Annotated in this window: 47 protein-coding genes, 2 rRNA genes and 1 riboswitch (2 of these 50 only partly in view); of the genes, 6 read left to right on the top strand and 43 right to left on the bottom strand. The window is 40.9% G+C overall.

What is annotated here, in order from left to right; all coding sequences use genetic code 11:
• From IGI64_RS11395 to pth, 14 genes are all read right to left on the bottom strand, one after another.
• Positions 1–836, bottom strand: a 23S ribosomal RNA gene (locus IGI64_RS11395); it reaches 2078 nt to the left of the window's first position.
• Between the two features lie 225 nt (positions 837–1061).
• Positions 1062–2621: ribosomal RNA gene (locus IGI64_RS11400) — 16S ribosomal RNA — on the bottom strand.
• Together the 16S and 23S rRNA genes form the textbook arrangement of a ribosomal RNA operon.
• A 699-nt stretch (positions 2622–3320) precedes the next feature.
• Positions 3321–4817, bottom strand: a complete 1497-nt coding sequence (lysS, locus tag IGI64_RS11405) for a lysine--tRNA ligase (RefSeq protein WP_034862190.1) — start codon at positions 4815–4817, stop codon at positions 3321–3323.
• Between the two features lie 172 nt (positions 4818–4989).
• Positions 4990–5988: a tRNA dihydrouridine synthase DusB gene (gene dusB, locus IGI64_RS11410; protein WP_429940605.1), complete on the bottom strand. Its 999-nt coding sequence runs from the start codon at positions 5986–5988 to the stop codon at positions 4990–4992.
• The gene (hslO, locus tag IGI64_RS11415; protein ID WP_429940606.1) at positions 5989–6876 is read right to left on the bottom strand and encodes an Hsp33 family molecular chaperone HslO; all 888 of its coding nucleotides are present in this window, start codon (positions 6874–6876) and stop codon (positions 5989–5991) included.
• Between the two features lie 153 nt (positions 6877–7029).
• The gene (gene ftsH, locus IGI64_RS11420; RefSeq protein ID WP_016624280.1) at positions 7030–9117 is read right to left on the bottom strand and encodes an ATP-dependent zinc metalloprotease FtsH; all 2088 of its coding nucleotides are present in this window, start codon (positions 9115–9117) and stop codon (positions 7030–7032) included.
• 90 nt (positions 9118–9207) lie between these two features.
• Entirely contained in the window at positions 9208–9753 is a 546-nt protein-coding gene (gene hpt / locus IGI64_RS11425) for a hypoxanthine phosphoribosyltransferase (protein WP_429940607.1), read from the bottom strand.
• Positions 9734–11152 carry a tRNA lysidine(34) synthetase TilS gene (gene tilS / locus IGI64_RS11430; RefSeq protein WP_429940608.1) on the bottom strand — a complete coding sequence of 473 codons (1419 nt, stop codon included), beginning with the start codon at positions 11150–11152 and terminating at the stop codon, positions 9734–9736. Before tilS ends, hpt begins: the two co-directional genes overlap by 20 nt.
• A gap of 141 nt (positions 11153–11293) precedes the next feature.
• Entirely contained in the window at positions 11294–11749 is a 456-nt protein-coding gene (locus IGI64_RS11435) for a S1 domain-containing RNA-binding protein (protein WP_016624283.1), read from the bottom strand.
• A 43-nt stretch (positions 11750–11792) separates the two neighbouring features.
• Positions 11793–12233, bottom strand: a complete 441-nt coding sequence (locus IGI64_RS11440) for an FtsB family cell division protein (protein ID WP_016624284.1) — start codon at positions 12231–12233, stop codon at positions 11793–11795.
• A gap of 66 nt (positions 12234–12299) precedes the next feature.
• The gene (locus tag IGI64_RS11445; RefSeq protein ID WP_429940609.1) at positions 12300–12569 is read right to left on the bottom strand and encodes an RNA-binding S4 domain-containing protein; all 270 of its coding nucleotides are present in this window, start codon (positions 12567–12569) and stop codon (positions 12300–12302) included.
• 9 nt (positions 12570–12578) lie between these two features.
• The gene (locus tag IGI64_RS11450; RefSeq protein WP_429940610.1) at positions 12579–14177 is read right to left on the bottom strand and encodes a putative polysaccharide biosynthesis protein; all 1599 of its coding nucleotides are present in this window, start codon (positions 14175–14177) and stop codon (positions 12579–12581) included.
• 14 nt (positions 14178–14191) lie between these two features.
• The gene (gene mfd / locus IGI64_RS11455; RefSeq protein ID WP_016624287.1) at positions 14192–17710 is read right to left on the bottom strand and encodes a transcription-repair coupling factor; all 3519 of its coding nucleotides are present in this window, start codon (positions 17708–17710) and stop codon (positions 14192–14194) included.
• An 18-nt stretch (positions 17711–17728) separates the two neighbouring features.
• On the bottom strand, positions 17729–18289 hold the full coding sequence (gene pth, locus IGI64_RS11460; RefSeq protein ID WP_429940611.1) for an aminoacyl-tRNA hydrolase: 561 nt from the start codon (positions 18287–18289) through the stop codon (positions 17729–17731).
• Between the two features lie 345 nt (positions 18290–18634).
• On the opposite strand from pth, the gene IGI64_RS11465 reads away from it, so the two are divergent.
• Positions 18635–19609, top strand: a complete 975-nt coding sequence (locus IGI64_RS11465) for an L-lactate dehydrogenase (RefSeq protein ID WP_034862300.1) — start codon at positions 18635–18637, stop codon at positions 19607–19609.
• Positions 19610–20251: 642 nt separating this feature from the next.
• Positions 20252–21658, top strand: a complete 1407-nt coding sequence (locus IGI64_RS11470; protein ID WP_016624291.1) for a L,D-transpeptidase family protein — start codon at positions 20252–20254, stop codon at positions 21656–21658.
• Positions 21659–21746: 88 nt separating this feature from the next.
• Here IGI64_RS11470 and IGI64_RS11475 read toward each other — a convergent pair whose 3' ends face one another.
• On the bottom strand, positions 21747–22250 hold the full coding sequence (locus IGI64_RS11475; protein WP_429940612.1) for a VanZ family protein: 504 nt from the start codon (positions 22248–22250) through the stop codon (positions 21747–21749).
• Between the two features lie 117 nt (positions 22251–22367).
• On the opposite strand from IGI64_RS11475, the gene IGI64_RS11480 reads away from it, so the two are divergent.
• Positions 22368–24164 (top strand): M3 family oligoendopeptidase, encoded by a 1797-nt coding sequence (locus IGI64_RS11480; RefSeq protein WP_429940613.1) that lies wholly within the window; start codon positions 22368–22370, stop codon positions 24162–24164.
• Positions 24165–24369: 205 nt separating this feature from the next.
• On the opposite strand, the gene IGI64_RS11485 is transcribed toward IGI64_RS11480, so the two are convergent.
• From IGI64_RS11485 to IGI64_RS11570, 18 genes are all read right to left on the bottom strand, one after another.
• Entirely contained in the window at positions 24370–25950 is a 1581-nt protein-coding gene (locus tag IGI64_RS11485) for an NlpC/P60 family protein (RefSeq protein ID WP_429940614.1), read from the bottom strand.
• 399 nt (positions 25951–26349) lie between these two features.
• Positions 26350–26871 carry a rod shape-determining protein MreD gene (gene mreD / locus IGI64_RS11490; protein ID WP_429940615.1) on the bottom strand — a complete coding sequence of 174 codons (522 nt, stop codon included), beginning with the start codon at positions 26869–26871 and terminating at the stop codon, positions 26350–26352.
• Between the two features lie 3 nt (positions 26872–26874).
• Positions 26875–27732, bottom strand: coding sequence for a rod shape-determining protein MreC (gene mreC, locus IGI64_RS11495; protein WP_429940616.1), 858 nt, complete (start codon positions 27730–27732; stop codon positions 26875–26877).
• 121 nt (positions 27733–27853) lie between these two features.
• Positions 27854–28495, bottom strand: a complete 642-nt coding sequence (locus tag IGI64_RS11500) for a thiamine diphosphokinase (RefSeq protein ID WP_429940617.1) — start codon at positions 28493–28495, stop codon at positions 27854–27856.
• Positions 28496–29146, bottom strand: coding sequence for a ribulose-phosphate 3-epimerase (gene rpe, locus IGI64_RS11505; RefSeq protein ID WP_016624299.1), 651 nt, complete (start codon positions 29144–29146; stop codon positions 28496–28498).
• A gap of 13 nt (positions 29147–29159) precedes the next feature.
• Complete coding sequence (rsgA, locus tag IGI64_RS11510) at positions 29160–30050, bottom strand: ribosome small subunit-dependent GTPase A (RefSeq protein ID WP_429940618.1); 891 nt, start codon at positions 30048–30050, stop codon at positions 29160–29162.
• Between the two features lie 181 nt (positions 30051–30231).
• Positions 30232–32277, bottom strand: coding sequence for a Stk1 family PASTA domain-containing Ser/Thr kinase (gene pknB / locus IGI64_RS11515; RefSeq protein WP_429940619.1), 2046 nt, complete (start codon positions 32275–32277; stop codon positions 30232–30234).
• Complete coding sequence (locus tag IGI64_RS11520; RefSeq protein ID WP_016624303.1) at positions 32274–33014, bottom strand: Stp1/IreP family PP2C-type Ser/Thr phosphatase; 741 nt, start codon at positions 33012–33014, stop codon at positions 32274–32276. The genes pknB and IGI64_RS11520 overlap by 4 nt, the downstream gene beginning before the upstream one ends.
• 12 nt (positions 33015–33026) lie before the next feature.
• Entirely contained in the window at positions 33027–34388 is a 1362-nt protein-coding gene (rsmB, locus tag IGI64_RS11525; protein WP_429940620.1) for a 16S rRNA (cytosine(967)-C(5))-methyltransferase RsmB, read from the bottom strand.
• Positions 34388–35329: a methionyl-tRNA formyltransferase gene (fmt, locus tag IGI64_RS11530; protein ID WP_016624305.1), complete on the bottom strand. Its 942-nt coding sequence runs from the start codon at positions 35327–35329 to the stop codon at positions 34388–34390. The genes rsmB and fmt overlap by 1 nt, the downstream gene beginning before the upstream one ends.
• On the bottom strand, positions 35322–35813 hold the full coding sequence (gene def / locus IGI64_RS11535) for a peptide deformylase (RefSeq protein ID WP_429940621.1): 492 nt from the start codon (positions 35811–35813) through the stop codon (positions 35322–35324). Before def ends, fmt begins: the two co-directional genes overlap by 8 nt.
• A 13-nt stretch (positions 35814–35826) precedes the next feature.
• On the bottom strand, positions 35827–38232 hold the full coding sequence (gene priA / locus IGI64_RS11540) for a primosomal protein N' (protein WP_429940622.1): 2406 nt from the start codon (positions 38230–38232) through the stop codon (positions 35827–35829).
• Between the two features lie 248 nt (positions 38233–38480).
• Positions 38481–38786, bottom strand: coding sequence for a DNA-directed RNA polymerase subunit omega (rpoZ, locus tag IGI64_RS11545; protein WP_016624308.1), 306 nt, complete (start codon positions 38784–38786; stop codon positions 38481–38483).
• 4 nt (positions 38787–38790) lie between these two features.
• Positions 38791–39405: a guanylate kinase gene (gmk, locus tag IGI64_RS11550; RefSeq protein ID WP_016624309.1), complete on the bottom strand. Its 615-nt coding sequence runs from the start codon at positions 39403–39405 to the stop codon at positions 38791–38793.
• Positions 39406–39555: 150 nt separating this feature from the next.
• Positions 39556–39840: a hypothetical protein gene (locus IGI64_RS11555; protein ID WP_016624310.1), complete on the bottom strand. Its 285-nt coding sequence runs from the start codon at positions 39838–39840 to the stop codon at positions 39556–39558.
• Positions 39841–39899: 59 nt separating this feature from the next.
• Positions 39900–40784: a YicC/YloC family endoribonuclease gene (locus tag IGI64_RS11560; RefSeq protein ID WP_429940623.1), complete on the bottom strand. Its 885-nt coding sequence runs from the start codon at positions 40782–40784 to the stop codon at positions 39900–39902.
• 142 nt (positions 40785–40926) lie between these two features.
• The gene (locus IGI64_RS11565) at positions 40927–41145 is read right to left on the bottom strand and encodes a YdbC family protein (protein WP_016624312.1); all 219 of its coding nucleotides are present in this window, start codon (positions 41143–41145) and stop codon (positions 40927–40929) included.
• On the bottom strand, positions 41115–42824 hold the full coding sequence (locus IGI64_RS11570; protein ID WP_429940624.1) for a patatin-like phospholipase family protein: 1710 nt from the start codon (positions 42822–42824) through the stop codon (positions 41115–41117). The genes IGI64_RS11565 and IGI64_RS11570 overlap by 31 nt, the downstream gene beginning before the upstream one ends.
• Positions 42825–43251: 427 nt before the next feature.
• Here IGI64_RS11570 and IGI64_RS11575 point away from each other — a divergent pair, with 427 nt between their 5' ends.
• Complete coding sequence (locus IGI64_RS11575; protein ID WP_034862196.1) at positions 43252–44031, top strand: hypothetical protein; 780 nt, start codon at positions 43252–43254, stop codon at positions 44029–44031.
• Between the two features lie 40 nt (positions 44032–44071).
• Here the strand turns inward: IGI64_RS11575 and thiT are convergent, their stop codons facing one another.
• The 8 genes from thiT to ispE form a co-directional block, all read right to left on the bottom strand.
• Entirely contained in the window at positions 44072–44644 is a 573-nt protein-coding gene (thiT, locus tag IGI64_RS11580; RefSeq protein ID WP_016624316.1) for an energy-coupled thiamine transporter ThiT, read from the bottom strand.
• 256 nt (positions 44645–44900) lie between these two features.
• Positions 44901–45002: riboswitch (TPP riboswitch) on the bottom strand.
• Positions 45003–45044: 42 nt separating this feature from the next.
• Entirely contained in the window at positions 45045–46013 is a 969-nt protein-coding gene (locus IGI64_RS11585) for a ribose-phosphate diphosphokinase (RefSeq protein ID WP_034862199.1), read from the bottom strand.
• A gap of 90 nt (positions 46014–46103) precedes the next feature.
• Entirely contained in the window at positions 46104–47474 is a 1371-nt protein-coding gene (glmU, locus tag IGI64_RS11590) for a bifunctional UDP-N-acetylglucosamine diphosphorylase/glucosamine-1-phosphate N-acetyltransferase GlmU (protein WP_429940625.1), read from the bottom strand.
• Positions 47475–47642: 168 nt separating this feature from the next.
• The gene (gene purR, locus IGI64_RS11595) at positions 47643–48476 is read right to left on the bottom strand and encodes a pur operon repressor (RefSeq protein ID WP_034862202.1); all 834 of its coding nucleotides are present in this window, start codon (positions 48474–48476) and stop codon (positions 47643–47645) included.
• Positions 48477–48679: 203 nt separating this feature from the next.
• A complete protein-coding gene (locus IGI64_RS11600) occupies positions 48680–49513 on the bottom strand; it encodes a metal ABC transporter permease (protein WP_034862205.1) in 834 nt (277 codons plus the stop codon).
• Positions 49486–50166 carry a metal ABC transporter ATP-binding protein gene (locus IGI64_RS11605; protein ID WP_016624321.1) on the bottom strand — a complete coding sequence of 227 codons (681 nt, stop codon included), beginning with the start codon at positions 50164–50166 and terminating at the stop codon, positions 49486–49488. The genes IGI64_RS11600 and IGI64_RS11605 overlap by 28 nt, the downstream gene beginning before the upstream one ends.
• Positions 50167–50179: 13 nt before the next feature.
• Positions 50180–51163, bottom strand: a complete 984-nt coding sequence (locus IGI64_RS11610) for a metal ABC transporter substrate-binding protein (protein ID WP_429940626.1) — start codon at positions 51161–51163, stop codon at positions 50180–50182.
• Between the two features lie 262 nt (positions 51164–51425).
• The gene (gene ispE, locus IGI64_RS11615) at positions 51426–52277 is read right to left on the bottom strand and encodes a 4-(cytidine 5'-diphospho)-2-C-methyl-D-erythritol kinase (RefSeq protein WP_429940627.1); all 852 of its coding nucleotides are present in this window, start codon (positions 52275–52277) and stop codon (positions 51426–51428) included.
• Positions 52278–52470: 193 nt separating this feature from the next.
• Between ispE and IGI64_RS11620 the strand changes: the two genes are divergently transcribed.
• Positions 52471–52875 carry an Hsp20/alpha crystallin family protein gene (locus IGI64_RS11620; RefSeq protein WP_016624325.1) on the top strand — a complete coding sequence of 135 codons (405 nt, stop codon included), beginning with the start codon at positions 52471–52473 and terminating at the stop codon, positions 52873–52875.
• A 490-nt stretch (positions 52876–53365) separates the two neighbouring features.
• Here IGI64_RS11620 and mprF read toward each other — a convergent pair whose 3' ends face one another.
• Positions 53366–55945, bottom strand: coding sequence for a bifunctional lysylphosphatidylglycerol flippase/synthetase MprF (mprF, locus tag IGI64_RS11625; protein ID WP_429940628.1), 2580 nt, complete (start codon positions 55943–55945; stop codon positions 53366–53368).
• Positions 55946–56085: 140 nt separating this feature from the next.
• Here mprF and proC point away from each other — a divergent pair, with 140 nt between their 5' ends.
• Positions 56086–56892, top strand: coding sequence for a pyrroline-5-carboxylate reductase (proC, locus tag IGI64_RS11630; protein WP_429940629.1), 807 nt, complete (start codon positions 56086–56088; stop codon positions 56890–56892).
• 98 nt (positions 56893–56990) lie between these two features.
• Here proC and rny read toward each other — a convergent pair whose 3' ends face one another.
• A protein-coding gene (gene rny, locus IGI64_RS11635; RefSeq protein ID WP_034862209.1) for a ribonuclease Y crosses the window boundary here: on the bottom strand, positions 56991–57671 show its final stretch. The gene runs 876 nt beyond the window's last position; only the last 681 of its 1557 coding nucleotides appear in the window; the start codon falls outside the window, past its right edge; it ends in the stop codon at positions 56991–56993.

The following is a 57671-nucleotide window of genomic DNA, read 5'->3' on the forward strand; positions in this document are numbered from 1 at the left end:
AAGTTCGTTTGGAATTTCTCCGCTACCCACACCTCATCCCCGCACTTTTCAACGTACGTGGGTTCGGTCCTCCAGTGCGTTTTACCGCACCTTCAACCTGGACATGGGTAGATCACATGGTTTCGGGTCTACGACTACATACTCAATCGCCCTATTCAGACTCGCTTTCGCTGCGGCTCCGTCTCTTCAACTTAACCTCGCATGCAATCGTAACTCGCCGGTTCATTCTACAAAAGGCACGCCATCACCCATTAACGGGCTTTGACTTGTTGTAGGCACACGGTTTCAGGTTCTATTTCACTCCCCTTCCGGGGTGCTTTTCACCTTTCCCTCACGGTACTGGTTCACTATCGGTCACTAGGGAGTATTTAGCCTTGGGAGATGGTCCTCCCGGATTCCGACGGAATTCCTCGTGTTCCGCCGTACTCAGGATCCTCCTAGGTGCTTTCCAAATTTTGTCTACGGGGCTTTCACCCTCTTTGACTGACTTTTCCAAGTCATTCGACTATCTGAAAAAACTACCATATCGGAGTCCTACAACCCCAGCAAGCAAGCTTGCTGGTTTGGGCTTTTCCCGTTTCGCTCGCCGCTACTCAGGGAATCGAATTTTCTTTCTCTTCCTGCAGGTACTTAGATGTTTCAGTTCTCTGCGTCTACCTCGAATGCGCTATGTATTCACGCAAACGTAACATCCTATAAAAGATGTTGGGTTCCCCCATTCGGAAATCTCTGGATCAAAGCTTACGTACAGCTCCCCAAAGCATATCGGTGTTAGTCCCGTCCTTCATCGGCTCCTAGTGCCAAGGCATCCACCGTGCGCCCTTATTCACTTAACCTTAATCAACCTTGCGGTTGGGTTTTGATCGTTACTTCTAGCGATAGAAGACGGATCAAGAAAATAAGCAATTGAACTTATTAAAAAACTCATTCAACGCGGTGTTCTCGGTTTTGTTACAATTTTTACTTCAATATCCAGTTTTCAATGAGCAAACGTTTGAGAGTAAACCTCTCAAAACTGAACAAAGTATCGACGAATGTGTAGTCTCCGTAATATTCCTTAGAAAGGAGGTGATCCAGCCGCACCTTCCGATACGGCTACCTTGTTACGACTTCACCCCAATCATCTATCCCACCTTAGGCGGCTGGCTCCAAAAGGTTACCTCACCGACTTCGGGTGTTACAAACTCTCGTGGTGTGACGGGCGGTGTGTACAAGGCCCGGGAACGTATTCACCGCGGCGTGCTGATCCGCGATTACTAGCGATTCCGGCTTCATGTAGGCGAGTTGCAGCCTACAATCCGAACTGAGAGAAGCTTTAAGAGATTCGCTTAGCCTTGCGACTTCGCAACTCGTTGTACTTCCCATTGTAGCACGTGTGTAGCCCAGGTCATAAGGGGCATGATGATTTGACGTCATCCCCACCTTCCTCCGGTTTGTCACCGGCAGTCTTGCTAGAGTGCCCAACTAAATGATGGCAACTAACAATAAGGGTTGCGCTCGTTGCGGGACTTAACCCAACATCTCACGACACGAGCTGACGACAACCATGCACCACCTGTCACTTTGCCCCCGAAGGGGAAGCTCTATCTCTAGAGTGGTCAAAGGATGTCAAGACCTGGTAAGGTTCTTCGCGTTGCTTCGAATTAAACCACATGCTCCACCGCTTGTGCGGGCCCCCGTCAATTCCTTTGAGTTTCAACCTTGCGGTCGTACTCCCCAGGCGGAGTGCTTAATGCGTTGGCTGCAGCACTGAAGGGCGGAAACCCTCCAACACTTAGCACTCATCGTTTACGGCGTGGACTACCAGGGTATCTAATCCTGTTTGCTCCCCACGCTTTCGAGCCTCAGCGTCAGTTACAGACCAGAGAGCCGCCTTCGCCACTGGTGTTCCTCCATATATCTACGCATTTCACCGCTACACATGGAATTCCACTCTCCTCTTCTGCACTCAAGTCTCCCAGTTTCCAATGACCCTCCCCGGTTGAGCCGGGGGCTTTCACATCAGACTTAAGAAACCGCCTGCGCTCGCTTTACGCCCAATAAATCCGGACAACGCTTGCCACCTACGTATTACCGCGGCTGCTGGCACGTAGTTAGCCGTGGCTTTCTGGTTAGATACCGTCAAGGGATGAACAGTTACTCTCATCCTTGTTCTTCTCTAACAACAGAGTTTTACGATCCGAAAACCTTCTTCACTCACGCGGCGTTGCTCGGTCAGACTTTCGTCCATTGCCGAAGATTCCCTACTGCTGCCTCCCGTAGGAGTCTGGGCCGTGTCTCAGTCCCAGTGTGGCCGATCACCCTCTCAGGTCGGCTATGCATCGTTGCCTTGGTGAGCCGTTACCTCACCAACTAGCTAATGCACCGCGGGTCCATCCATCAGCGACACCCGAAAGCGCCTTTCAAATCGGAAACATGCGTTTCTGATTGTTATACGGTATTAGCACCTGTTTCCAAGTGTTATCCCCTTCTGATGGGCAGGTTACCCACGTGTTACTCACCCGTTCGCCACTCTTTTTCTTTCGGTGAAGCAAGCTTCGGTGAAAGAAAAAGCGTACGACTTGCATGTATTAGGCACGCCGCCAGCGTTCGTCCTGAGCCAGGATCAAACTCTCATAAAAAGTTCGAAACAATCTTGCGATTGTTAAGCTCAAAAATTGTTTGCTAGCATATTGCTTGCTTTTAAAAATGTTTGTTGTTCTTGATCGAATCAAGAACGCCCTACACATTTGGTTCGTCTTACTTTGTTCAGTTTTCAAAGGTCTACTTGAATTGCCGTAGCAACTTTTATATCTTAGCAAACATCGACTTCGATGTCAACACTTTTTCCAAAAAGTTTTTTTCGCTTGTTTCGCGAAGTGCTTTTAGCAACTCATTTATAATAACTTATCAGTTGTTATTTGTCAAGAAGTTTTTTCAAGTTTTTTATTGATGTATCAACGAAAAACCAACTTCTTATTTAAGCGACTTCGTTATTCTATCATGTTAAGAACAACTCGTCAACAACTTTTTTAAAACTTTTTTTCGTTCGCGAGTTTTTAACTTCTGTCCTCGTGAACAAATAATAATATACCAACTAAATAAGCATTGGTCAACGAATTTCTTGCATATTTTCGGCTTTTTTTCATTATCCGATCATTTCTATTTTTTACGTCCTTTTCGTTCGTTTATATTTTCCTTGTCCATTGATAGTGCGTTTTCTTTTTTACAAATATTCGTTGCATTTTTCGCCAAATGTTAGAAAAGACCTTGGCTATTTGTATAGGATAGCCAAGGTCTTTTCTATTTATAAGCTAAATATTCTCTTTTTAAAAGGAATTTTAGCGCATTGTTGGGAATAATAGTACGTCACGGATTGATTGTACATCTGTTAGAAGCATTACCAATCTGTCGATACCGATTCCTAATCCACCAGTCGGCGGCATACCATATTCTAGTGCTTCTAGGAAGTCTTCATCTACACCGTGCGCTTCATCGTTTCCTTGCTCACGTTCTTTTTCTTGTGCTTCAAAACGTTCTCTTTGATCGATTGGATCATTTAATTCTGTAAAGGCATTTGCGAATTCGCGCCCTACGATAAACAATTCAAAACGATCAGTAAAGCGTTCATCTTTTGGATTTTTCTTCGCTAATGGAGAAACTTCTACTGGATGACCGTAAACGAATGTCGGCTGCTGCAATGTTTCTTCTACAAATGTTTCGAAGAATTCATTGATGATATGTCCTACTTCCATTGCATCAGTGATTTCAACATTGTGTTCTTTTGCTAACGCACGTGCTTCTTCTACTGACATCTCTTGCCAGAAATCAACACCTGTTTGTTCTTTGACAGCATCGACCATATGGATACGTTTAAAGTCGCTTTCCAAGTCGATAGTTTGTCCATCATAAGAGATCACAGCTGAACCTAATACTTTTTCAGCAGCGTTGCGGATGATTCCTTCAGTCAAGTTCATTACATCTTGATAATCTGTGTAAGCTGTATAAGCTTCCAGCATCGTGAATTCTGGGTTATGTGTTGTATCGATTCCTTCATTTCGGAAGACACGGCCGATTTCGTAAACTTTTTCCATTCCGCCGACAACCAAACGTTTCAAGTGAAGCTCTAATGCAATACGCAAATAAAGATCCATATCTAACGCATTATGGTGAGTTGTAAATGGACGCGCAGCAGCTCCTCCAGCTTCGTTGTGTAGTACAGGTGTTTCTACTTCGATGTATCCATGTCCATCTAAATAACGACGGATTTCGCTGATGATTTGGCTGCGTTTCATGAAGCGGTCGAAACTTTCGCGGTTACTGATCAAATCTAAGTATCTTTGTCTGTAGCGTTGTTCAACATTTGTCAAACCATGGTATTTATCTGGTAATGGACGTAATGCTTTAGATAAGATCGTGAATTCTGTCGCTTTGATAGAAACTTCACCAGTATCTGTTTTCATGATATGTCCAGTTACACCAAAGAAGTCACCTAAGTCTGCGTGTTTGAATACTTCATAGGCTTCTTCGCCTACTTGATCTTTTCTCACATAAATCTGGATTTGTCCTTCGCGGTCTTGTAAATGCGCAAAACCAGCTTTTCCTTTTCCGCGGCGTGTCATCATACGTCCTGCGACACTAGCAGTTAAGTTCATTTCAGCTAATTCATCTTTTGTACGCGCATCAAATAATTCATGCAATTCTGCAGAGTGATGTGTGCGTTCAAATCGTTTACCAAAAGGATCGATCCCATTTTCTCTCAATTGTTCCATTTTTTGTCGACGAACAAGCATTTGATCATTTAAATCTTCTACTTGCTGTTGTTGTTCTTCTGTCACAAAAGTTCCTCCATTCTCCTTGTTTCTCTCTTCCTTATAATGCCAATGAAACACAAAAAAAGCAAGGGGCTGTAACAAAAATCGTTGTGATTTTTGTCTAGCCCGCTTCTTTTTTATGGGACTTTGCAGAAAAAACTGTTGTCTCACTGGTTATTCATCATTTATTTTCGCACTAAGCTCTTGCGATTGTTTTCTCACTTTTTTCTAAAAAAGCATCCATCAAATCAATGATTTCTTGTTGAGATTCTGATTGGTTGATGGCTACTTTTACTTTTGCTGCACGGGGAATACCTTTTAGATAATAAGAAGCATGTGTTCTGAATTCACGGCAGGCAACAACTTCCCCTTTTAAGTCGATCAAACGTTGCAAGTGGACTTTTGCTGTATCCATTTTTTCACGCGGTGTTGGTTCTGGTATCAATTCGCCTGTTTCCAAATAATGTTGTGTACGGTGGATCATCCAAGGATTTCCTAAAGCAGCGCGGCCGATCATTACACCGTCAGCTCCTACATATTCCAGCATACGTTTTGCATCTTCCGGTGTTTTGACATCACCATTCCCCATGAACGGGATCGTCAAATGGCTTTTGACTTCTTTTAATACATCCCAGTCCGCTTTTCCTTCATACATTTGGACTCTTGTTCGGCCGTGCATGGCAATGGCTTTTGCGCCTGCTGATTCAGCAGCTAATGCATTTTGGACAGCGAAAACATGTTGGTCATCCCAGCCGATACGCATTTTTACTGTGACAGGAATATCTACTGCTGAGGATACAGCATGCACCATTTCGTAAACTTTATCAGGATCCAGCAACCATTTAGCACCAGCTTCTGCTTTGATTACTTTATTTACAGGACAGCCCATATTGATATCGATGATGTCTGCTTTCGTATTTTCTTGAACAAATTGTGCAGCTTCAACTAACGTATCTTTATTTCCGCCAAAAATCTGCAAACTTAATGGATGCTCGGTTTCGTCAATATACAGCATTTCCAATGTTTTCTTGTTTCGGTAGTGGATTCCTTGGTCGCTGATCATTTCACAGACAACAAGTCCTGCACCAAATTCTTTTACTGTCACTCGGAAAGCAGAATTACTGATACCTGCCATTGGTGCAACAACGACACGATTTGGTATTTCTACATCCCCGATTTTCCATGTATGTTCCAATTAGATTCCTCCTAATGCTTCTTTTTTCAATTCAAGCAAGTCTTCTTCATTGTATTGATATTTGTTATTGCAAAAAGCACATACAGCTTCCGCACCATGGTCTTCATCGATGATTGCTTGGATTTCTTCTGCACCCAAGGCAATGATTGCTTCAGAAAATTTTTCTTTTGAGCAGTCGCATTTGAATTGGACAGGCATTTTTTCTAAAATCGTTAATTCATCTGTGCCTAAAAGTCCTTTTAAAATTTCTTCTGGTGTTTGTCCTTCATCTAGCAAAGAAGAAACGCGCGGTGTTTCTTTTAATTGTTCTTCGATTTTTGTGATTGTTTCTTCATCTGCACCCGGCATGATTTGGATCATAAAACCGCCCGCTGTTTTGATTGTATCGTCGGTATTGACCAATACACTTAGACCAACAGCTGAAGGGATTTGTTCTGAAACAGCTAGATAATAAGTAAAGTCTTCGCCAAGTTCTCCTGAAACGATTGGAGATTGTCCAGAAAATGGTTCTTTCAATCCTAAGTCTTTTGTTACGGTAAACATCCCGCTTGTACCGACTGCACCGCGGACATCAAGTTTTCCTTGGGGGTTAAGAGGCAAACTCAAATGCGGATTTTTGATGTATCCTTTGACTTCGCCTTTTCCATTAGCGTCTGCTACGATTCCTCCAGCAGGACCATCTCCTTGGATACGAACAGTCAGCTTGTCGTCACCTTTTAATGTAGAACCTAACAACAAAGTTCCTATTAATGTGCGTCCTAACGCAGCAGACGAAGTGTTCCAAGTATCGTGGCGGCGTTGTGCCTCCGCAACAGTTTCAGTTGCTTGTACAGCATATGCACGGACATACCCATTGTGCGCTAATGCTTTGACTAAATAATCTTTCATTTTATGTACTCCTTTTTGGGAAATTCAACTCATTAGTGAATCATACTAGTAACATACTTTTTTTTCAACTTTCGGAACCATTTTTTAAGAAATAAAAAAAACAGGAAAACAAGTCGGCTTTTGTCCGTTTCTTGTTTTCCTGCTCTTCAGAGATTATTTCTCTTCTTCATCATGACTAGAATCATGTTTTGCTTCTGATTCGTCGTCACCTAATTCTTTTTTGCTTTCTTCAAAATCATGTTTTTCCTGAACTTGTTTTTCAGCGTCTTTTTCTTCCAAAGCACGTTTTGCTTCTTCAAAAGTTCTCGCTTCTTTTTCGCTAGGATATTCAGAATCTGAACCAGCAGGCATTTGGCCTGTTTCAAACAATGATTTGATTGCTTTGGCATCCAATGTTTCGAATTCCAAAAGTTTTTCAGCAATCAATTTATGTTGTTCGCGGTGTGCTTCGATGATTTCATGTGCTTTTTTATGAGCATCCATCAAAATCTTGCGAACTTCTTGGTCGATCTCAAAAGCAACTTGTTCAGAATAAGCTTTTGTTTGGCCATAATCACGACCGACGAATACTTGGTGGTTACCTTCGTATTGTACTGGTCCTAATTTATCGCTCATTCCGTATTCTGTTACCATGCTTCGAGCAAGCCCAGTTGCTTGTTCAAAGTCATTTGAAGCACCAGTTGATTGAACGTTGAAGATGATTTCTTCTGCTGTACGTCCACCAAGCAAGCCGACGATTTGTTCGAACATATCGTCTTTTGTCATCAGCATTTGGTCTTCTTTTGGTAAAGCGATCATGTATCCGCCTGCGCGGCCGCGAGGGATGATCGTTACTTTGTGAACAACACGCGCACGGCTCAATACTAAACCGACGATTGTATGTCCAGCTTCATGGTAAGCAACCATTTCGCGTTCTTTCTTGCTGATTACGCGATCTTTCTTCGCAGGACCAGCGATGACGCGGTCTTCTGCTTCATCGATATCGGAAGCATCGATTTTCTTTTTGTTTCTTCTTGCTGCAACTAACGCAGCTTCGTTCAATACGTTTTCTAAGTCCGCACCGGCAAAACCTGGTGTTTGCTGTGCAACGACTTTCAAGTCTACATCGTCTGCTAATGGTTTGTTGCGTGCGTGAACTTTCAAGATTGCTTCACGACCTTTGACATCTGGACGACCAACTAAGATCTGTCTGTCAAAACGTCCTGGACGCAGAAGCGCTGGGTCTAAAACATCTGAACGGTTAGTAGCCGCAATAACGATCACGCCTTCGTTTCCGTCAAACCCATCCATCTCAACCAACAATTGGTTCAATGTTTGTTCGCGTTCATCATGTCCGCCGCCCATACCAGCACCACGCTGGCGTCCGACAGCATCGATTTCATCAATAAAGATGATGGCTGGCGCATTTTTCTTCGCTGTTTCGAACAAGTCGCGGACACGGCTGGCACCGACACCGACGAACATTTCCACGAAATCAGAACCGGAGATAGAATAGAACGGTACACCGGCTTCGCCTGCTACTGCTTTTGCTAATAAAGTTTTACCTGTCCCTGGAGGTCCTTCTAAAAGTACCCCAGCTGGGATTCTGGCCCCTAACTCAATGAATCGTCGAGGGTCTTTCAAGAATTCTACCACTTCGACAAGTTCTTGTTTTTCTTCTTCTGCACCGGCAACGTCTGAAAAACGAACACGGTTTGCTTTTTTATCTGCTTCTTTTGCTTTGGATTTGCCGAAGTTCATCACTCGGCCACCGCCGCCACCGCCGCCGCCTTGTTGTCCCATCATCATGTAGAAGAAGAAAATGATGACAACGATTGGCAAGAAGCTAAGAAGTAGAGAGACCCACAAGCCGCTGCTTGATTCTTCTTTGACTGTTGTCTGTACGTCGTTTGCTTTTGCCAAGTCAGTTACTTGGCTCAGCGTCGTATCATTTGGTAAAACAATTGTTGTGAAATGACTAGTTGTCACATCAGTTGAACCCAAGATAGATAGTCCGCCGCTGTTGCTTACTGTTTGGCGTTCTTTATATTCACCGCTGATCTTATAGACCCCGTTCGAAGGTTGAACGCTGAATTCTTTGATTTTGCCTGATTCTAATTGCTCTGTGAATTTTGAGTACTCGATATCTGACGATTGCTGGCCATTATTACCAAAAATGAAATAAACAACCATTACCATCGCTAAGATCACGAGGACGTAATATAAAGCATTTTTCATCATGCCGTTATTCTTTTTGTTCATCTTTGCCCTCCCAAAGCGTTATTTTAAATTGAGCAGTCTTTTATCAATCCTGACCATTCTATTGTAACACAACTTAATTGCGAACTGTCACTAATTTGACTGATAAACGCTTGGTTTTAGAATGCCGATGTATGGAAGATTTCGGTATGCTTCTGCATAATCCAGACCATATCCAACAACAAATTCATTTGGGACATCAAAACCAACGTAATCTGCTTTGATATCTACGACACGTCCTTCTGGTTTGTCTAACAGTGTCACGATTTTCACTGATTTTGCTTTACGGTATTTAAAAAGATCAACAAGATAAGCAAGTGTACGTCCGCTGTCGATGATATCTTCGACAATCAGCAAGTCGCGACCTTCCACGTTCGTGTCCAAATCTTTGACTATTTTCACTTCACCTGAAGAAACTGTTGCATTGCCGTAACTTGAAACATCCATGAAGTCAAGTTCCAAGTGAGTGTCGATTGAACGTACGATATCTGCCATAAAAGGAACAGCGCCTTTTAAAATACCCACAACTAATGGATTTGTGTCGCGGTATTCTTCAGTCAGTACTTTGCCCATTTCTTCACAACGCGCCTGTATCTCTTCTTTTGTGATTAAAACTCTTTCAATATCCTTTTCTAACATCAGGTTCTCCTTCCAGTTTCTTCCTTTGAGATTTATAAAGAAGTATGTAGTGTATTTTATCAGTTTCTTGGCGAATACTCAAATAGGAAAAGGCAAATGGGATCAAACTATAAATCACTCTTTCGCTATTTACAAGCACCCAGCTTTGCTTTCTTTGTGAATCGGGTATTTTATTGTCGATGAAATAGCGACTGATTTTCTTCGTCAACTTCTCGCTCAAAGCGATTCGATCTCCCGGCTGACGTTTTTCTAAAAAGAAAATCTCATCTTTTGGCAGCCAGATATCTTGTCTAAATGTTTCCCAATTTCCGACAGCTTGAGGAATCTCTTCTTTTCCTGATTCAAAAAGCCCGACCCATTCCTCTCCATTCAAATACATTCCTTTATTCAATTCAAGAGGATACTTGTCATTCTCTTCTGTTTCTTCTTTTTCCTGTACCAAATAATACGTCTGATATTCTTTTTTCAGCTGCCAACTATTGCCGATGACGATCGTCCATTGGGCTTTTTCTTCTTGCATCTGATTTAATATATCTGCGAGCTGCTGTTCTTTGATCGGTGTTTGTGTTTCTGAAAAAATCGAATCAAAAAAATGCCGCAGAAAAAAGTAGCGTTCGCCTTCTTCCATTTTTTTGATGTCTTCTTCTTTCCATTGCCAGCTATTGTTGATTTTTTGTACTTTTTCAGACAAGAACTGTGTCATTTGCTTTTTGATCAGCTGTTCTGACCATTGGATTTGCTGAGAAAACTGCTGGAAATGCGCCATTGTCTGCGAATTTTCTTTTTTCAGCTGCGGCACGACTAAATGGCGAAGCCGATTTCTTTGGACATCCAATAGTTGATTGGTTGCATCTTCAAAATAATGAAGCTGGTGCTGTTCGGCATATGCATAGAGCTGTTCTTTGCTGAAATCCAAAAGCGGACGGACTAAATTCCCGTTCGCAAACGGCTGCTGCTTTTTGATACCGGCAAAACTGTCTAGACGCCCGCCCCGAAGCAGCTTCATCAAGATCGTTTCGATTTGGTCATCTCCGTGGTGTGCCGTCAACAAAATAGAATAATCGTATCGTACCATACAGTCTTCAAAAAAATGATAGCGGAACGCTCGAGCTGCGGTTTCGATACCTTTTTCAGCAGGCTCTTCCCAGACTACTGAATGAAAAGAAATACCCTTTTCCTCACAATATACTTTAAGAAATTCCGCTTCTTCTTTGGCCTCTGGTCGTAATTGATGATCCACATGGGCAACACCTAAGCGAAAACCGATTTTCTGCTGGACTTTTTGCATCAAATCAAGCAGAACAACCGAGTCGACTCCGCCAGATACTGCTGCTAAAACAGCTGTTTCTTGTTCCCAATGATTATTCTTTTTTTCAAATTCATAGAACATCTCATCCATCGTCTCTACTTGCACTCCTTGTAAATTCAACTAAAAATAAGAAGCCGGAATTTACGAAAATTGATTCTCAATTTTTCAGTAAATTCCGGCTTATGAATTGGAAACTTTATGCTTCCTTATTTATCGACTGATTGTTTCGTCTTAGCCTCGACGGCCGCCTCTGCCGCCGCGTTTGCCTTCCGTATTTCTTCTCAATGAAGATAAACGGTCATCACTGTCTTTCAAAAATGAACTCATCAGTGAATCGAAGTCTTGGCTTTTGTTAGCAGGCTGACTGCGTGAAAAGGTCTTTTTTTGTGCTGGACGATGTTCTCTTGTATCTTTGCGAGGAAATTTCTTTGGTTCCTCTGTTGTTTCCGGTTGTGGTTGTGCTTTGCGGATAGATAATCCGATCTTGCCGTCATCTCCGACAGAAGTTACTAATACAGTTACTTCGTCTCCCACGCTTAATACATCATGGATATCTTTGACAAAGCCGTTTGATACTTCGCTGATATGGACTAGTCCAGTTTTCCCAGAACCTAAATCAATAAACGCTCCAAAATTTGTGATCCCTGACACTTTTCCTTGCAGTTTTGCTCCTACTTCGATTGACATAAAAAAAATGTTCCTCCTAATTATTCCCCTTATATTTTACTGCTTAATTTGCAGTTGTAGAACTAGTCGTTGTCGTTTCTTGTGTGTTCTCAGCTTCATCAGCAGAGTTATTCGTGTTAGATTCTAACACTGGGTATACTTGCTCGCCTTCTTTTGAGTAAAAGAAACGGCTGCGGGCAAGTTTCGCAACATAGTCTTCGTCTTTCAGCAATGCGACATCTTCTTTCAGCTGTGCAACATTTGCCTGGACATCTGATTGTTCTGTTTTTGCTTCGACTTTCAATTCATTCAGCTTATTCATCCGCTGTACATCATGAAAAATCTGCAAACCGATTATCGCGAAAATAATGAATGCACCTAAAAAAAGCACCGCTAGCCGACGTCTTCGAAAAATCAGTTGTTTTTGCTGTTTTTGAAACTCAGCATATTTTCTTTTTGCATAGTCTGTATCCAACGCAGCGATTTTGTTGCTTTTTTTCGACATTTCCCCCGCTCCAATCTTTTTTGATTGTCTTCCTCATTATACCAACATCACTAACTCTTGTCTAATCTAATCGTTGTTTGTTTCGTTGCGTTTTTCGGAAAGAATCTCATACATTTTTTCTGCATCTTCTTTTTTCGTTGACTCATGCAGTTCTTTGACTTTGACTTCTAATGTTTTGTTTCCGAATTGGATTTTCAGCGTATCACCGACTTTTATATCGCTTGAAGATTTAGCAAGTTTTCCGTTGACTTGGATTCTTCCTTTATCTGCTACTTCTTTCGCAACAGATCGTCTTTTGATAATACGCGAGATTTTCATAAATTTGTCTAAACGCATAAAATTTCCTCATTTCTTATGATTTTTTTTAAGATTGAAGGACAGGACTTTTTTCCCAAACGGCATCATCAGCCATTCGCGGATCGTAAATACTTGTAACCGGATCATCATGTAAATGAATGTCGCTCCACCGACACCAACACCAAATACGCTAAGTACAAACGCCTCCCAGCGATGTTGGACTGGGCCAAATACCGCAACAACTCCGTAATAGACCATGAGCGCAAAAGCCATCGTCATCAAGCAAAGAATGAGTTTTCGTCCAAATCTCCGTTCTGTCCAAAACCTTGTGATATGTTTTGTTTCTGCTCGAATCAAGAAAATCAATGTAACCAATAGTCCTGCTAAAGTAGAAAGACTCGCTCCGGCAGTGCCAAACCAGCTCGTCAACCATGCAGTCAGCAGCAGTTTGGCCAAAATCCCCCAGCCAGCAGCTTTCAGCGAAGGACGAAATCGATTTTTACTCTGAGCAATACTTTGATAAGCTTGGATAACGGCTGTCAGCGCAATAGAAAAGATAAACAATGCTAAGGTACCATTTCCTGCGTAGTCTTTGAACAACGCATAGTTGATATAAGGCAGCAGCAGCGCTAAACCTGTAGAAGCAGCCAGCGCAAGTGCTGTTGTCAGTCTCAGATAGATTTTTGCCGTCTGAACAAATTGATGCTGTTCTTTTCTAATCAAAAATTTCGTCAGTATCGGCAAAAAGGTTGCACTCAAAGCTGTAGCGATCACTAACCCTAACTGAACAAGGGGCTGCCCTCGGTCATAGACCCCTTTGGCGATTTTTGACGCATGTTCTGTCAAACCATAGTATTGCAAGGCATTTTTAACAAAAAACGAATCAATCAGCTGGAAAAAAATCAAGAGACCGCTGTAAATCGAAATTAGTCCGCCTTCGACCAAAAAGCGATGGATGAATCGTTTGGACGATTCATCCCACTTCGGAAGATAACGTAATTCCAAGCGTTCGCCGTAAACCTTCTTTTCATAATATCTCAAAATGCCAAGAGCGAAAACTCCACCAACGACTGCCCCACCCATTGCAGCAGTCCCAGTTTCATAAACACTCCAGCCAAACTTTCGGAACGCCATCGCACTGAAAACGATGACCGCTACCCGTACAAACTGCTCAATGACTTGAGAAACTGCTGTGGGTTCGACCAGAAAACGTCCTTGGAAATTTCCTCGATAAATCGAAAGCCCCGGCATTAGTAAAAAAGTGAACGAGACGATTTGGACAAGCGGTGCTAATTGCGCATCCCCCATCAGCCTTGCGATTTCTGTGCTGAACAGCCATGTTCCTAACCACAGACAGATCCCTGTCCAAAAAACATATGGATATACTTGCTTTAACGCATCTTTTTGTTCCAAAGGTGTCTTTTTCTCTGCAACATACTTCGAGATAAACTGAGGCAGGCCTGACAACGCAAGCGTCATCGCAATACCGTAAATAGGATAAACTTGCTGATAGACATAGAATCCCTCGTCGCCCACCAGATTCTGTAACGGAATCCGATATAATGCACTGAGGATTTTCGCAATCAAGGAGGCCAAAGTCAGCACTAAGGCACCGTGCATGACTTGACGCATATTTTTATGATTCAATAGCGTACCCCTTTCTATGCTGCTTGCCGTTTTAATCCACGCAGCGCTTTAACAAAACTTTGGATTTCTTGCAGCCAAACAGCCGTATCCATTGTATTTGGGATTGTCAGACGGATGACCATCTTCTCTTTTTCAACACCCAATCCAGCTTTTAATTTCGTTGCTGTCAATGCTTCAAACAACTGCTCAACTGAATAACGTTTGGTTCCTGCTTTGCTCAATGTGACGATCAATGTCTGCTGCTGTTTGCGAATCGTTTCAAGTAGTGCACGATCACCGTCCATCTTGATTTGACCAACTGTCAGCAAATGCGCCACTTCTTCTGGGTATTCGCCAAAACGGTCCAGAAGATCTTCTTCAAGCTCATCAAACATTTCCTGTGAATCCAATTCTCGGATCCGTTTGTAGATTTCAATTTTTTGCCGTTGATCGGATACATAACTATCTGGCAGATAAGCATTGATTCCCATGTCGATTTCGACTGTCGTTTTTTCTTGGGTATTTTTTCCTTGTTTTCTAGCCACCGCTTCGCTCAGCATTTGCGAATACATATCAAATCCGACAGCATCGATAAAGCCATGCTGTTGGGCACCCAGAAGATTTCCGGCTCCTCGGATCGATAAGTCTCGCATAGCGATTTTGAATCCAGAACCTAATTCAGTAAAATCTTTGATAGCTTGCAGTCTCTTTTCGCTGACTTCATTCAAGATTTTTTGCGGTTCATACATAAAGTACGCATAAGCCACACGATTACTTCGTCCTACTCGTCCACGTAATTGGTATAAAGTAGAAAGACCCATATAATCGGCATTTTCAACAAACAACGTATTCGCATTCGGGATATCGACCCCTGTTTCGATAATCGTTGTTGTGACCAAGACATCATATTGTCCTTCAATAAAGTCAAACAATGTATTTTCTAATTGGACTTCTGTCATTTGGCCATGTGCATAACCGATTCTTGCTTCCGGCACTAATTCTTGCAGTTCTTCTACTTTTTGTTCGATAGTTTCTACTCGGTTATATAAATAGAAGGCTTGCCCGCCGCGGCCCATTTCTCTGTGGATTGCTTCTTTGATTGCACCTGGATTTTTTTCCATGACATATGTTTGGATAGGATAACGGTTTGCCGGTGGCGTTTCAATAACTGAAAGATCACGTACACCAAGCATCGACATGTGCAATGTCCGAGGAATCGGCGTTGCTGTCAATGTCAGTACATCTACTTGAGAACGTAATTGTTTCAATCGTTCTTTGTGTTTTACACCAAAGCGCTGTTCTTCATCAATGATCAGCAAACCAAGATCGCTGAACTCGATGTCTTTTGATAAAATTCGGTGGGTGCCGACAACGATATCGACTTGTCCCGTTCGTATTTGTTCAATGGTTTCATTTTGCTGTTTTTTCGTCCGGAATCGGCTTAGCAGCCCGATATTGATTGGAAATCCTTCAAATCGTTCCAGCATCGTTTCATAATGCTGCTGCGCTAAAATCGTTGTTGGCACCAAAAAAGCCACTTGTTTGCTTTCTTTGACTGCTTTAAAAGCCGCACGCAACGCTACTTCTGTTTTACCATATCCTACGTCTCCTACTAACAAACGATCCATTGGTTTTTCTTTTTCCATGTCTCGCTTGATTTCAGCAGCACTCCGCAATTGGTCGTCTGTTTCAGAATAAGGGAATGCATTCTCGAATTCTTTTTGATACCCGTCATCTGGGCCAAATGCATAGCCTTTTTCTGCTTCACGCGCTGCATACAAACGGATCAAATCGTCAGCGATGTCTTCGATTTTCGATGTGACTTTTCGTTTTGTTTTCGTCCATTCGCTGCCGCCAAGTTTATTGATTCGAGGTGCTTTGGATTCAGATGCAACATATTTTTGTACTAAGTTCAGCTGTGTAACTGGGATGAATAATTTGTCTTCATTTTGGTAAAGGATGGAGATGTAGTCTTGATGGACTCCATCGACTTCTAGCGTTTCCATCCCGACATATTTCCCGATCCCATGGTTGGCATGGACGACATAATCACCTGGCTTTAATTCATTATAGCTTTTTAGGCGTTCCGCATTTGTAATTGTCTGACGGCGCGTCCGTTTTTTCGTCGTTTTTTGAAAAATCTCTTTTTCGGTGATAACTACAAGTTTTTCTTGCGGCAGCTCGAATCCTGTACCTAACGCTCCTTCGACTAACTGGACCTGGCCAGGAATCAATTCATCAGCGCTGGTCTCAACGGCTAAAATATCTTCTTCACGAAAAAGCTGCTCCGCTTTCTTGATGCGGTCTTTTGTCGGAATATAGACGATCACTGTTTGTTTTTGTTTACGCCAGCGATCCATCTCTGTTTTCAGCAACGGCATTTGCCCGAAAAACTGCTGCATCGTACGATATTGAAAATTATAGATTGCTTGAAAGCGCAGGTTGCCCATTCCTTTTTGGAAAAGTGCAAAAAAGGTCGTGATAAATTCTGATTTTTGGATGAGTTTGTGAACGTCTGTTACAAATTTTTGTTCTGAAAATACCCGCAGTTCCGCAATTTTTTGCGCTTGCCACTCTGCCCCTTCACGTTCGATTTCTCGATTTGTTTCCATGATCCGCTGATAATCATCAACCATCAATAAAGTATCTTCTGAAAAATAATCGAAAATCGTTGTTGTTTCTTCGTAAAGAAGATCACTGTAGAATTTTGCTTCATCTGTCGGAAGCCCTGCTTGCCAACTTGAAGTGATTTGTCCAAAATAATCTTGTAAAAAGCGTTGATCTGTTGCTTCTTTAGTAGAAGCTAAACGTTTTTCCAATAATTCGCTCAAACGTTTCAATCCGTGTTCAAAATCTGCTTCATCGTAGATTTGTTCAGTAATTGGGGTAACAACTACCTCTTGGATCGTTTCTACTGAACGTTGTGTATCGACTTCGAAATAGCGAATCGAATCGATTTCCACGTCAAACAGTTCTAAACGGACAGGGTACTCTGTTGTCAAAGGATAAATATCGATGATACTTCCTCTGATACTGAATTCTCCTGGTTTCGCTACTTTTTCTTGGCGTTCGTATCCCATCAAGACAAGTTTTTTGATCAAAGCTTCAATGTCCAGCTCGTCGCCAATCTGCCATTTCAGCTGAGCATTTGCCCAAGTTTGTTTTTTCGGCAGACGTTTATGGAGTGCAGCTGTGGGAATCAAATAGACCCCTGGCTCGTCCCCTAACAACGCATTCAATGTAGCGACACGTCCTGCTCGTACTTCTGGCGAAGAAAACGCCATTTCTGCAGAGATTACTTCATCTACAGGAAACAAATGGACTTGTTCGGGCGGAAGCACATGATATAAATCTTCTGCTAATTGATTTGCATAGTAAAGATTTGGCAAGAGGATAACCAAATTTTTATTGAATTTTTGAAATATATGAGCAAACAGCAGTGTCTTCGCTGATCCTGCAAGTCCTGTGATCAACTGACGCGGCGTTCGCTCTTCTAAATGGCTGACCCATTCTTTTATCTGAGGTTCTTGTCCAAATAATTGAACGATATCCATCCTGTCATTCTTCCTTTCTTAGTTGAATCGATTCATCGTATCAATAAATGAATGGCCATCAATCACTGTTTCTAAGGCTTGGACCGCGCGATCAATGCTTTCTTCGATCAAAGGCTGATTTTCTTTGCTGAATCCGCTCAGCACATGGTTCACAACGGTCTGTTTTCCTTCAGGTCGTCCGATCCCTACTTTTACACGATCAAAAACGTTTGTACCTAAATGAGAAATAATACTTTTCATTCCGTTATGCCCGCCTGCACTGCCTTTTTGACGCAAACGTAATTTCCCGACAGCTAAATCCAAATCATCATAGACAACAATCAGTTCTTCTGGATAGATACCAAAGTAAGTCATCAATGGTCCGACTGATCGCCCAGATTCATTCATAAATGTCTGTGGTTTTACTAAGATGATTTTTTCGCCATTGACAAAAAATTCTGCCACTTCTGCTTCAAAGGTATTCTTTTTGAAGGCTGTTTGGTATTTTTCTGCTAATCGGTCCACGATCATGAAGCCGACATTATGTTTTGTTTGTTGATATTTCGTTCCTGGATTACCCAAGCCGACGATCATTTTCATTTTTCTTTCACCTATATTCTAAAGTGCAACACAAAAGGCTGGACAGCTATTAGGACAGTCCAGTCGCATACACTTTTTTATTTATTTTCATTAGCAATAGTATAACACAGAAAAAGCTGTTTCGGCTAAAAGAGTCTTTTAAATATATCGTAAAAAATTAAAAATACCTTAAATTCCTAATCAAATCATTACTTTCCAAGAATAGTGAAATAACGCACATGTAAGCTTTTACACATAGTACAACTGTTGCAACTGTTATATTTTTTAGTCAAATTGCGTGACACGGCCCCTTAGAAATGGTAGCATGTGCAAGAGAAAAACAAATCAATGGAAGGATTGATACACATGACTGCAGCTGCAGAAAAAAAAGATCATCAAAAAGTAATTCTTGTTGGAGACGGTGCCGTAGGTTCTAGCTATGCTTTCGCTTTAGTTACTCAAAATATTGCTCAAGAAGTGGGTATTGTAGATATTAACAAACCAAAAACTGAAGGAGACGCAATTGACTTGTCACACGCATTGGCATTCACTTCTCCTAAAAAAATCTACTCTGCTACTTACGAAGACGCACATGATGCTGACTTAGTTGTTATCACTGCTGGCGCACCACAAAAACCAGGTGAAACACGTTTAGACTTAGTAAGCAAAAACTTGAAAATCAACCGCGACGTTGTTACACAAATCGTTGACTCAGGATTCAATGGTATCTTCTTAGTTGCTGCTAACCCAGTCGATATCTTGACTTACTCAACATGGAAATTCTCTGGTTTCCCTAAAGAACGCGTTATCGGATCTGGTACTTCTCTTGACTCAGCTCGTTTCCGTCAAGCATTGGCAGAACTTGTTGACGTTGATGCACGTAACGTCCATGCATACATCTTAGGTGAACATGGAGATTCAGAATTCCCAGTATGGTCACACGCTAACGTTGCCGGCTTGCAAATTTATGAATGGGTTAAAAACAACCCTGAAATCGATGAAGAAGCAATGGTTAACTTGTTCTTCGGCGTTCGTGATGCAGCTTACACAATCATCGAGAAAAAAGGTGCAACATTCTACGGTATCGCTGTTGCCCTAGCACGTATCACTCGCGCTATCCTTGATGACGAAAATGCTGTACTTCCTTTATCTGTATATATGAACGGTGAATACGGATTGAACGATATCTACATTGGTGCACCTGCAGTTATTAACCGCCAAGGTATCCAAAAAGTTATCGAAATCCCATTAACAGACGGTGAACAAGACCGTATGACAGCATCTGCAAAACAATTGCAAGATATCTTAGACGAAGCGTTCTCACAATTAGACGCTGAATAAGAGGTCGTGAACAAAGCGTTCTGACTCGAGTATTAATGAAGAAATCCGCGAAACAGCTTTTCATGTTTCGCGGATTTTTGAATTAATACCGAGAGTCAGATTTGTGAACACCGTTTACCGGAGGTCGTGAACAAAGCGCTTTGACCTGAGCAATAAGACTCTTTGGTGAGAGAAAATGGCTTCTTACATTTTTTATCACCAAAGCTTATTGCCGAAGGTCAGCTTTGTGAACACCGTTTACTTGAGGTCGTGAATGAACTGCTTAACCACGAGCAGTAACGAAGAAACCAGCAAAACAGCTTTTCATGTTTTGCTGGTTTTTTATTTGTCTGCCGCGAATTATTTTTGGCTCATTCACAATAACCAGACTTACAAATACTTAAAAAACTTTTTTTGTATAGTTCTTATATAATAACTATTTATTATTTCTGCAACATCTTATCATATGCTCTTTCAACCTATAAAAAATAACGATATTACTGACGTATTACAAGGTCTGTTTCTACAAATACTCTTACTATTTCAGTATTTCCCTTCGTTTAAAAAATTCATAAGCCGCAATTATATTTCGTTTTTCTGAATAAACTATGATATGATGTGTGTGTTATACTCTATTTTATTATCTGAGGTGATATCGAATATATGACAAGAACAGCAAAGCATAAAAACTCGAAAACGGTCCGTTACAGTGTCATTGCAGGTATAGCTGTGCTGCTGGTATTGATGAGTGTTTATTTTTTCAGAAGTACATATTACACGAACCATTTCTTGCCTAACACAAAAATCAATGAAACGGATGTAAGTAATCTTTCCGTAGAACAAGCAAATGAAAAGTTACAAGAGACTTACTCGAAGCAAACTTTGGCCATCAAGGAAAATAGCGAAGTCTGGAAAGAGATCGCAAAATCTGATCTTGGTTATAAAGATGATTTCACTGAAGAATTAAAACCTTTGCTGGAAAAACAAAACGGGTGGTCTTGGGTGACAAAATATGTGTCAGCTTCCGAGAACAAAACAATCGACCCATTAAGCGACGATCAAGAAAAATTGACAGCCACGACAGATCAACTCAAAGCTGAATTAACAGATTTGAATAAAGGCCGAAAAGAAACAACGAATGCAACGATCAATAAAGAAAACAATAAATTCGTGATCACACCAGAAGTCGCCGGCGATACCATCGATGTCGACGCAGCGGTCAAAGAATTAAAAAATGCCGTTGTTTCTGGAGAAAATACGATTGATCTATCAAAATTCAAAACAAAGCCGACTGTCACTTCAGACGATGCCGCATTGAAAAAAGATTTGGCAGATATCAATAAGGTCGCAGAAGTAAAAGCAACTTACTCTATCAATGGCGAAACATTCCAAGTACCATCTGATAAAATCGCAGACTGGTTGATTTACACCGATGGAAAAATCGATTTAGACACTGCAAAAGTAAGAGAATACGTCGCATCACTCGGCGAAAAATATAACACTAGTACAAATGATTCAAAATTCAAAAGTACTAAACGCGGCGAAGTTACGATCCCTGCTGGCACTTACAGTTGGACGATCCAAACAGACTCAGAAACAGAAGCACTGAAAACAGCGATCTTAGCTGGAGAGGACTTCACACGTTCCCCGCTTGTACAAGGAAGCACGACTGCTGATCATGCATTGATCGAGGATACGTATATCGAAGTTGACTTAGAGAATCAGCATATGTGGTTCTATAAAGATGGAAAAGTTGTTCTAGAAACAGATATCGTTTCCGGAAAACCAACTACTCCAACACCAACTGGAGTCTTTTATGTTTGGAACAAAGAAGAAAATGCTGTTCTGCGCGGAACAAATGATGACGGAACGCCTTATGAAAGCCCCGTAGATTATTGGTTACCAATTGATTGGACTGGTATCGGGATCCATGATTCTGATTGGCAGCCTGAATATGGCGGCGACTTATGGAAAACAAGAGGCTCTCACGGTTGTGTGAATACACCGCCAAGCGTAATGAAAGAACTCTTTGAAAAAGTCGACAAAGGAACACCAGTATTAGTCTTCTAATAAAAAAAGAACTATCTGACATCAGATAGTTCTTTTTTTGCGTAATAGCAATAAAACGAGCAGCAGCGGAAAGCTGCTGCTCTCTTCTTCATTTTCGGTTTTTCTTAAACGCCAAGACTATCCAGCAAAGAACAACTGCTGTCAAAGCACCCATTGAATCAAGCATCACATCTTGGAACATCGGTGTTCTTCCGCCTGTAAGCATCTGATGAAATTCGTCCATCCCAGCGTATCCTGTGGCAGAAAACCAAGCTAAAATCCCTGTCAGCCACCAGATTTTCATTTTAGGATAAACGCCAAGGAACACACTTCCGCCCAGAACAAAATAGGTCCCAAAATGCGCTGCTTTACGGATGAAAAATTCTACGAACTTGAAGTACCCTATTTCTTGGATACTGACAGTACTATCTCCATACATAAAATGGATAGTTGCAAAACTATCCTTAAATGGCTGATTAGCCAATAGTGTCTGTAACCGTGAAACTTGCGATTGTTGTGCATATGTTTGGGAAGAGCTGTAAAATAAAATCCCGATGACCACCAAAGCGATCATTAAATAAAAATTGCCGTTTTTCATTTGTTGTTTCAACATTTTTCTCTGTCACCTCTTTAACATAGTATCTTTTTTCATCCAAAAGAACAATCGTTTAACGGAAGTATTTCTTGTGCTATACTAAAATTTAAACGAACAACAAGAAAGGGGTATTTTATGCACTATTCATTGAATTGGGATTTAGAATCGATTTTCAAAGGCGGCAGCAGCTCACAGGAATTACATACGCGCATCCATGCGTTAAAGGAACAGATCGCCGCTTATCACGAGGCAGTTTCACAACTGGATACGGACAACGAACCAGCTGGAGCACTTGCGGATATTTTACAAAAACAAGCCATTGTTACAGATGGATTTACCCAATGCGACAGTTTTATCACCGCATTGATTTCAGCCAATGTCAACGACTCGCAAGCCAAAATCACTTCTGGAAAATTGTACGCGATGCTTCCGGATTTCCAAGCAGCAGAAACGATTTTTTCAAAGAAACTTGCAGCAATCACTGACGAAAAATGGCAGCTGATTCTTGCTGATCCTGTTTTTTCATCAGTTGCCTTCCGTTTAAAAGAAATCCGACGCGAAGGAAATGAATTGCTTTCTGAAACAGAAGAAACAATCATCAATACCTTATCTCTCGATGGTCTAAACGCTTGGAGCGCACATTATGATACCATCGTTGCCAGCATCTCCATCCCTTTTACGAACGAAAATGGCGAAGTTATCCAGTTATCTGCTGGACAAGCTTTCAATAAAATGATGGGTGATCCGAATCCTGAAATCAGAGAAGCGCTATTCAAAGAATGGGAAAAATGCTGGGAAGAAAAAGCCCCATTATTCGCCGACACATTAAACCATCTAGACGGCTTCCGTTTATCTGATTACAAATTGCATGGTGTAACAGATTACTTGAAAAAGCCATTGGAATACAATCGTCTGAAAAAAGAAACACTCGATGTCATGTGGGCAACGATTGCCAAAAACAAACAACCGCTTGTCGATTATCTTACTCGGAAAGCCAACTTATTTGGTAAAGAAAAAATGGAATGGCAAGATCAAGATGCTCCAATTATTTTGGGCGATTTGAAAGAAAAAACTTTTACATTCGATGAAGCCGCTGCATTTATCATTGAAAATTTCGAAAAATTCAGTCCAAAAATGGCTTCTTTTGCACAACAAGCGTTTGAAAAAAGTTGGATCGAAGCAGAAGATCGTTCTGGCAAACGCCCTGGTGGTTATTGTACTGAATTACCCGAAACAAAAGAATCAAGGATTTTCATGACCTACAGCAATTCTGTCAATGAAGTAGCTACTTTGGCCCATGAATTAGGACATGCTTTCCACAGCAGCGTTATGTGGGATCTGCCGGCGCTTAACCGTGAATATGCAATGAATGTCGCTGAAACAGCAAGTACTTTTGCTGAACTGATCGTGGCAGATGCTACATTGAAAGCAGCCGAAACACCTGAAGAAAAAATCAATTTACTAGATACAAAACTTCAGAATGCCTTAGCAATGTTCATGAATATCCATTCACGCTTTATTTTTGAGAATGATTTTTACCAAGCAAGACAAAAAGGATTAGTTGCAGAAGAAGAAATCACTGAAATGATGGTTGCCGCACAAAAAGAAGGTTATCAAGATGCTTTAGCTACTTATCACCCGCATTTCTGGGCAGCAAAACTGCACTTTTTCATTGACGATGTTCCTTTTTATAACTTCCCTTATACTTTCGGCTACTTGTTCAGTCTAGGAATCTATGCCCATGCAAATCAGCAAGGTACAAGTTTCGAGGAAGAATATATCTCATTATTAAGAGATACAGCTTCTATGACGACAGAAGAATTAGCACAAAAACATTTAGGCATTGATTTGACAACCCCAGACTTCTGGCAAAAAGGAATCGATATGGTACTTGAAGATATCCAGTTGTTTATGGAGTTAACTGAAAAATAGAGGTTGTGAAAGAACCGCTTAGCTCCGAGCATTAAAGAAAAATCCGCTAAAACTGCTTTCCATGTTTTAGCGGATTTTGAATTTATACAGAGAAACAGCTAGACATCCCATCTACTAACATGGTTTGTCTAGCTGTTTTTGTGGATAAAAAAGGACCTTACCGCCAACTTGATGCTGGTGATAAAGTCCTTTTATTAGTTACAGATTATAGTACACGTACCGCGAAGTCAGGTGTGAACCACTGAGTTGAACCAATAGTTACGTTTTGACCAGGACGTGGAGCGTGGATGTATTGTCCGCCGCCTAATGAGATTGCTACGTGGTAAGTTCCACCAGCTGATCCCCAGAATAATAGGTCTCCTGGTTGTGCTTGAGAAACAGAGATTCTTGTTCCTGCTGATTCTTGAGGTACTGTCCAAGAACCAATGTCACGGCCAGTTACTTGTTTGTATACATATTGTGTTAGACCTGAGCAGTCAAAACCGCTTGGCGTTCTTCCGCCCCATACATAAGGTACACCAATGTATTTTTGTGCTTCAGCAACGATAGCTGCTCCGTTCACGCTTGATGCTGGAGGAGTTACTGGAGTTACAGGCGGTGTTACTGGTTGTGTTGGAGTTGTTGTTCCGCCAGTATCTGTACTGCTTGTTCCACCATTGTCTGGTGTGTTATTTGTATCTGTACTTGTTGAACCATTGTCTGAAGAGCTAGTGCCACCATTTGATGTATTGTCAGTTGATGGTTGTGTACTTGTTTCACCTGTTGATGATGTATCAGCAGTTGAAGACTCTTCAGTTGATGGTGTAGATTCTGAACTTGTTGTTGTTTCTGATGAAGCTGTTTCAGAATTTGTTGTTGATTCTGAGCTTGCAGAATCAGATGCTGCTGTTGATTCTGAAGTTGCTGCTTCGCTTTGGCTGCTTGAAGCTTCTGTTGAAACAGTTGATTCTTGAACAGTTTCAGATGATGAAGCTTGAGTTTGTTGCTGTTGTTGTGCAGCTGCTTCCGCTTCTGCTTGTTGACGAGCTTCTTCTTCAGCTTGTTGTTGTGCAGCTTGTTGACGAGCTACTTCAGCTAAACGTTGTTCTTCACGGATACGTGCTTGTTCAGCTTCTGCTTCTTCTTTCTTACGGTTCAATTCAGCTTTTTTGTCTTCAGCTGTTGCTTGTTCCGCAGCTAATGAAGCTTTCGCAACATTCAAGTCTGCTTGTTTAGAAAGCAAGTCGCCTTTTTGTGATTCCAAAACAGCTTGGTTTGAAGCAATTTCTTGCAATTTCGCTTCGTTTTCAGCTTTTTTGTCTTCAACAGCTTTTTTATCAGCTTTTTGTTGATTGATCAATTCATTGTTTGCTCTAACCATTGTTGTCATCGCTTGTACGCGACCAACAGCATCAGCAAAAGAATCAGCATTCAACACAGCGTCAACGTAGTTTGAGCTTGTTTGTTGCACTTGTGCGTCACGGGCTTGTTTTTTGATTGTATCTTCACGTTTTTCGATACGTTCTTGCAAGTCTGCGATATCTTTTTCTAATTTAGCAGATTCGTCACGTAATGAAGCTTGTTTGTTCAACAAGTCTTGTGCTTGTGTGTTGATGTCTGCTACTTGGCTTTCCAATGCATCGATTTGTGCTTGTGCATCTGCTTGTTGGTTTTGCAAGTCTGCGATTTTAGCATCCTGCTCCTGAATCTGAGAATCAAAATCTTCTGCCGCGGCAGCGATCGGTGATGCTACTGCAGTCAATGTCATTGAACATACCATTACTGCTGATAATAAACTCTTTTTCACTCTTCATTCCTCCGACTGGCTTAGTTTAATAATTTAATAAATACCTAAAAATATTTAAGTCTTTCTTAACGATACAAAAATTGTACCATAGCAGTATGTCAGTGAGATAATAGTTATGTTACAAAAATGTTTCAAAGAGAAGTTTTAAAATGACAAAATTGTTCGTTTTCGCTTTTTCTCCTGCAAGTGTTTACTTTTTTGATACTTCAACGTTTCTGCTCTCTTGTTTTTTCTAGTATCCAAAAACACTGGAACTTCTTATCACAATTGAGAAAACGCTGACTTTCTGGGTGTAAAAATTCCCTCACAAAAAAAGCTGCTTTGCTTTAGAGCAGCAAATAACAAAGAAAAAAAGCCCCCTAAAACATCGGTATCTGTTTTAGGGGTTTTTAAAATCGATTATTGATTGCTGCCTTTATCTGCAAATATTTTCTTGAATGGAAAGATGAACAGAGCAAAGATGATCATATTCAGCAACAATGTTGGTCCTAAAAATTGTGTAATAAAGTATGTCGTGTTGACTGTGACTAATCTGAAAATCAGCTGGATACTCAACGTAAACAATTCAAAACCAGTGACAAAAATGATCATGCTGAAAAATTCAGTAAAGACATTGGTATGGATCACGTGACTCAAACCGTACATCAGAAGCACAGTCAACGGCAGCGCGACTGCATAGATCCCTACAACACCGATATAATACATGTCGAATACGATGCCCAAGATGATTGTTGCAGTCAGCAGATAACGCTTAGAAAAAGTCAAACTGCTGCACAGCAAGATCAGAATCAAAAAATGAGCATTAGGGACATACGCACCATTTGCCACGCTTTGAAGAAAGCGGGTCAAATGGCTGTCCAGCAACATACAGAAAAACAGGATCGCTGGCAGGTAGTATTTCATCATCTCTTTTTTAAACATGGATTATTCATCCTCCACTAGACGCTTCACGATTGTTACTACTGTCAGGTCGTGCATTTCTACGTAAGGTTTCACGTAAACTTCACGATCTAAACCGTAGCTGTCTGGTTTTGTTTTGATGACTGTACCGATTGGCAGATCTGCCGGAGAGTTGCCGCCTAGACCAGAAGTTTGGACCACATCGCCTTCTTTGATCTCTGCATCACCTGTCAATTGTGTCACTACCAACGCTTGGAGTTTTTCGTCGTAATTTCTCAGCAAACCGAATGAGTTGCCGTTTCCTGAGCTGACGCGTACTGGGAAATGATTGGAGCTTTCGTTTGATGAAGTCAATAGTTCTACTTTTGAAGAAGCTGCGTTGACTTCGATCACTCGTCCGATCAATCCTTTTTGCGACATAACTGCCATGTTGTTTTCGATTCCGTCACGAGAGCCTTTATCGACGATCATGATATCTTGCCAGTTATCAGGAGAACGCGTGATAACGTTCGCTGTTACTTTTTCATAACTTGTCAATGTCTGATCCAGATTCAGCTCTTGTTTCAGTGCTTCGATTTCTTTTTGGTAATTTTTGTTTTTCTGTGCGATTTCATCGTAGCTGTCGATTTTTTCTTTCAACCGCTCATTTTCTGCATAGGTCGTAAATAGATTATGGACAGAATTTACGCCGTTCCCGATCCATCTTGCAGGAGCAGAAATCGTTTTATCAATAATTGCAACACTATCGTTGACGATGGATTGGAAAAAATTCGTTTTCCCTTCATTTGCGCGTTGTGCCGCAGTAACACTTAAAATCGTCACCGCGATGATAACAATAATCAACGTAATAATAATATTTTTATTCGGATTGAACTTCTTCACAAAGACACCTCGGATTAATTAGACTCGTAGAATTAATTTTATCACTAAACCCTCTGAAACAAAAGCTAAGCAGCTGCTCTTAACGCTTTTTTAGCAAATCAGCAGCAAAACGAGCACTTGGTTATTCGTCTTTGCTTTGGATAACAGCAATGACTCCTTTGGTAAAGGAAAAACTAGCCGTTTCCGTGAGAAATTCATTACTTGCATAAGAGGTTGGATAGGACACATTTTCGCTGTTCAGCGTGTACTTGCTTTCTTTCAATGTCAGAGACTCTACTGGTGTCAGACAGCAATAAGCAAGGTATTTCATGTTTGGCTGCCTGTTGATCCGGTGTTCTCCAGGCAGATAATAAGTAAAATGGTTTTGGCGATCAAGAAGTGTGATCTGCGAAAGAAAGGGTTGGAATCTTGGTTCTAAACCTAACCACAAATTAGCCAATAGATGATCTAATCTTCCTCCCGTTGCGCCAATCAATGTGACGGAAGCTTCAGGAAACCGCTCAAAAGCAGAGACCATCCCCAGCTGTGTATCCGTATCGTCTTTTTCAGCTGGTGATTGGCTCACTTCTTTCGCTGAAGAAAAAACGATTTTCTTCTCTGCTGCGTTCAGTGAATCAAAATCACCTACCGCCAAATCAAGGGGAACTCCCGCTTCCAGCAGATAAAGTGATCCGCGATCGATCCCAATAAAATAATCATAATCGCTTGTTTGGATTTGAGGCCATGTCGCTGGTTTCGCTCCTGCAGCTAACAAAATCTTCATTTAGGCTAACGCTTCTTTCAGTTTAGCGATTTGTACTAACGGCTCTGCAGCCGAATATACATAGGAACCTGCAACAAAAACATCTGCGCCGGCTTCTTTACATTTTTTAGCTGTTTCCGGAACGATTCCGCCATCCACTTCGATTGCATAGCTAAGTTGTTTTTCATGTCGCAGCTGATCCAACTGAGTGATTTTTGATAGAGATTCCTCAATAAAGCTTTGACCGCCAAATCCTGGGTTCACTGTCATCACTAACACTTGGTCGGCTAAAGGAAGCACATGTTCGATCATGGATACGGGTGTTCCTGGATTGATCACTACACCTGCTTTTACACCAAGATCTTTAATCATTTGCAATGCACGATGGATGTGAGCTGTTGCTTCAACGTGTACCATGATGATATCTGCTCCAGCTTTCGCAAAATCAGCAATGTATTTTTCTGGATCTGTGATCATCAAATGAACATCCAAAGGTAATTTTGTTACAGGACGGATGGCTTGGACGATGTTTGGACCTAAAGTAATGTTTGGTACAAAATGGCCGTCCATGACATCGACATGGATATAGTCAGCGCCGCCTTTTTCAACTAATTCAATATCTCTTTGCAAATTCGCAAAGTCTGCACTCAAGATGGAAGGTGCTATTTTCATTTTTTGCTTCCCCCTACTTCTTCTTTTTGTTATAAAGAGGTTTTCTTTTTTCGATTTCTTGCAGGAACTGCAGATAATTTTCGTAACGGCTGGCTGCAATCTCGCCGCTTTCGACTCTTCGTTTTACTTCACAGTCAGGTTCTTTGACATGACGGCATTCTCTAAATCGGCAATGCACAGCTGCATCAACAAATTCAGGAAACTGTTTCGACAATTCATTTTCTTCGATAACCAAAAAGTCGATGGAACTAAATCCTGGCGTATCGGCAACGAGCCCATCATTCAATGGAATCAATTCCACATGTCTGGTCGTGTGTTTGCCTCGTCCTAGAGAATCCGAGATTGCGTTTGTTTCCAGCTCGAGCTCGGGAGCGATATGGTTCAGCAAAGTTGACTTCCCTGCCCCAGACTGCCCCATAAAAACGGTTAAATGACCCTTGAAATAAGGTGTGAGTCCTGATGCATCTCCTTGTGTTTCAGGAATGATCACAGAATAGCCAATCGTTTCATAGGTTTCTTTGATTTCTTGGATCTTTTCGTTTTGAGGATCTAAATCTGTTTTTGTCAAAAAAATGATTGGTTTGATTTTCTCGTACTCCAGCGTGACTAAAAAACGATCCAGCAGATTGTAAGAAAAATTAGGTTCTACCAAACTAGTCACGACGACACCGATATCTACATTAGCGACTGGCGGACGAACGAGCTGGTTTTTTCTAGGCAGTACATCCAGCAAATACCCGTCTGTTGGGTTCTCACTGTCAAACTCGACTTGGTCACCGACCAAAGGAGTGATTTTTCTTTTTCTAAAGTTTCCGCGGCCGCGTGTCTGATAGGTTTTCCCATCTGAATAGACATAATAAAAACCGCTGAGTGCTTTTCTGATTTGACCTTTGATTTGCGCCACCTCCATTTAGTTGTATTTTACCATAAAAAAAGGAAGAAACTGCTTGTTTTCTCTATGAAACATGGAAAATAATCTAGTTTCAGCTAATGGTTTTGCTTCTATAACAAAATCCTGTTCCTTTCTCAAGAATAAAAAAAGACTTATCCAAAACATCGATCATTTTGGATAAGTCTTTTAAATTTTAATCTTTATTTTCTGACTCAGCGGTTGTTGATTCAGCTTTATCAGATGTTGTTGTCGTGTCTGATGATTTTTCTTCAGAACTAGAGCTGGAAGAATCTTCTTCTGAAGACGATTCTTTCGCAGGATCTACACCTTTCGAATAGACGACACTTACGACATCGCCTTTTGAAATGTCTGTTCCGGCTGCCGGATTTGTACGAATCACCTTGTCTTTTTCTACAGAATCGCTGAATTCATAAGATTCATGTCCCATGTAATCTGCACCGATTTCTGAAAGATATTTTTGTGCTTCGCTTTTCGTATAGCCAGAGATATCATTTAATTTTTTAGGTTGGCTTCCTTGACTAACTTCAAACGAGACTGTCGTTCTGGTTGGGTCAATCGCTACACCCGCAGCAACACTTTGGCTGACGATTGATCCAGAAGCGACATTATCGTCGTAAACATAAGAGAAAGAAAGCATGCTGTCGGTAAAACCTTGTGCAATCAATTCATTGTAAACAGCGTTATAATCCTCACCTGTATAGTTTCTCAAAGTAACTGTTTGCGGTCCGTCACTGACGACGAATGAGATCGTATCAGAATCTGGTTCGACTTTTGAACCTTTGCCTGGATCTTGCGAAATGATATTGCCTTCTTCGACACCGCTGTTGAATTCAGTCGTTTTCTTGATCTGGCTTGCTGAAAAACCTAGAGACAAGAGTTCTGACTCCACTTCTTCATAACTCATATCTGTATAGTCTTTGAGTTCGATGGCTTTTGAACCGGAACTGATATACAGAGTAACTTCTCGGTTTTCTTTGACCGTCGTCGTAGCGGCTGGATCAGTTTTGACTACGTTGCCTTCTTCGATTTCTTCGTCAGCGATTTCTTGCGTTTCCGAGGCGACTTTCAAGTTCACGGCTTCTAATTTTGTTCGAGCTTCTGATTCAGTCAGTCCTGAAACATCAGGAACCACGACATCACTATTTCTAGTGGCGGCAAAATAAACAGCTGCACCAGCTACCAAAGCAACTAATGCTGCAATCAGTATCCAAAGCCAAGTTTTACGTTTTTTCTTTTTCGGCTGCTTTTCAGCAGGTGTTTCATCAGCAGCTTCAAGCTCTTCTGGCTCTGCATGCATGCTTTCCGTTTGATGGAGTGCTTCTTCATCGATGGGCTCGATTGCTTTCGTTTCATTGTGCATCGCTGCCGGCATCCAAAGTGCTTCATTACTTCGGCCAGGCGATAAAGCAGTCGCAAGATCATCACTCATCTCATCTGCGGTCTTATAGCGGTCAGCTGGTTCTTTTGCTGTTGCTCGCAAAACGATGTTCTCTAAAGACTGCGGTACATTTGGATCAAGTGTAGTGATCGAAGGAAGGTCCTCTTGAAAATGTTTCAAGGCAATCGTAACTGCTGATTCGCCGTCAAAAGGAACGCTGCCTGTCAGCATCTCATATAAAATGATCCCTAGTGCATAGATATCTGATTGTTTTGTGGCCATGCTGCCCCGTGCCTGTTCTGGTGAAAGATAATGTACAGATCCTAACATCGAATTTGTTTGTGTAATCGACGTTTCAGACAATGCAATCGCAATCCCAAAGTCAGTGATCTTAACCACACCTTCTTGATCAATCAAGATATTTTGCGGCTTCAAATCACGATGGATGATACGATGCGCATGGGCTAATGAAATTGCTGATAAGATTTGCTGCATGATATCAACAACAGTTTGATACGGGATAGGATAATGTGTTTGGATATAACGCTTCAAGTCCATCCCTTTAACATATTCCATCACGAGATATTGCATACCCGATTCCTCGCCGACATCATAAACACTTACAATGTTCGGATGAACCAATTCTGTTGCTGCCAGTGCTTCTCTTTGGAAACGACGGATAGCTGTTTGATCATTTTGAAAGTCGAATCTTAGTACTTTGATAGCAACATCACGATCCAAAATCAAGTCATGAGCTAAATAAACATTCGCCATCCCGCCGCTGCCGATGTTCCCAGTGATCTGATAGCGGCCATTCAGCTTTTTGCCTAATTCTATCATGCGTGCTCCTCCTTGCCTTCGATAAGAAGTACCGTGATATTGTCTGCTCCGCCTGCTTCATTTGCTTGATCGATCAAACGCTCGATTTTTTCTGAAAGCAGCAGACTGCTGCTGGCGATTGCTGCGATATCAGGTTCTGATACCATATTTGTCAGGCCGTCTGAACAAAGCAGCAATTGGTCTCCCGGCTGCCAAAGATGCGTAGCAACATCTACTTCTACTGTTCCCGGCATACCAACTGAACGCGTCAAAATATTTTTGCGCGGATGATTGACTGCCATTTCTTCAGTGATTTCCCCAGATTTCACCAATTCGTTAACAAGAGAATGATCTTCTGTCAGCTGTTTGAGCTGACCACCACGGATCAAATATGCTCGGCTGTCGCCTACATGGGCAATCGTAAATTGCTCTTCTAAAAGGGCCGCTGCGACAATCGTTGTTCCCATGCCGCTGTATTCAGGCTCTTGCTGGCCTTGCATATAAATATCTGTATTCTCTTGCTGGATCATTTGGATAAACCACTGAGCGATTTTTTCATTATCTAAAAGTTCTTGTTCTTCCCAAGAGCTGCCCAAGTTCGTCACTGCCATTTGACTGGCTACGTCTCCTGCACGATGTCCGCCCATACCATCTGCTAGTACAGCTAGCTTGACTCCTGCACGATTGACAAAAACATTCGCATAATCTTGGTTCGTATTGCGTCTTCTTCCTACATCTGATTGAAATTCAATCTGCATTCCTTCACCTCATTACTTTTTGCGCAAACAACAGATGAAAAACCCGTCTGTATAAAACTGATGCGGGTATATCGTCAGCATCTTCTCATTAATTGAAGATTTTAGCACAGGATCGGTGCTTACATCAACCTTCTCAAAATCAGGATGTCTTTCTAAAAAAGCAGCAACAACATCTTCGTTTTCTTCTTTCAGAATCGTACACGTGCTGTATGTCAGGATTCCGGATGATTTCAATGTTGGCGCACAGCTTTCCAAAATCGCTAATTGGATCTCAGGCAGCTGCGTCAAATCCTGCGCATTTTTTTTATAGCGGATATCTGGTTTCCGCCGCATCAAGCCTAAACCAGAACACGGTGCATCCACTAAAATACGGTCAAATTGCTGTTCGTCAAAGTGGTCGCTGACTTCTCGCGCATCCATTTTCATTGTACGGATTTGATCGCCAACATCTAGACGATCAGCGTTTTCTTCAATCAAACGAACTTTATGATCATGGATATCCAAAGCCGTCACTTCTCCGCCGGCATCAGGATCTAAGAAAGTGGCAATGTGTGTCGTTTTTCCGCCCGGAGCAGCACACGCATCTAGTACTTGATGACTTGGCTGGATCTGCATTGCCGGAGCAACGAGCATCGAACTTTCATCTTGGACTGTCATCATACCTTCTGCAAATAAACGGCTGGCAGCTAGATGGCCTTTTTCAGCCACTACACCGTAAGGACTTACGTTGCTTTCCTTTGCAGAGATATGTTCCCCAGCTAGGACTCCGATAGCTTGCTCCCGTGTGATTCTTCGAGTGTCGACACGTCCGCTGACATGACTTGGTGTATAAAGAGATTCACCCAGTTTTTTTGTTTCGTCATAACCGATTTGATTTGCGAGTTTTTTTGTCAGCCAAACAGGTAAACTGATTTCTGTTGCCAAACGTTCCATTGGGTCTTGGATCGTCGCTGTATCCGGCAGGCCTTTTCTTAAAATCGTGCGCAGTACGCCGTTTACAAATTTACCAATGCCTGGATTTCCTTGTGCTTTTGCAATTTCTACTGCTTCATTCAAAATCGCATGGTCAGGGATCTTATCTAAAAAACGCCATTGATAAATAGATAAATGCAGCAAAGAGCGGACCCAGCTGTCGACTTTTTTTGCCTGACCGATAAACGGCTCCAGATAAAAATCCAGCAGCTGCTGACGGCTTAACGTACCGTAGACAAGTTCGGTCAATAAGCCGGCATCTTTTTTGTCTAATCCGCTTTTTTGGATCAATTCATTCAATAAAAGATTTGAATAAGCGCCGCCTTTATTTACTCTTTCAATTGCTTCTAAAGCAATGAAACGAACGGATTTTTTTAATTTACTTGGGACTTTTTTCTTCATTATTCCACCTTCTGGCCAACTTGTACTTGTTGTCCGCTGCCATTCAAGAATTCTTGGATGAGCTGACGTCCTTTTCCAGCTGGTTGTAATTCTTTGATTGCTAACACTGTTTTATCACCGCAAGCGATCCAAAGATTTTTTTTGTCTTTAAAAATAATCGTGCCAGGCTGTTCTTCTGTTTGCTCGTCCAATGGTTGGACGTCTAGCAGTTTCCAGCGGCTGCCGTTGTATGTTGTAAATGCAATTGGCCAAGGTCTCATTCCCCGCACTTGCTGATCAACAGCTTTTGCATTTTTGTTCCAATCGATTGCTTCTTGTTCACGGGTGATATTTGGAGAAAAAGTCACTTCTTCTTCATTTTGGGGAACTGGTGCCAATTTTCCTTCAAGGATAGCTGGCAGATTATCCAACAATAAGTCTTTACCAAGTTTGCTCAATTTTTCGAACATCGTGCCCACATCGTCTTGGTCAGTGATTGGGATACTTCCTTGGGCAAAGATACCGCCAGCATCCATTTTTTTGATCATTTCCATGATCGTCACGCCTGTTTTTTCTTCGCCATCAATGATTGAGTAATGAACAGGTGCGCCTCCGCGGTATTTTGGCAGTAAAGAAGCATGGACATTGATTGCTCCATGAACGGGTGCTTGCAATAATTTTTCTGGTAAAAATTGCCCAAATGCCGCCGTGATGATCACGTCTGGGTGCATAGCAATGATTTCTTCCATTTCAGGTGAACCAGAGATCTTTTCTGGTTGGAGAACTTTGATTCCATGTTTGACAGCTGCTTCTTTGACTGGTGAAGGGGTGATGATCCGTTTTCTGCCAACTGGACGGTCTGGCTGTGTAACAACTGCTTGGACTTGATAACCGGCTTCGATCAATCCTTCTAAAATTGGGACAGAAAAAGCAGGTGTGCCCATAAATACGATTTTAGTCATCTTGATGTTCCTCCATATATTCTTCAAGTTTTTCTTCTGGGATTTGTTCAATCATTTTTTCGATAAACAAAACGCCTTCTAAATGGTCGATCTCATGTTGGAAAGCACGAGCCAAATATCCTGATGCAGTGACTTCAATCTCGTCCCCTTCACGATCAAAATAGCGAACGGTCACTTCTTCTGCTCTTTTGACTGTTCCATAAACATGCGGGATACTCAAACAACCTTCTACATCGATATCTTCGCCCTTTTTTTCGATGATCTCAGGATTGATGAGTTCGAATTTGTCTCCCTCATCAACTTCTACGACTGCGATTCTTAGGTTTTTGCCGATTTGCGGTGCTGCGATCCCAACGCCATCGTGAGCAACCATCGTTTCATACATGTCTTCTAACAAAGTGATCGTTTCATCTGTGATTACATCGATCGGTTGTGTTTTCTGTTTTAGTTTTTTGTCTGGGTGGATCAGTATAGGGTAGCGCATGCGTTGTCCTTTCTTAAATAAAGTGCAGCGGTTCGTTGTCGATTGCTACAAACAAGCCTTGCCGCTGCTCTGCTTGGCTGTCTTGCAAAATTTTCTCTAATAATTTATCAAGATACTGTTCTTTTTTATACTTGATGATCAATTGATAATAATATCGGTTTTTGACTCTCAAGATCGTGCTGGGTGTTGGTCCGAGAAGCAGACTTTGCGGACTTAGATGTTGTTTCAGCAAAGAAGCAATCTGGAAGATTTTTTTTGCTGCCGCTTGTTCTTCGGTATGACTAGCAGTGATTTTGACCGTATAATAATATGGCGGATAACCGCTGCGATGCCGCATATGCATCTCTTGCTGATAAAAAGCTTCGAAGTCCTGCTTTTCTGCCAGCTGGATCGCATAATGCTCAGGATTGAAAGTTTGGATGATGACTTCTCCCGCTTTTTCAGCTCTGCCTGCTCTGCCGGAAACTTGGGTCAGCAATTGGAAAGTGTGTTCACTGGAACGGAAATCAGGCAGGTTCAATGCGGTATCTGCATTCAATACACCCACTAATGTGACATCAGGGAAATCCAACCCTTTGGCAATCATTTGTGTGCCTAAAAGGATATCTGCTTCTTTATTGCCAAATTTCTGCAAGATTTTTTCATGAGCGCCTTTTTTGCGCGTCGTATCGACATCCATTCGCAAAATACGAGCATCTGGATATAAACCTTGCAATTCTTCTTCTACTTTTTGCGTACCTGTGCCGTAATAGCGGATTTTATTTTCTCCGCAATTTGGACAGCGATGCGGAATTGGTTCTTCATGTCCGCAATAATGACATCTCATCGACTTCGTATCCATATGCAAGGTCAAAGAAATATCGCAATTTGGACAAGGCAGTACATAGCCGCAATCTCGACACATCACAAAAGACGAATAGCCGCGTCGATTCAAAAGCAGCACCGTCTGTTCTTTGTTTTCGATTCGCTGACGGATTTTTTCTTGCAATGCCAAAGAAAAAGAAGAAAGATTTTTATTGCGTGCTTCTTCACGCATATCGACCACTTCTATTACGGGAAGCTGTGCGCTCGTTTTTGCACGCTGTGTCAATTTCAGCAAACGATACAAGCCTTTTTGTGCTCTGGCGCGTGATTCCAATGAAGGAGTTGCGCTTCCCAAAACGACAGGACAATGATGATACTTCCCGCGCCAAATCGCTAAATCTCGTGCATGGTAGCGAGGTGTTTCATCTTGTTTATAACTTGATTCATGCTCTTCATCAATGATGATCAGTCCGATATTTTCCAAAGGAGCAAAAATAGCCGAACGTGCCCCCACAACGACTTGGGCTTCATTCCGCTCGATTTTCCGCCATTCGTCATACTTTTCGCCTTGAGACAACCCACTGTGAAGCACAGCAACTGCTTCGCCAAACCGGCCTTTGAACCGTTCGACCATTTGTGGTGTCAATGCGATTTCCGGTACAAGCATGATTGCTGTTTTTCCAGCATCCAGAACATCTGCAATCGTTTGGAGATACACTTCTGTCTTTCCGCTGCCGGTGATTCCTTCCAAAAGAAAAACTTTTTCCTGCTCTTGGCGAAATGCCGCAATGATTTCGTCTGCTGCCTGCTGCTGTTCCTTATTCAATTCCAGCGCAGTCGTCTGCTCAAATGTCCGATGTTTATACGGATCACGATAACTTTCAACCTCGCTGATTGTCAGCCAGCCTTTTTCTTCGCCTTGCTTCAATAAGTGGCTGCTGATTCCTTTTTCACTAAAAACAGATGCAGGTACAGCATTTTCCATCGTTAATAAAAAAGTAAGTAATTCTTGTTGTTTTACTGCGTTTTTCCGCAGCTTATCCCATTCCGTCTCAAATGTCTCCTTGGTCAAATTAGAAGACACCATTCGGATAGTTTTGACTTTGTTTTTCGTATGTACCTCATAACGAACGTCCACTGATTTTTCTTGGCGCCATTTCATCAAGGTCGACAGTACACCTGTTTCCTCTGCTTCTTTCCAAGAGATACTTTCTTTTCCTTGAAAAAAATCTTGAATCTCAGGAGTGTTTTTCACAGGATAAATATTCTTTTCATAAGCAGCCTTCATGACACTTGGCAGCATCGTCTGCAGACAAGTGATCTTGAAAGCAAAAGTGATTTTTTTCATGTAGTCTGCTAAAGTCATCAATTCTTTATTTAATACAGGGGCAAGATCAAGAACATGAATCACTTCTTTCAACTCGTGGTTCACTGACTCGCTCGTGAAGACGTCCATGACAAATCCTTGAACATGTCTGTTTCCTTTACCAAACGGCACTTCCACACGCATACCAGGTTGAATGAACCCGGCCAGATGCTTCGGCACAAGATAGGTAAACGGCTGATCTGTTTGCATCGTTGGTACATCCACGATGATTTCTGCAACTAGATTCATGATATCCCCCTTTTGTTATTTGTAAAAAAAGATAATAAACATCCCTTGGCATTTTACTAAAAAAAAGCAGTTTTGTCTTATCATCAAGAAAATCCTAACGAAAAATTAACGCTCGTTAAAAAAAGGAAATGGGCTGGGACAAAAATCACATTGACTTTCGACCTAGCCCTTCACTTATATTCATCCGTTTTTTGAAATAACAGCAAATCCTCCAAAAATAACAAGTCAATAACTGTTGTTCCCAAAGTTTACAGGTTTTGTTCGTCGCGGATACGTTTTTCTAATTCTTGCTGTTCACGTTCTTTTTGTGCTTTGCGTTCTTCTTCTTCCATTTTCAGACGCTCGCGTTTTAATTCAGGATGCGGATCATTGACCACATTTCCTGCTTCGATTTCTTCTAGTGCTTGTCCAACACTTTTCACTGAATCGAAAGAATCGATCGTTGCTTGTGAACCTGCGTCTAATTCATGCGCACGTTTGCTTGCTAAAATCACTAAAGAATATTTTGAATTTACACGGTCTAACAATGAGTCAATAGAAGGTTTTAACATCATAAGACTACATCTCCTTTAACATTTTGATATATTTTCCGATCACACGATCCACTCGAAAGTGTTCGCTTGCGATGATATTTTTGATTCTGTCTACTGCTAGCGGTACTTCATCATTCACCACTGCATAGTCATAAAGAGCCATCATTTCGATTTCTTCTCTGGCTACTCTCATACGCTCTTCGATAACTTCTTCGGCGTCTGTTCCGCGTCCGACGATACGTGATTTTAATTCTGCCAAATCAGGCGGCGTCAAGAAAATAAACACACCATCCGGTACCTTGTCTTTTACTTGCTTTGCACCTTGGACTTCAATTTCTAAGAACACGTCTTTTCCTTCATCCAATGTTTTGTTGACATAAGATAAAGGTGTTCCATAATAATTTCCGACATATTCTGCATATTCCAGCATTTCTCCAGCCTCGATCATAGCCTCAAATTCTTCTTTTGTGCGGAAATAATAATCCACACCTTCCACTTCCCCCTCGCGCATTTTGCGGGTGGTCATTGAGATCGAATAGTGGAAATCATTATCTTCACTCTCAAAAATTGCTTTTCGTACCGTGCCTTTTCCTACACCAGACGGACCTGATAACACGATTAATAATCCTCGCTCTGACATGACGACGTCCTTTCAACTAGTCTTTTTTACTTAACGTTTATTTTGCACTTTTTTTCTGCAACTTTCAAGGGTTTCTTTATTATAGACAGATTTTCACAAAAAAGCTACCTCGCTAAAAGCGCGAAACGCCGCATGTATTCGTTCATTTGATTAAAAGCCCATATTTGAAAGTGTATTGATCACACCAGCAATTTCATCTTTTCTGGTCAATGCTTTTTCAGTTGGATCCTCTACTTCTTCTGCATCGATGCGAACGATATATTGGCGATTCATTGTGACATAAGTACCATCATTGATCAGTAAAGCAATCTCTTTTTCATCATAATAGGCACAAGCATCTTGCCATGCCTCAAACCCGGGATTTTCTGAAGGGACGTTTCTTTTGATGACGCTTTTTCCGCTAAGCTCGTGAAAAGTAATATCGTAGTATTTCATTTTTTCTGCTCCTTTTTTGCACCGGATATTCCCCGGCTTTTTTAGTTTATGATTCTATGCTATTCGATATTTTGGATTTGTTCTCGGATTTTTTCTAAAATCGTTTTGAATTGGACGACTTGATTTTTTATTTCAATGGCTCCTGATTTTGATCCGATCGTATTGACTTCCCGGTTCATTTCTTGAATCAGAAAGTCTAATTCTCGACCAACAGGAGCATCTGTATGAAGCAGTTCGTCCAGTTTTTCTAAATGGATCGTCAAACGGTCGATTTCTTCGTGGATGTCTCCGCGTTCTAATAAAATCGCCAATTCTGTCAATAAACGGTCTTGGTCAGCTTCTTCGCCTAGGAAATCCATTAGTTTTTTCTGGAATTTTTGTTGAAAATCTTTTTCATAGACTGCAACAAATGTTTTTAATTTATCTAATAATTGCGTAAACTGCTTTTGACAGCTGCGTAAAACTTCGGCTAATGCTTGGCCTTCTGTTTGGCGGCTTTGGTCCAACTGACGCAAAGCTTCCAAGATTGTTTCTCTAGCTAGGTTTTCTAAGTCAGCTTCTTGTTCGGTTTCTTGGATCATGATGAATTCTTCTTTGACTGCTAGCCGTTCGACTAAACGGCCAATAGAAAAATCAGAGTCTGCGCCGTAGCGTTCTTGAATGCCTTCTTTCAATTGGATGGCTAGAGAATCCAACAAGTCCCAATCGATCACTGCTTGTTTTTGTGTACCGCCGATTTTGGTCAGATTGACGAACACTTCTACTCGCCCTCGGTTCACTGTTTGTTTCACTAATTGACGCAATTCCAGTTCAAATGGATTCAAGATTCTTGGACTGCGCAGCTGGATATCCAAAAAGCGCTGGTTTACACTTTTGATCTCGATATCTAATTGATAGTCATTTGTTTCGCGGATGGCTTTGCCAAAACCAGTCATACTTTTCATTCGACAGGGTCCTTTCTCAGAAACCATTTGTTCCTCTACTTGATAGATTCAGTTACTACCTGTTATTTCAAGTACAAGTAATCTAAAAATTTGCTGCATTTGCCTCACGACTACTGAAAGCCAAGTAAAGAACACATAGTTTTTACATTTCTTTTAGTGTTTTCTGCAAGTTTTCAAATTCTTCGTTGGACAACGTGATCCCTTTTCCCATTTTTTCATGGTCTGGTGCCCAGTCTCGAAGATCAAATTTCGGCGGACGGCCATTCCAACTGATAAGATTCAGTTCTTTTCGCCACCCTTTGTTGTTTTCCGATAAAATTGCGATTTCTTCTACGATTTCGTATGAAAATTCTTGTGCCATTCCATTTCCCCCTTAATATAACATAAGTATAATCCTAGCATCGTTTCGACTGGCTGTTTTTCCAATCGCTGCTGGATCTCTTTTTTCTTATTATGCTTCAATTCGTGCATCAGTTGCTTTATTTGTTCTTTCCGCGTTGCCGCTGTACGTTGCTGACGTCGGATTTCCCGCCACTCTTCCGCACTTATTTTAGAGAACATTGGCTGTTCTGCTTTTATTGTATGGCTTTCATAACGGCAAATCAATGAGATCAGTTCGTCTGGCTCATAGATTTTATTCGGCATGATCCGTGCATTTTTAGCAGATAATTCCAGCAAAGCCAATCCGCAAGTTTCAAAGACAACCCTGTCTTTATATATAGTACGTAATTTCTCTAAAAAATTTATTTTTTTGAAAAAAGAAAGTCCTAGTCCAGTTTTTTCTTCTACAAAGAAAACAAAACGTTTCCAGATTTGTTCAGCTCTTTTTACAGAATGGAAGCTATACCAATTCCCTTCCAATTGATTGAGCATTTTCTTTGCCTCTAAATAACCTAATTCCAAGTTGGCTTGGTTTCTTTGTTCATCGAAAATCAAAAAGGTACCTAATGTCCAATGCGAGCCGCAATCCCAATAAATAAATTCCTGCGGCATCGTTATTTTTTTGCTGATTCCAGGTCCTTGGACATCGACAATAAAAGCTTCTGTTGCGCCTTTTTGAATCACTATATCAACTGGGATATTGTTCCGATAGCCGCCATCAACGTAACGCACACCGTCAATGACTTTGTAGGCCATCGCAGGATAAAAAGACGCGGAAGCCAGCAGCCAATCAGGGATTTTTTCTGGATCTTGCTTTTTGATATCTGTCACCACTTCGCTAAAGTCAGGCAAACGAGTCGAGATGGTCAAAAATTCTGGTGCCGAATGATCTTTGATTTTTTTAGGGTCCAGCATGCTTCTGATGAGATTTTCCAAAGGTGTCGTAGCGATTCCTTGATTCTTAAGCGCATTTTTTGCCAAGTGCTGTACATCGTAAAAAAGCTGTATTCTCGCTTGCGGATCGGCAGCGGCAGGTATTTCCGGCAGCGAAAGTACTTGTGTCGTTGACAACTTTGACCAGATTTTTTCAGCTAACCCGATATCCTCTTGTAAAATCAATGCACCGTTGATGGCTCCCACAGAGGTTCCTGTTATTATTTTGATAGGGATATTTGACTCTTTCAATGCTTTCCAAACGCCGATTTGATAAGCACCATGAGCGCCGCCGCCACCTAATACCAGCGCTGTGCGGTAAGTCAGTTTTTTCGTGAATGAATTTTCGCCCTTGTATCCTTTTTCTGAAAAAAGCGAAAGCCATCCTAAAGGTAACAGCGTTTCATCTGCAAAGCGAAAACAGATCGACTCTTTTAAAAAATAACGGGAAAAACTTTCCAGCAGCGAAAAAAACGAATGACTCTTTGAAAAAGTTCCATCAAACAATAAATTCGTGATAACCACTGTTTTTTCCGTCAATTCAATAGTCAGATAAATATGTTTTTTCCCTGTTGAAATAGACCACGCCCGCTGTTTTTTGGCTTCGCGCCAAAAGTTATCTCGGCTTTCTTGATTGCTTTTGAAAAAAGGCAGGACTTGTTTCGATCTTCGTAATGATTTGTACAATAATGGACGTTCAGACCAATAGACTTTTTGACTCTTCATTCTCGACCCCTCGCTAAAGTTCGTCTTTATCAAAGAACAAGGTATTTCTTTTTCAACAAATATACCATAAGCCTTTAGAAAAAACTTAAAAAAACATTTGCTTTACAGAATTGGTATACCTATTGTTCCAGAGTTATCGTATAATAAACATAAGATAACAAATGTATATAAATGTCAAAATTCATTAAATAATTTTTTCACGTACATTTTTCCCAAAAAAGAAATATATGTTTTTTCTTATTTTTCCTGAAAACCGCTTGAAACAGCAGAAAAATGAGAATTAAATTTAAAGAATGATTCTTTTTCAAATGTTCTGGTATCGGTTTTTCACAACCACTGTAACCGAATTTTAAAGTAAAAGAAACAAGCAATTTTCAAATAAATGTTGTAAAATGAAGAAGTCGATAATTAAGCGAGGAGGATCATGATGACTGAGTCAGTTTACGTACATATTGATACAACAAGCAACGCCGTTTTGACTAAAGGCTTAACTGCTGCTGATTTCTCCCGCAGTATCGTTCATCACCCTAAAAATCTGCTCTTACTTGATCCGGCAGCAGCTGCTGGAGAATATGAACCTCATACTGGACTGAAAGTGATCCGAGGCGGCGACCAAGTAAAACAGTTTTTCCAGTCGATAAAAAGCCGACGCAGCGGAGATGATTTAAAATGGATCGATTTTACTGATTTGACGATGCTGAAAGAATTGTCCCCCTTGGAAATCTCTGAGCTGCTTTATTTCGGACATATGAAAACACATCTGCATTCGCCGTTTTTTTATAAATTACAGAATAATTTCGTTTATTTTGACTTGAATGATCAGTTGAATCGGATCTACTACCGCTATTTGGATGAGTTTTACCGCATCTTAGCGGATAAATTAAGTTTGATCTTAGAGAAAAAAATAAATGAAAAGAAATCATTCTTCCAAAAAAGTATCCCTGTTGAAAAAATCGACAGCGAACTATTGAAGGATATGCGCAACATGATGCAAGAAGGTGTGATTTTTTCTTTCGCTCAAAGCGGATTAGACAATGACGAATATCATATCCCGATCTATGTGATTGAAGATTATATCTGGAAATTAAAAGGCATCCGTTATCAAGAAGAACAAATCATTGGTACATTGATTTATCATTCTGGTAATAAAAGCTGGCGATTGGTCAGTGATGCAGAAGACTTTGCTTACAGTTTCAATAAAATCTAAAAAACCAGTCAGAAAATGATTCTGACTGGTTTTGTTTATTCTAGCCTAAGCTCTTTTTTCCATCTGGAACAAATAATGAGGGGATCGTGCGATAAATGATCAATAACGCAATGATTGTTACGACACCTGTTGCTAATCCGCTTGCACCGTTCATTACTAATGAGAAGATCCATGGATTCATTCCCCATAACGCAAAACTTCCCCAGAAAACGACACCGGCGATAAAGTGCCAGAAATAACGAGCCAAAACACCAATAAATGTACCGATGATAATATTGAACGCTGCTGTTTTTTCTTTTCCTGACAAAATAGCTCGTTGGACTTTTTCAGCCGAAAAACCAGCCAGTCCGCCAAAAGCAAAAGCAATTGGATACTCAATCAACACTTGGATCACACTCAAAAAGTAAACTTGCCCTGTTGGAAAATGAAGAAGTCCCCAAATCAACCCAGAAAACACGCCTGCTTTCCAGCCTCTTCTCAAAGCGAATAATGTCAATGGAATCTGACCTAAAGAAATAGAAAAACTGCTGCCGATTTGAAGCGGGATCAAAGAGAGAATAAGTGCTAAAGCAGCGACGATTGTTCCTTCGATCCAGATTTTATTTTTTTGCATGAAAAGTTCCTCCTTGGAATACTGTCACAAAAGAGAGGTTTGTTGACATCACGATGCTTCAATAAAGTTTTCCACTAAAAAAACAGGACTGTGAATAAGATAACATCACAGTCCTGTTTGCTTTGTGGTATGAACGGGCATTGACACGCCCAGCTTTCATTTTAGGTCTCAAATCAGCACAGATAAGCTTCTGCCTGGCTGTTTTACTGAAAGAGTGTATGGAAAATGGACGGTCTTCATCCAATTTGCTCACACATTTATCCTAATTCACAATTCCTACGCTCGTATGATCGAAACAGGTTCGAAGGGTTTAGAATCACTTCAATCTCAGCCCAGACGGACTCCCCTTTGTGATTATATTCTTGTTTTTTATTTTTTGTTTTTCTTTATCGAAAAAAGATTATTTCTTTGTTTCGAATAAAGGACTAACTGGTTTGTTTTCGTGGATACGTTTGATTGCATCCCCCATCAAGCCGCCTACGCTGACTTCATCGATCTTATCAATTTTGCGGTCTTCTGGCAAGTAGATAGAATCGGTAACAACTAGACGTTCAATCGCTGAATCAGCAATTCTTTGTAATGCTGGGCCTGATAAGACTGGGTGTGTACATGAGGCATAGACACTTGTTGCTCCAGCTTCTTTCAATGCATTCGCAGCAAGAGTGATCGTACCTGCTGTATCGATCATGTCATCAATCAAGACACATGTTTTCCCTTTGACTTGTCCAATGATATTCATCACTTCCGCCACGTTTGCTTTTGGACGGCGTTTGTCGATGATCGCAATCGGTGCTTTCAAGAATTCCGCTAATTTACGGGCACGTGTCACACCACCGTGGTCAGGAGAAACTACGACTACATCGTCACCTTGGATATTTCTTTCCAAGAAATAGTTGGCAATCAATGGTGCACCCATCAAATGGTCAACTGGGATATCAAAGAAACCTTGGATTTGGACAGCATGCAAGTCCAATGTCAGCATTCTAGTAGCACCAGCTTTTTGGATCATGTTTGCTACTAATTTCGCTGTGATTGGTTCTCTAGCGCGTGCTTTCCGATCTTGACGAGCATATCCGTAGTAAGGCATAACTACATTGATCGTTTTCGCACTTGCACGTTTCAAGGCGTCGATCATGATCAGCAATTCCATTAAATTATCATTTACTGGGCTGCTTGTTGATTGGATAATGTAGACATGGGAACCGCGAATACTTTCTTCGATATTTACTTGGATTTCGCCGTCGCTAAACTGGGTAACAGATGATTTCCCTAATTCAACCCCAACAGCTTCAGCGATTTTTTCAGCTAATGGACGATTTGAATTCAACGCGAAAATTTTTAACCTTGGATCAAAGTAATGTTTTGACATGGAGACCTCCACTTTCTTTTTCACAACTCTAGAAATTCTTTCTAGTAAATAGTAGTCATTTTTCACAAATAAATCAAGCCCTATAAGCCACTAATTAAGATAAGGGAGTTTTTTTGCGTAACCTTCTTTGTTCTCTTGTCTTGCACGAGCAATGGCTAAAGCGTATTCCGGCACATCGTTTGTAATCGTTGAACCTGCTGCAATAGAGCTGTTTGGCGCTACATTGACTGGCGCGATGATATTCGCATTTGAACCGATAAAGCTGTGGTCGCCGATAACGGAAGAATGTTTTTGTTTTCCATCATAATTGACAAAGACGACACCGCAGCCGACATTGATTTCTTTCCCTAAAGTTGCATCGCCGACATATGTCAAATGACCAACTTTTGTGTTTTCACCGATTTTCGCATTTTTCACTTCGACAAAGTTGCCGATATGAACACCTTCACCGATTTCTGCTTTTGGACGCAAATGTGCGTACGGGCCGACATCTGCTCCTTTTTTCACGCTGCTTTCTTCAATCACAGAATTTGTCACGACTACTTGATCTTCAATCGTGCTGTCGACGATACGTGAATGTGCGCCAATCAGACAATCAGAACCGATTGTCGTATTTCCTTGGATCTGCACGCCTGCTTCGATTACTGTATCTGAACCGATAATTACACCAGCATCGATATAAGTTGTTTTTGGGTCAACAAAGCTGACACCATTGACCATGTGCATATGATTGATTCGGTCGCGCATCAATTCATTGGCTTTTGCTAACGCGATACGGTCATTGACACCCATTGATTCTTCGAAGTCTTCTGTTTGGTAAGCAGAGATCGTCGCCCCTTGATCTTTCAAGATTTCGATGATGTCTGTCAAATAATATTCACCTTGTGCGTTATCTGTACCAATTTTGTTCAACGCTTCAAAAAGAGCTTCATTGTCAAAACAGTAAGTACCTGTATTGATTTCTTGAACACGTGCTTCTTCTTGTGTCGTATCTTTTTGTTCGACGATTTTTTCAACGATCCCGATATGATCGCGAATGATTCGGCCGTAACCAGTTGGATTTTCTGCATGTGCTGTCAGGATAGTTGCACTCGCATTTTTTCCTTGATGATATTCAAACAAATTATTCAAGGTTTCTGTTGTAAGCAGCGGTGTATCCCCGCTGATGACAAGCGTCGTTCCTTTTTTACCTTTTAAAAATGACTCAGCTTGCATGACTGCATGCCCCGTGCCTAGTTGTTCTGCTTGCAAAGCGTATTGGCTGCGTTCGCCTAATTGCTCTTTGACTTTTTCAGCACCATGACCTACGATCGTGATGATTTCATCTGGGTTTGTTTCGCCCACTCGATTGATGATGTGTTCTACCATCGGCTTGCCAGCTACTGGATGCAATACTTTATATAATTTAGACTTCATGCGAGTCCCTTTTCCTGCCGCTAAAATAATTGCGTAACGTTCCACTTGGTCCACTCCTTCATTCTTTTCCTTGTTTCAGTTTAGCCTACTCGACCGTAATTTTCAACTTGTACCAATTAACGAAATTTCCACAAAAAAACAGGCGAGGTTTGACTTTTCAGACAGTTTACCTCTAGCCCGTAAATTTGAAGTGCGTTTTATTTTTTCAGCAGATTATTCTTTTTCGTTTGTCTCAGCAAAATAATTACCTGGAACAACTGTAATATTTTTTGTTTGTGTATCCACATCTTTGACATATAGAAGTGATGTATAATCATCGATTGCTCGATGCCCGTTGAATTTTGATTCTGCAAAAACAGTAATACCGACAAGTTCTGATTCAAACTCTTCGATCATGCTCTTCATTCCGTTGACGGTTCCTCCGCCTTTCATGAAATCATCGACAACAAGAACACGAGATCCTCGTTTCAAACTTCTTTTTGATAATTCCATTTTTTCGATTCTTTCAGATGACCCAGAAACATAATTGACGCTGACTGTTGATCCTTCTGTGATTTTAGAATCGCGGCGTACGATTACGAATGGGACATTCAAGTAATAAGAAACTGCTTGTGCAATAGGAACACCTTTTGTTGCTACAGTCATGACTGCATCGATTTTTTGTCCTAAATATTTGGAAGCAATGATTTTTCCTACTTGGCGCAGTAATTCTGGTTCTCCTAATAAATCAGAAAGATAAACATATCCTCCTGGCAGCAAACGGTCTTGTTCTGACAAGCGTTCTGCCAATGACTCGATATATTTTTTTGCTTCTTCATAAGAGATCTCCGGTGTAAACAACACACCTCCAGCAGCCCCTGGAATCGTATCTAGGCTTCCATAACCTCGTTCTTTAAATGTTTTCTTTATGATCGCCAAATCTTCGCTGATCGAAGACTTTGCGGATTCATAGCGTTTGGCAAAACTTGTCAATGAAATCAATTCATGTGGATGATCTAATAAAAACTGTGTCATGTCAACAAGTCGTTCACTACGACGCACTTTCACACATTTCAGCTCCCTTTTAGAAATTTTATCGTTTTACATTATATAAGTTTTTTTCCATAAATTCGAGCATTTTATGAAAAAAGAAGAAAATAGTTCGGCATTTATTAAAAAAGAAAAAAGAAAAGGGCAGAATAATCGGTTATTTCAGCGATTATTCTGTACTTTCCTTTAAAAAATTCTTATTGTTTGTTTTTGCAGCTGCGTTATCTTTTCTTCTGCTGTCCTCGTTTGACGCTCACAACGATTTTTTTGAAAATATTCACGACTAGGAACAAAAGAATAAAGATCAATGTAATTGTTGCTCCAGGCGGTGTATCCAAATAAAAAGAACTGCTTAACCCAGAAAGCATTCCGATAAATCCAACCAGAACACTGATAAAAATCACCACATTAAATCCTTTTCCTAGACGCATACCAATTGCAGCAGGCAGAACCATGATTGCCGAAATCAATAATGCACCAGCAATCGGGATCATCACTGCAATCGCTACGCCGGTAATGATATTGAAAAACATCGACATCAAACGAATTGGTAATCCGTCAACATGCGCTGTGTCTTCGTCAAAAGTCAAAACATACATTGGTCTCTTGAATAAAAAGAACAATAATCCGATCACTACGAACAAGGCACCTAAAAAGTAAACTTGCGGCCAAGTGATAGTGACGATCGACCCAAATAAATAAGACTGGATACTTGTAGAGGAATTTCCTCCGCTTAGATTCATCAACACAAGTGCCAGTGCTAAACCGCCAGCCATCAAAATCGCAATCGAAATCTCTGAATACGTCCGATAGATCGTACGCAGATATTCTAATAAGATTGCCGCTAAAACAACGATCAGCATCGTTGTCATCGTTGGGTTCAAGTTCAGGAAGAAACCTAAAGCAACCCCCGCTAAAGATACATGAGAAAGTGTATCGGCCATCAATGATTGTCTTCGGATCACCAGAAAGACACCCAGCATTGGTGCAATACCTGCGATAAAGATTGCCGCTAAGAAAGCTCTTCTCATGAATTCATATGAAAGCAGCGCCATTGAGAATCCTCCTTCCGTACCAAGCGAATCTGTCTATCCGCATACTGTTTGATATCTTCATGGTCGTGAGTGATCATCAAGATTGCTTTTCCATGTTCGTGGGCGCTGTGCTGCAGCAAACGATAAAATTCATTTCTGGATTCTTCGTCCATCCCAGTCGTTGGTTCATCTAGAATAAATAAATCAGGATCTGTCGCAAAAATCCGCGCTAAGCTGATTCGTTGCTTTTGACCGCCGGATAATTCTCCGATCCGGCGATTTCTCATATCCCACATGCCGACAGCTTCTAAAGCCCGTTTGACATGTTCGTGGTCTTTATTGGTTAATTTCTTGAACCATTTTCCTCTTGGATATCTTCCTGATCTTACTAATTCTAAAACTGTGCTGGGAAATCCCGCATTGAAGGAAGCTACTTGCTGGGGGATATAGCCGATACTGATTTTTTCACCTGCTTGATTTTTTGTTGCGATCTCGACTTTTCCTTTGGTCGGTTTCAATAAACCTAATGTTGCTTTGATCAAAGTAGACTTAGCCGCTCCGTTCTCGCCTGTTAAAATGACAAATTCCCCTGAATCCACATGATAGGAAACATCTTCTAAAACGGGTTCTTCGTCATAATAAAACGTTAGATCGGATACTTTGATATAACGCATGTTGCTGCCTCCCTTAGTTGATACTTGCTTTTAATGCTTCTAAATTCTGTTCCATGATCGTAATGTATGTCTCGCCGGCTTCCATTTGTTCAGAAGTCAAACTTTCTAATGGATTCAAAACTTTTAGCTCAACACCAGTTTCTTTGGCTAGTGTTTCTGCTACTTTTGAAGAAGCATTTTCTTCAAAGTAAATCACTTTCGTATTGTTTTTTTCTACAAATTTTTTCAATTCTGCCAAACGGCTTGGTGAAGGTTCCTGATCTGGAGAAATGCCGGAAATCGATTCTTGTGTCAAATCATATTCATTTGCAAGATAAGCAAATGCCGCGTGTTGTGTAACAAATGTGCGATTTTCTGCATCTTTTAGTCCGTCAGTAAATTTTTGATCTAATTCTTTTAATTGTGCGATATATGCGTCAGCATTTTTGGTAAAGATCTCTTTTTTATCTGGGTATTTTTCGCTTAGTTCATCGGCAATCGTTTGGACTTCTTTCATTGCTAATACAGGACTCAACCAAACATGGGGATCATATTCGTGGCTGTGATCGTGTGAGTGGTCTTCATCGTGGTCATGGTCGTGATCATGATCACAGTCGGTACCTTCTAAGCGTGTGATACCTTTTGCAGCTTCAATCATTTGTACTTTATCTGTATCGATAGCATTTTTCAAATCATCAATAAAGATTTCCATATCTGAACTATTATACACGAATGCGTCTGCATCTGCGATTTTAGCGATTTGCTGTGCGCTTGGTTCGAAATCATGAGGTTCTGTACCTGCTGGGATCAATAATTCTACATTACCTTCGTCTCCAACAACTTCCTTCGTAAATTCATACATTGGATAAAATGTTGCGACTACTTCGATTTTATCTTTACCTGCGTCTTCTGTCTCTGAACCAGAAACTGTCTGATTTTGACTCTGGCTGCCATTTCCGCAAGCTGCTAATAGCATTCCGCCTAATAATACTGTCATTCCTAAAAGATATTTTTTCATGCCATTTCTCCCTTCATTTCCTCCACTTTGTATAAATCGTAAATTTCCGATTTATCAACGTGAATTAATGTATCAAAATAAAAAAATACCGTCAATAGAAAAGACAAAATTTCTGATTTACAGGCGAAATTTCTTTTCAAATCGTAAAATAAATGAAGATACCTTCATATAAAGACTGATATAAAGCGTTTTTATCCAAAAGAAAATAACCAGCAGAAAAATAAAACAAACTTTTTTCGGCTGATCATTTTATTCAAAACTATTATTTTAATGTCCGTACAAGATACACTTCTTCGCAGAAACCTTTCAAAGCATTATATACACGCTGTGCTCTTGAACGTTGCTGGCATAAAGCAAAAACAGTCGGTCCGCTTCCGCTCATCAACGCAGCATCCGCACCATATTTAAGCATCCGCTCTTTGATTTGATGGATCACAGGATGTCTCTTTCCTGTCACATCTTCTAAACTGTTTCCCATGTGTTTAACCATGTTTTGATAATCATTTTCTTCAATTGCATTTACTAGACTAGCGATATCCGGATGATGCAGATTCTGTGCATCGACTTCTTTAAATACTGTTCTGGTAGAAACACTCATCCGCGGTTTGACTATAACGACCCAACATTGCGGCATTGCTGACAGAGGTCTGACTTTTTCCCCTTTTCCGCCAATAAATGCTGTGTTGCCGTATACGCAATAAGGTACATCTGTCCCAACTTCCAGACCGATCTCAGCTAATTCTTCTAATGAGCAGCCCAAATTCCACAAACGATTGATTCCACGCAAAGCTGCTGCGCAATCAGTGCTTCCGCCGCCTAATCCAGCGGCAACAGGGATATTTTTTCGAACAGAGATCTTCAACCCTTTTTGGATATCAAATTTTTGTTTCATAAGAAGTGCTGCTTGATATACATTGTTCCGCTGATCGACTGGTAAAAAAGCTTTATTTGTTTCAACAATGATTTTATTAACCGATAATTCTTCAATCACTACATGATCAGACAAATCCACACTCGACATGACCATCTCCAACTCATGATACCCATCAGGCCGTCTGTGCAAAACGTCTAATCCTAGATTGATTTTAGCCGGCGCTTTTTCAATAATTTCCATCCTCTCACCCATTCGCTTAGTCTAAAGTCCCAAGTATTCTATCATACAGAAAAATAAAAGTATAGTCAGTGCTTGATAAATGGTTATTTTTTGCTGGTTAGCCTACGTAAAAATAAAAAGCGTTTTCTTTTGTACTTTTTCTTGAAGCCTTTATACTATAGTTGCAAAAACCAAATGAAAGGAAGTTTTAAAGATGGCTAATTTAGTTCCAAAAGATGCAAGTGGCGAAGAATTATTCGGACGTTTGATCAACAATTTCTGGCAAGATAGTCAATTGAATGTCGATATCAAAGAATTCGATGACCGCTATGAAGTCAAAGCAGATCTTCCTGGTTTCAAAAAAGAAGAGATCCACGTGGAATATGACCGAGATATTCTTCTTATCTCCGCTAAACATGAAAAAACAGATGAGACAAAAGATGAAAACGGACGTTATTTAAGACGTGAACGTTCAACAAGTTCCTACCAACGACAATTCACGATCAAAAATGTCAACGAAGATAAAATCAGTGCGTCATTCAATGATGGAGTCTTGCAACTTGACCTGCCAAAAACTGAACCAGGAAAAGAGATGAGAAAGAAAATAGAAGTGAAGTAGAGGTTGTGAATGAACCGTTCAGCTCCGAGCATTAAAGAAAAATTTCGTAAAATAGCTCCTCATATTTTGCGAAATTTTGAGTTAATGCCGAAGGAGTTGGTTCATGAACACCGTTTATAGAGATCGTGATTGAACCGTTCAGCTCCGAGCATTAAAGAAGAATTTCGTAAAATAGCTCCTCATATTTTGCGAAATTTTGAATTAATGCCGAAGGAGTTGGTTCATGAACACCGTTTGATCAGAGGTTGTTTTCTCAGTGTCCTGATTCGAGCATTAAGTCTCTTTCCAAATGAAAAACAGCTCTTCATGTTTTTCACTTTGGAAAGCTTAATGCCGAGGATCAACTGAGAAAACACCGTTTATAGAGATCGTAAATGAACCGTTCCACTCCACAGCGGAACGAAAAAATACACAAAAACACTCGGCAATTAGATTTGCCGAGTGTTTTTGTGCTTCTTCTTTATTGATTATTTAACCTTAAAGCTCTCTTTTATTTATCGATCTCCAAAATCACTTCTTCTGCGATACTTGGCGTCTTGCTTTTGCCTCGTCCAATCAACATAAACAATTGTAGTGTCGCAAACAGAAAACTGCTGCCTTTCAAATGGGCAAAATAACGTCCTTCCCAACGACCGACATAACGTGATTTTCTTTCATATGCGGATTGGAAAGAATAAAAGAAATCTCCATAATTATAAATGATGTGCATGATTTTTTCTTCAAAGAACGAAAAGTCAGTCTCCCCGACATTTGCTAATGGTGCCAATCCCAAACTTGCTTCTTGATAGCCTTTTTCTTGATAAACCTCAAATAAACCAGCTAATAGGAAATCATACAATTCTGTTGGCTGATCTGGCAAGACACGCAAAAGGTCATACCCAGCTAATTCATCAGAAATCGGTTTAGAAGTAATGAAACCAACCGTTTTTTGTTCTTTTTTTACTACACCGATGCCGCTTGTCTTCACATAGTCGCGGTCAAAACGCCCCACAGAGAAATACTTTTCTCTTGCGCCGCTCAACCACTCTTCTGAAACAGCCGCCACTTCTTCCATCAATTCTTCCGGCAATTCTTCATACCAGACAAAATGATAGCCTTCTTTTTTCAATACTTGGCAAACCAGCTGCTGTGATGCTTGCGCTGCTTTTTCTGAAGCTAAATCAACGATACCTGACTCTCCGACTTTTGCAAAATGGAAACCTGAGTCGTGCAGCAAAACAACATAGCTTTCGGAAATCTTGTAGAAAGCAAGCTGATAGCCAAGTACATCTGCTTGTTGGATAAATGCGTGAGTTGCTGCTTTGTGTTTTTGCGGATCGCCAATCGGATCACCCAAAACAAAACATTTGTTTCCCTTAATCTGATAACCAAAAACAACGCAGTCATCACCATTTTCCTGATAATAGAAATAACGGTATCCTGGTAAATTCAAATAATGACTTGTCGGATTTCCGCCATACTGTTTAAGAAGTTGTGAAAAACGTTTCCTGTCAAATTTTGTCCCCAGTTCAATAGTCGTATCTGCTAGATATTGATATAACACTGCTAAGGTAAGTAACGAAATGCTTAACCCAATCAAGCCTGAAAACCATACATCTTCTGAAGGAAACAAGAAAAAGCTGTTTGCTGTGAAACGTCCCACAAAAGACTGTCCTCGTTGGAAACCAGCGATTCCATAGACAATGAATAAAAAGCCGAATAAACAGCCGTCAAAAAGGATCGCGCCCCACGAATAAACAAATTTTTCTCGATAAAACTCTTTCCGTGACAGCCAGACGATACTCAGGATCACCAGATAGGCAACAACTAGCTGCCAAGACAACGTACGCAATACCGTATTCAAAATACCAAAAATCAGCAATACGATCGTTGGCAAAAATGCTTTTTTGACTTTCATGGCTGCTCCTCTGGCTAAGCCCAACAGCAAAAAGCCAATCAGCAAGTTCAATGTTTGATCTAAAAAATTGAAAGAAAAAGGCAGCAGAATCTGAAAGAGACGACTTACAGCGGATAAATTAGTAATCGTCGAAAGCAAGATCATCATGATCCCGGCAAAATAAATCGCACTGACTAAAAGCCCATGAGCTGCTTTTTGGAACAACAATCGCGGAATGTTATCTAAGAATCTGTTTATCTTCACTCCTGTACTTGCAGAAAACAATCCAATCCCCGTAATAAAAGGAATCACATAATAAAATAAACGATAATATAATAGCCAAACAACCGCTGCTTCTTGAGAAATCCCCAATTGACTCAAACCTAAGATCATCAAGACATCAAATGTCCCCATTCCGCCTGGCACCATCGTCAGCATACCAATCAAGGTCGCAATAATGAACATCGGATATAACGCATACAGCGAGACATCAACCCGCATAAATTTCCCAATCAGTAAAAATACGAATAACGCGCCTGACCATTGGCCCAACGAAGCTGCCAATAATCCCAGCAGCCCTTTTGGATAAAATTCCTGAAATAACGTCTTTCTCTTTAGATAAGCAAAGAAAAAAACAACAGGCGCTAAAAAGCTGCCACCAAGGAGCCAAATCCAATAACTACGAAAAATACTCTTTTCTTGGATGAAAAAAATGTCAATAAATGTCACAAAAGCTAAGATCGACAATCCAGTCAGCATAAACAAAGCAACTTTTGAGACCGTGGCCAAGACCTTTTTCCGATCCATCTGTTTTCCATAAAAATTTGCACGCAAACTAGCACCGACAACACCGCCAAAACCAGCAAGATTATTGATCGTATTCGTCACCCAAGCTGAAAGAAAGAAATCATGTTTCGACATGGGCGGCATTCCTTTTTTCTGCAAGATCCTGACCGTTACCCAATCATATAAAAGCATTGGCATCACGCCTGCAAGCCCTGTTAAGACCATGCCGGCAATCGTGAGCCGTTTTTGTGCACCCATCGTTTCAAAAATATCTTTCCAGCTCATCCCATGCGCAATGTTTGCTACTTGATTTGCAACAAAAAGCAGGATCGAAGCGAAAAAAATCAATTTGAGGATCAAACCATGCTCTTTCATCCACTGAAAGACTGGATATAGTTTATTTTTCACAACATTACCTTCCTATGTTTGTCTGTTTTCCCCTTTATGTTAGCTTATTTAAGCAGTTTTTTCCACTTTCCGCCTATTCTATCACTTGCGCAACGACTAAAAGAAAGATATTCTTATTCACAAAAGGAAGGATGATCGGAATGAAATTAGGATTTATTGGTACAGGAAACATGGCACAAGCAATTATCTTAGGTCTTTTGAATAAAGAAACGATTTCTAAAGAATCTATTTTTGTTTCAAGCGGACATTTTGAGAATGCACAAGCTTTTGCTGAAAAAACAGGTGTCACAGCTTGCCGGACAAATCAAGAAGTTGCTGAAAAAGCAGATGCGATCATTTTAGCAGTCAAGCCTGTGGTCATTTCAAAAGTATTAGCAGAATTACAATCTTTCAGTCAAGAAAAGCTTTTTGTTTCTATTGCCTCTGGGAAAAAATTAGCAGACCTCACAAAAGCTCTGGATGATGAAAAAGCTGCTGTTATTCGAGTGATGCCAAATGTGAACGTGAGTGTTGGTGCAGGTGTTTCTGCTATTTGCAAAAATGAATCAGTGAATGAAGAACAATTTACTCAAATCATTACTTACTTTGAAGCCGTGGGAAGCGTCTATCCTTTAGCAGAAAAAGACTTCAGCAATTTTATCGGCCTAGCAGGAAGTTCACCAGCCTTTATCTATATGCTGATCGATGCAATGGGACGCACTGGGGTTTTAAATGGGCTGCCAAAGAAAACTGCAACAGAAATCGCGGCAAAAGCTATCATGGGCTCTTGTGAGAAATTCTTGTCTGGGTCAGAAAATCCCTGGGAACTCGTTGATCAGGTTTCTTCTCCTGGCGGAACAACAGTCGCTGGTGTTGTTGCTTTGGAAGAAGCAGGCTTTATCCCAGCTATCATCAAAGGAATCAACGCAACAATCGAAAAAGATATCGCTATGCAAAAAGGCGAATAACATTTTGTTTCAAAAAAACTGCACAAAAAAAGCTTGGCCGAAAGCCAAGCTTTTTTATATTAAACATTTGTGTGTTTGTATAAACAATACGTTTATGTTTATTTCGCGTAATCTGTTGCTCTGGTTTCGCGAATAACAATAACTTTGATGTGTCCTGGATAATCAAGTTCTTCTTCGATACGTTTACGGATATCTCTAACCAAACGAACAGCATCTAAATCAGAAATCTCTTCCGGTTTCACCATCACACGTACTTCGCGTCCTGCTTGAACAGCAAAACTAGATTCAACACCTGCAAAGCTGTTGGAGATATTTTCCAAGTTTTGCAGTCTGCGGATATAGTTTTCAAGTGATTCACTGCGGGCACCTGGACGAGCAGCTGATAATGCATCGGCAGCTGCTACCAATACAGAAATGACAGAAGTTGCTTCTACATCTCCATGGTGAGAGGCGATAGCATTGATTACTACAGGATTTTCTTTATATTTCGCAGCTAATTCTGCTCCGATTTCTACGTGAGAGCCTTCGATTTCGTGGTCAAGAGCTTTCCCGATATCATGAAGCAAGCCTGCACGTTTTGCTAATTGGATATCTTCGCCTAATTCAGCAGCTAAGATACCTGCTAATTTTGCGACTTCGACTGAGTGTTTCAAGACATTTTGACCATAACTTGTTCGGAATCGCAATCTTCCTAAAATCTTGATCAAATCTGGGTGAAGTGTATGGGCACCAACTTCAAAAGCGGCTTCTTCACCATATTCTCTAATGTGTTCATCCAT

This window comes from Enterococcus sp. DIV0210g (assembly GCF_050559705.1).
Taxonomy (GTDB): Bacteria; Bacillota; Bacilli; order Lactobacillales; family Enterococcaceae; genus Enterococcus_B; species Enterococcus_B faecalis_A.

Coding starts and splice junctions, on each gene's coding strand:
- hslO (WP_429940606.1), bottom strand. CDS start 6,876: ATGAAAGATTATTTAGTCAAAGCATTAGCGCACAATGGGTATGTCCGT.
- ftsH (WP_016624280.1), bottom strand. CDS start 9,117: ATGAACAAAAAGAATAACGGCATGATGAAAAATGCTTTATATTACGTC.
- hpt (WP_429940607.1), bottom strand. CDS start 9,753: ATGTTAGAAAAGGATATTGAAAGAGTTTTAATCACAAAAGAAGAGATA.
- tilS (WP_429940608.1), bottom strand. CDS start 11,152: ATGGATGAGATGTTCTATGAATTTGAAAAAAAGAATAATCATTGGGAA.
- IGI64_RS11435 (WP_016624283.1), bottom strand. CDS start 11,749: ATGTCAATCGAAGTAGGAGCAAAACTGCAAGGAAAAGTGTCAGGGATC.
- IGI64_RS11440 (WP_016624284.1), bottom strand. CDS start 12,233: ATGTCGAAAAAAAGCAACAAAATCGCTGCGTTGGATACAGACTATGCA.
- IGI64_RS11445 (WP_429940609.1), bottom strand. CDS start 12,569: ATGCGTTTAGACAAATTTATGAAAATCTCGCGTATTATCAAAAGACGA.
- mfd (WP_016624287.1), bottom strand. CDS start 17,710: ATGGATATCGTTCAATTATTTGGACAAGAACCTCAGATAAAAGAATGG.
- pth (WP_429940611.1), bottom strand. CDS start 18,289: ATGAAAATGATCGTCGGCTTGGGTAATCCAGGAACGAAATATCAACAA.
- IGI64_RS11465 (WP_034862300.1), top strand. CDS start 18,635: ATGACTGCAGCTGCAGAAAAAAAAGATCATCAAAAAGTAATTCTTGTT.
- IGI64_RS11470 (WP_016624291.1), top strand. CDS start 20,252: ATGACAAGAACAGCAAAGCATAAAAACTCGAAAACGGTCCGTTACAGT.
- IGI64_RS11475 (WP_429940612.1), bottom strand. CDS start 22,250: ATGTTGAAACAACAAATGAAAAACGGCAATTTTTATTTAATGATCGCT.
- IGI64_RS11480 (WP_429940613.1), top strand. CDS start 22,368: ATGCACTATTCATTGAATTGGGATTTAGAATCGATTTTCAAAGGCGGC.
- mreD (WP_429940615.1), bottom strand. CDS start 26,871: ATGTTTAAAAAAGAGATGATGAAATACTACCTGCCAGCGATCCTGTTT.
- IGI64_RS11500 (WP_429940617.1), bottom strand. CDS start 28,495: ATGAAGATTTTGTTAGCTGCAGGAGCGAAACCAGCGACATGGCCTCAA.
- rpe (WP_016624299.1), bottom strand. CDS start 29,146: ATGAAAATAGCACCTTCCATCTTGAGTGCAGACTTTGCGAATTTGCAA.
- pknB (WP_429940619.1), bottom strand. CDS start 32,277: ATGATAGAATTAGGCAAAAAGCTGAATGGCCGCTATCAGATCACTGGG.
- IGI64_RS11520 (WP_016624303.1), bottom strand. CDS start 33,014: ATGCAGATTGAATTTCAATCAGATGTAGGAAGAAGACGCAATACGAAC.
- rsmB (WP_429940620.1), bottom strand. CDS start 34,388: ATGAAGAAAAAAGTCCCAAGTAAATTAAAAAAATCCGTTCGTTTCATT.
- fmt (WP_016624305.1), bottom strand. CDS start 35,329: ATGACTAAAATCGTATTTATGGGCACACCTGCTTTTTCTGTCCCAATT.
- def (WP_429940621.1), bottom strand. CDS start 35,813: ATGCGCTACCCTATACTGATCCACCCAGACAAAAAACTAAAACAGAAA.
- priA (WP_429940622.1), bottom strand. CDS start 38,232: ATGAATCTAGTTGCAGAAATCATCGTGGATGTACCAACGATGCAAACA.
- rpoZ (WP_016624308.1), bottom strand. CDS start 38,786: ATGATGTTAAAACCTTCTATTGACTCATTGTTAGACCGTGTAAATTCA.
- gmk (WP_016624309.1), bottom strand. CDS start 39,405: ATGTCAGAGCGAGGATTATTAATCGTGTTATCAGGTCCGTCTGGTGTA.
- IGI64_RS11555 (WP_016624310.1), bottom strand. CDS start 39,840: ATGAAATACTACGATATTACTTTTCACGAGCTTAGCGGAAAAAGCGTC.
- IGI64_RS11560 (WP_429940623.1), bottom strand. CDS start 40,784: ATGAAAAGTATGACTGGTTTTGGCAAAGCCATCCGCGAAACAAATGAC.
- IGI64_RS11565 (WP_016624312.1), bottom strand. CDS start 41,145: ATGGCACAAGAATTTTCATACGAAATCGTAGAAGAAATCGCAATTTTA.
- IGI64_RS11570 (WP_429940624.1), bottom strand. CDS start 42,824: ATGAAGAGTCAAAAAGTCTATTGGTCTGAACGTCCATTATTGTACAAA.
- IGI64_RS11575 (WP_034862196.1), top strand. CDS start 43,252: ATGACTGAGTCAGTTTACGTACATATTGATACAACAAGCAACGCCGTT.
- thiT (WP_016624316.1), bottom strand. CDS start 44,644: ATGCAAAAAAATAAAATCTGGATCGAAGGAACAATCGTCGCTGCTTTA.
- IGI64_RS11585 (WP_034862199.1), bottom strand. CDS start 46,013: ATGTCAAAACATTACTTTGATCCAAGGTTAAAAATTTTCGCGTTGAAT.
- IGI64_RS11600 (WP_034862205.1), bottom strand. CDS start 49,513: ATGGCGCTGCTTTCATATGAATTCATGAGAAGAGCTTTCTTAGCGGCA.
- IGI64_RS11605 (WP_016624321.1), bottom strand. CDS start 50,166: ATGCGTTATATCAAAGTATCCGATCTAACGTTTTATTATGACGAAGAA.
- IGI64_RS11610 (WP_429940626.1), bottom strand. CDS start 51,163: ATGAAAAAATATCTTTTAGGAATGACAGTATTATTAGGCGGAATGCTA.
- ispE (WP_429940627.1), bottom strand. CDS start 52,277: ATGGAAATTATTGAAAAAGCGCCGGCTAAAATCAATCTAGGATTAGAC.
- IGI64_RS11620 (WP_016624325.1), top strand. CDS start 52,471: ATGGCTAATTTAGTTCCAAAAGATGCAAGTGGCGAAGAATTATTCGGA.
- proC (WP_429940629.1), top strand. CDS start 56,086: ATGAAATTAGGATTTATTGGTACAGGAAACATGGCACAAGCAATTATC.